Below are 45,842 nucleotides of genomic sequence, written 5' to 3'. Positions count from 1 at the left end.
GAGCATCGCCAGCGTCTCGCGCTTCCGCTTGATCACCCGCGAGCCCTCCGCCGTTTCCGGCACCGAGATCGCCGTGGAGGGGGGGGTTATGCGCGATGTGCGCGAGGCCGGCTGCGCCCCGGGCACGGTGGTGGAGGTGCGCGACCTGTTTTTCAATATCCCGGCGCGACGCAAGTTCCTGCGCGCCGAGACCACTGAGGCAGCTCACGTCGAGCATCAGCTCCGCTTGCACGCCTTGGCTGCGGCGGGGGTGCGGTTTCGGTTTCGTAAGGACGAGCGCGAGGTTTTCGACCTGCCGGGCGGGATGTCGCGGCTGGACCGGGTGCGCTGGATGACCGGCACCGATCTGGGCCGCGAGCTGGTCTCGCTGCCGCTGACCCACGGCAACGGGGTGTCGGTCGAGGGCTTCGTCCTGCCAGCTCTCCATGCCCGCAAGGGCCGCCGCCACCAGTGCGTCTTCCTGAACGGTCGCCCGGTCGAGGACTCGGCGATCTCCCGCGGCTTGGCCGAGGGCTTCCGCGGTGCCTTGGCCGATGGCCTGCACCCCTGCGCCTGGCTGTGGATCGATCTGGAGCCGCACTTGGTGGATGTGAATGTCCACCCGGCGAAGCGTGAGATCCGCCTGCACCGGCCGCATGAACTCCGCGAAGTGCTGGCAAATGCCGTCCGCGAGGGGCTGGCGCAGGCCACTGCTGCCAAACGTCCGGGGCCCCAAGCTCAGCCGCTGCCGGGGCGCCCGGCGACTCAGGGCACAGTGCCGGCCGCGGTGCCCTCCGCGCGCCCAGCCACCGTCTGGCCAGCAAGTATTCCGGTGCAACGGCAGCTTGAAATTCCTGTATCAAGCGCTCGTTCGGGGGCTGTGGTGCAATCCTTGACGGCTCCGGTGTTGATTCCGCAGCAGGAGGAAGATCCCGTTTCAAAAGCCCCGCCTTTCCGGATGGTCGGGACTCTGCATGAACGCTTTGCGATTCTGGAGTCGGCGGATGGATTGGTGCTGCTTGATCCACGGGCGGCGCGCGAGCGTATTTTGTACGAACGATGGCTTGAATCGAACGATTCATTTCATGCTCAGGCCCTGCTGGTGCCGCTGCTCTTGGAACCGGGGCCTCGGGAATGCGAGGTTGCCCTGCGCCACCGTGAGGAGTTTGCGCGGGCGGGGATCGAACTCGAGGACTTCGGCTCCGGGACCCTGCGGATTGGTTCGCTGCCGGATTTCCTCAAGATTGGCGATGCCAGGAGTTTCTTGGGCGGCCTGATCGACGATCTGGTGGCTGGCCAGGCCCCTGGGGCGCGGCTGGCCTTCGAGATGCTGGCGCGATATTTGGCGCGGCGGGCTGCCGGGGCGGAGGCCCCACGGCCGCAGGAGGCCATGAAACTGCTGGAAATCCTGTTCCGCTGCGAGCTGCCCTACTGTGCACCAGACGGGCGGCCGACCCTTACGGAATTTTCCCTGCGCGACCTCGAGCGGCGCTTTGCCGGGGGTAAGTCCGGTGCTGTTTGAAAAAAACTTTCGTATCTGATTGTTCAGACAACGAGTTATTCAAACAGAGTAAAAATTTCATTGTTCCGGGCCCCTCCTCCTGCTTCTCTACAGGGGTCTATGAGTTCGATCGTTCCGCGCCATTTCCCCGTCGTTGGCCTCCGGGCAGGGCGGGGGAATGACGTTGGAGCGGGACTTTTTCCCGTCTTTTTCGGGGCTAGCGGAGAGCTTTCAGCCCGCGGTCGATAATCCCGGATCCGGCGCAAGCCGTTGATCATTATGGGTTATGTCTTTGGAAATGTCCTTAGACATCTGTGCTTTCAGATCGTTCAAAAATTCGTTAGAAATTTCTTGTTTGAATTCCTTTATAGTCCATAGTCGGCCCCGACCAACCCCCGTGGGTGAAATTTTTTGAAATTCGTTCATGAAGGTTTTCCTCTCCACTCTGCTCGCGCTCGCACCGGGGATGCTCCCTGTGGCGGGTGCCGCTTCGCTTTTGGGCGAGCGGTTGGAGCAGATTCACGGGGATCTTTTGGAAAACCGCCGGCAGGCCCTGCCGGGATTGAGCGATCCTTTTGGCATTCCCGACCGCGCCCGTGTGGTAGTGGAAGCTGACAAGGACACGCTCCAGCGCTTCACGGGCTGGCGGAGCAATGTGGTTGGCACCGTGTTTTGGGTGGGCGAGCTGCCTACCCAGCACAACCCGGTGCCCAACACCATGAGCTCCTGGGATATGAACTGGCAGTCGAACTTCGGCGGCTACGATGATCCCGATCATCGCAACGGCTACTTGCCTGCCGGTTTCGTGCCGAAGCTGAACCCTTTCTACATCGCCCTGCCTTACAATGATGTAGCGCGGGGTGGGGCACACCGGCCGGAGGCTTCTGACGTGATCCCCTGGTTCTGGCGCGAGTATCGCGGCGACGGCATCTCCGTCTGCAAGGGTCACTGGATCGCGATCCACCGCGAGGGCAAGGTTTGCTACGCCCAGTGGGAAGACGTCGGCCCTTTCGAGGTCGACCACTGGCAATACGTTTTCGGTAGTGAGCCGCCCCGCGGCAACCGCAACAACTCCGCTGGCATCGATATCAGCCCGGCGGTGCGCGACTACCTTGGCTTCCGCAGCGGCGAACGCGTCCAATGGCGCTTCGTGGAAGCCCGCGACGTACCCCGCGGACCTTGGTCCGGCTGGGGTAGAGGCGGCCTGCCGCAGCGCTGAGCGCACGAAAGATCACCCGACAAGCAACCTGACAATTGCTGTTCCACACCCGACACTGACACCCCACACCCGGACGAGAAATCGTCCAAGCCTGCAACATCACTGATTTTGTCCGGCGAAACGATTTCCCGATCGTTTCTCCGGAGACCCGGCGAGGGACTCTGTCCCGAGCGGGCACGGTCCGGCCCTCTTGAGAGCCGTCCCGTGTCCGGCACCCTCGCCGGGTCCCCCTTTCCCCTGCGGCATTCCCACGGCCGCGGGATCCGGAGAGGGCTGAAGAGGCGATGTTGGTTGTTCACCCGAAACCAGCCATGAAAACCAGCCGTCTGGCTGCCCTTGCGGCAGCTGTACTTGCCACCGGTGTGTCCGCACCGTGCGCCCTACTCGCCCAATCCACGAATCCTTCGATTCCGGTGGGTACTCTATCCGCTTACCCGGTGGTCGTTCAACCGGGTACCAAGCCTGTCCTCACCTGGGGCATCAACTATCCCTCCGTGGTCCAGGACTACGTGAAGGTGGTTGAGCCGAGTGGAGGTGGCAATGACACCTACATCGAAGCCAAGACCAAGCTCTATGCGAAGGTCCGCGTGCTGGGAGCCGGCGTGACGGTCTCCAGCGGCAACAGCTTCACCTTCGTGCCGACCGAGGCCCAGCTCGCCTACAATGGTAGCAGCTACTCGCGGATCTTCTACGGCACGAACAACAACGTGAACCCGAGCACCATCGTGTGGTCGCGTGCGACCTCGAGCAACTATGTGAGCTCGGGGCAGAAGCTGCGCTTCGGTGGCCGCTACTACTACAACAACGCCTGGGGTCCGTACTTCAACTCGCAGAGCGGCACCAAGAACGTCCGGATTCTGGTCAACGGCCAAACCCCGCCGACCACCTATCCGCTGTACAATGCACCGACCCTGGAGAGCTTCCTGAAGCCCTATCTGGACGCGACCGGCAAGGTCCGGATCGGTCCGATGGATTGCATCGTGTTCATGGAGCTGACCCACACTGACAGCCAGATCAATGACCAAGGTTACGACCTTCAGGACATGGTGCTGCTGGTCACCTTTGAAAAGCCATGAAGACCACCCCGATTTCAAGGGGCCGCTTCACGGCTCCGCAGTGGCTCTGCGTCCTAGCCCTGGCAATGGCCCCGGGCTTGCAAGCCGCAGAGCAAGCGCCCGCCGCCAAGGTGATGCGCGATGCAGCCACCCATGATAGCATCGTGGAAGCTGGCACCAAAGCGAAGGAGGAAGCCGCCAAGCAGGCGGTGAAGGATGCCCAGCAGCAGGCGATGGCCTTCAAGCCGGTGCCACCTGAGCAGCGGCCGAAGGCGCCAGAGCAGCGTAGCTTGCTCGCCGTGTCCGATATCATCTGCTACAACGGAATCGCGACGATGGTCCCGAAGCGCTCGGTGCTGCACGTGCCGAAGAACCTCAAGGATCGTCTGGTCATGCAGGATGGAGCGCGCTTCGTCACCTTCCAGGACTTCATCGTCCAGAACCGTTCTTGGTTGGTGAGTAGCGAAGTGTCGCGGATTCAGGCGGAAGGCAACAAGCCGCTGGCTGAGGATGTGACGAAGTCCTTTGAGAAGGAGACCCGGGTTGTGGTCGCCACCTATCACGAGGGCCCGATCTCGGTCTTGCCCCTGAAGGTTGTCGAAGATCCCGCTACTGCCACCACCACCACTACCACTTCCAAAGCTGTCGCCGCGCCATGAAAACTTCCACCCTAACACTCGTTGCCTTGCTTGCAGTGCCGGCGCTCGCGGCCTCGCAGACTTACACCAACCAGATCCGGCAGGTGCAATTGCCGACCGGTGTCGACTGGCGCGTGCCAGTCGATCAAGCTGGCGAGCAACTCTCGCCCCTGGCCATCGATCCGGGCGGTGCCCGCTTCGAGCTGTGGACCACCAAGAGCGGCAGTCCGGCGGTGGACTACCTCCTGGACGAGCAATATGTCGGTACTTATGTGCCGCAATCGCAGGTCCAGATCATCACCGGGGATCCTTACACCACGATTCCGCGGACCCGTGCCGACCAGCCGTTCACGGTCAAAGTGACGGTGAGTGGTTTGCTCACCGGCGCGAGTGATCCGGACGCCTCGAAGAGCGTGGACTTCCTCCATCACGTCCAGTCCTATGGCACGGGTGGCACCGGTGTGAATCTCAACCGCACCCAAGCCACGCTGTTGGAGACCACGCACATCAACCTGAATTCTCCGGCGAACAGCCCCTATAGCTACACCTTTGCGGTCAACCAGGTGCCGGGCTCAAACCGGGCCAAGGTCCGCGGTGAGGAGCGCTTCACGGCGATGTCACTGGAGGACTACCAGGTCCCGGCCCAAGTCCTGGGCACCAAGTTCGTGCAGATCTGGCCGGTGGCGGACGGCACCATCTCCGGGATCACCAACGGCCAGAAGATCCGCTACGCGCTGCCAAACGTGACCCTCGCGGTGAACGACGTCTATCCAGACTCGCACACCTATGCGCAGGTTTACAAGGGTGCTCCCACCTTGGGTAAGACCGGCTACATCGTGCCGGGGTCCTCACGCATCATCGCCGATACCGTGCCGCAGAACCTGTCCCTCCCGCTGTCGGGTTACGACTCGGTCTTCGACTCGGAAGGCGACGGCCTGTGGACGATGGAGCTGCTGACGGCCACGCCCTTCGGGATCGACCGTCTCGCTTACGTCAGCTTCACGCTCGACCGGACCATTGAAATGAATGCTTCCGTGACCACGCAGGAATAACGCGCGGCCGCGACCGGATAGTCGCCATCCCTACATCGGCCATGAACACTCCCTCCCAATCACTTGCCTCCTCCGCCGCCGCCAGCCGGTGCGGCGGGGGCGAGGAGTTTCTCGAGATCCTGCCGGAGATTATCGTTCCGGTAGATCAGCGAGAAAGTAGCCTCGCGGGTATGCCTGAGCTGGTCCTCCACCTCGGTGTAGGCCAGCAGCAGGAACAACCCTTTCACCGGCTCGCGGTGGAAGGAGAGGCTGCGTGTCGCGAACTGGTCCTTGATATTGCGGTCCTGGCGATTCGCCGTCAGTTCCCCGTATTCGCCGGCCAGTGCCTTCTTCAACTTGGTGAAGCGGGCCTCCATCTCGTCGGCGGTGGTCGCGGGGTCGCGGTAGTTGACGGTGACCTCATAGAGCCGGCCGGTATGGAAGCGGCCCTCGACGGATTGGGCGGCGGTCTCGGGCAGATTGCCGGTCCGCGGGGAGATCTTGACCACCCGCAAGGCAGGTTGATCTCCCGGCAGGGAAATGTTAACGTCCAAGGAATGCCGACTCGCCCAATCAATCAACTTTTCCGGTGTGTCGCCCCAGCGGAGGCCGAAGGGCGGCTCGAGGATGGCCTGCGCACGCAGGCCCGCCGAGCCGAGGAAGAAGGCCAGGAGACAAGCCGCGAGCTGCCGGATCCGGTGAAGCACGGGCGGACATTCGGGTTTTTCCGGCGTGGCCGCAAGCCCGGACGGAGGAAGTCCGCCGGCTCCGTGCTGGTGGAGGCCACCCTGGCGATGACCATGCTCACGGCTCTGGGGCTGGCGCTGCTCAAGCTTTCGCTGAACGTGACCACACCGCGGCAGTGGGTGCTGCAGCAATCGATCACGGATTCTTACCTGACCTTTGAGAAGGCCTCGGCCCAGCGCCAGGAGTTCGAGGTGGTCACGGGGGTGAATTCGCAGTGGCCGGTCTATCCGGCGATCGCCGTCACCAATGTGAGCTTCGGCAGGCTGCCGGGTGGCGCGGAGATCACCGGGACGGTGAGCCGGACCCGGATGGCGGATGCCAACAACCTGCCGCCGAGCGGCACTGGAACCACCGTCAGCAACCCGACCTCGATGGAGGTATGGCGGCTGCAGAGCGTGGTCCGCTACCGGGTGGGTACCCGCAACTACTATAAATCCCGAACCGTGGTCCGTTCCCAATGAAACTCTCCTTGCCACGTTTGCGCCGGCGCTTGCGCTGCGGCTATACCCTGACGGAGCTCGCCCTGGCGATGATGATGGGACTCGCTGCGGCGGTCATGCTGCTTTCGATTTTCAACCAGCAGGTGGCCTTCCTGCGGATCTTCAATGCCCAGAGCTTCCTGACCACCGAGGCTCCGATCCTCAACAACTACCTGACGCGGGTGTTAGGATCGGCAGAAGGCTACCGCCTCTACGCCAGTGTCAATGCCCTGACCGGGGGGTCCGCACCGGTGATGGCCGACGCCCCGGTGCTGATGCTGCGCTTCAAGGAGCCGGACGGCACCTTCCGGGCCTCGGTGCTCTCGTTTGAAAATCCCGGCGGCGGGATGGGCTTGTATTACCGGCCGGTCACTGCGGCCGGTGTTCTCGGCGCGGCGGATTGGGCTCTGACCAAGAAGCCGACCAACGTCCGGTTCTCGGTCGTCAGCGGCATCCTGCGCGCGACCATTACCGGCCCCAACGGCGAAGAAATCACCTACTCCGGCACCCAGCAGTTATGAAGACCTTTCGCGCGAGCAAGAAACACCAGGAGGGCTTCATCTCCTATGTCCTGGTGCTGACCACGGGGCTGACCTTGACCTTGCTCACCGTGGCCGCTTACCGGCGGGCGCTGGAGGCGCACACGGTGCAGAAGGAAACCCAGCTGCGGGTGGACTACGGCGACAAGGAGAATGCGATCCTGCGGGGGATCGTGAACATCACCCCGAACCGGGCGGTGCGCGCGATGCAGTCAGGGTCCAACAGCAGCTCCGCCACCCGTGACCCCTTGCGCTGGCAACAGATCTTCTCGGATGCGGTGGATCAGGCGAATGCTCGGACTTCGGTGTCGAACGCCCTTTTGACCACGATGAATGCAACCGCTGCCGTTAGCGGCAATGCGACGGATGCACCGATGGCCGATCTTGCGAGCACCTTTGACGCGATTGAGCCGGAGCCGGGCTACATGTCCACCGGCATGAACCGCTCGCTCGGCGGCGGTTTCCCGGTGCCCTTGGAGGGCACTACCGCGGTGGCGGACTTGGACAAGGTCTATCCGATCATCAGCTCGTCGAAGATCTACGGTAGCCTCGCAACCAGCGGGGTGATCTTGCCGCCCGCGAGTTACCCGCAGCTCAACGTCATCAAGTATCCGGACATCCGTTTCGGTTATTGCACGCCGGGTCAGAACTTTGTGGCGAAGCGCAACTGGTGGGCCTTCTCGATGCAGCTCGGCGAGGGCAACCAGCTTCTCAACAGCTTCGCGGCCAACGGCGGCAGTGAAAACGAGCGCGACTTCATCATCTCGCTCTACGAGATTCCCTCCCAGCTCGCGATTTCCGCGGAAGCCTTCGCCAATCTCGGCACCCATGCCGACGGCACTTCTTGGCAAAACACCACCATCACTGGTCCGGTTTACACGACCCGCGCGCAGGTGGACTCCGGGCTGCACCTCGACAGCTTGGCGGGCCGCCGTGGACTGACGCTGAACAGCGGCGCGACGGTGGGTGCCACCAACGTGACGGGCAATGCTTTCACTCCCGGCGTGCGAGAGCAATTCGAAGTAACCAACGGCACCTTCATGCCGGTCAGCCTTGGCTCCGAATCGGGCCGCGCCGCCTTCATCCCGATCAACCGCGGTGCGGACTTCTTCGACCGCTTCGCCCACGGTACCGAAGCCTCGGTGCTCTCGCCGACTTCTTGGAACAACTACTCGGTTGGGGCTCTCCAGTGTGCGATGCGCTTGGACGTGACGGCAGTCGCCAGCACCGCCCCGAATGCGAAGCCGACGACGTTCCGCTTCTCCTACATGAACGGCACCACCCGCCAGTCGATCAATATTCCGCTCAATATCGCGGCGGGCGCGGCCTCGACCTTGCAGACCGGCTATTCTTTTGCGGCAGCCAAGGGTGCAACCAAGGACTTCGGCACGCAACTGGTGGATGTGGCCTATGGCTCGGGCTCGACCTACTACTACAAGTACGGGATTACCGGCCCATTCAAATTCGAGGATAGCGCCTTCATCTCCAGCGGTAGCGTCGGTGGCACCCCCCAAGGCTTCTACCGCCCGGCTTGTCCCTTTGATAACAAGGTCTTGAAGGGGTACAATTCAATTGCCGTCTATCCCAAGCGCATCCCGGCCTTCGTCACGGCGATCGGAGGATCCACGGCGGACCTCAACAATTCGCTGGTGGTGAACGTGGATTACACCAGCTCCGGTCTGAACGATGCGACCTACAAGCCCAAGATTCCTTGCACGCCCACGGACTATGGAGTGCTGCTTACTGAATGCGATAACCTGACGGCTTTTACCAAGGGCTTCTCGCTGGTGACGAACATGCGCCTCTACATCGGCGATGACTTCAATGTGGTCTCGACCACGCCGCCCTCGGGCTCGGGTCTGCCTTCGCCCTTCTATCCGCCGTCCTCGCTGTTCGCGCCAGAGAAGCGCTATGGCACCGACAACGACCCCTACAAGGTCCAGATCAGCGGACAGGTCGGCCACCTCGGTGGTGATACCGGCAAGGGGGGCTCGCAGGTCCGCCTGCTCGACTTGAAGATGGGCAGTGGGGTCGCAGCCGCCGCGGACAAGATGGATGTCAACCTGCGCCCGATCACGCACCCGGCGGAGCTGCCGCCGATCACGATGATGAACTGGCTGGTGACGGTCGAGGAACGCCGCAAGGCCTTCTACAACGCGGACGGCTCGGCGAGATGAAGAGCCAGTTCGCTCAGTCATCTGAGCGGACGGAGCTGTTCTCGGGGCTGACCACATCAGGTGCCCCGGTCTCGCTGTGATTCGCTTTTTTTGAGGGCGCCCTCCGCGCAAGCAGGTCCTCTCGCCCCGATTGCAAGCTCTGGCCGAGGCTCTGGGTCTTCCGTAGCCACACGGTAACCGCTTCGCCGCACAGAGGGCAGTGCGGACCACCTTTTTGGAGCTTGGGGTGAAGACCGCCTCCAGGCTGCTTCTGTGCTGTCACCAGCACACCTACATCCCGGGGAGCTCGTCCCCGGGGGACTTGGGAGGAGGTCGGCCGTTAGAGTGGCTTCGTCCACTCAGAGAACTGAGCGGACTACTTACTCCTCCGTGTAGAGCAGGCGTCCGCAGCTCTCGCACTGCACGCCATCCAGCCCTTGGTTCACCTTCACCATGGTGGAGGCGACGAGCTTGATGTGGCAGCCGCCGCATTTGCCGGCGATGGAGGGGACGACGGCGATGCCGTTCTTGGTCTTGAGCAGGCGCTCGTAAAGGGGGAGCTGGGCTTCCGGGGCGGCGGCGGCGAGGCGCTCGCGCTCGGCGCGGACTTCCACGAGCTCGGCTTCGACGCGCTTGCGGCGCTCGGCGAGCTGGTTCAGGTCTTCATCCACCCGCTGCTTGGTTTTGGCTAGGGCGGCTTCCGCAGTGGCGAGTTCGCCGCGCAGGGCATCGGCCCGCTCCATCAGCTCGAGCTCCTTGGTCTCCAAGCTGTCGATGTCTTTTTCGTAACGGGTGACCTCGTGGCCGAGCGCCTGGTACTCGTCGTTCTTGCGGGTTTCAAATTGCTGGGTCTTGAGGCGGGCGATGGTGGTGCGGCGGGTGCCGACGTCGAGTTCCACCTTCTTGATCTCCACCTCGTTGGCCATCAGGTCGTCGCGGCATTTCTTCACGGCCGCGGTGTCGCCGGCCAGGCGGTCCTTGGCGCGGGCTTCGTCCTTTGGGATTTTTTCGAGGTCTTCCGCCATTCCGCGCAGGCGACGGTCGCGGTCTTGGAGCAAAAGCAGGGCTTGGATGGCGGGAGACATGCAGTCTTGTTAGCGACGCAGTCCCCGGGCTGCAAGCCCCGCGGTCCGGGGCTCCGGGGGCCCCGATTTTCAAGTGCTATCGTGGGTTGCAATGGTCCGGTGATCCGCCAATGATGGCGGCCGCGCATGGACGACCCACATACCGACGCCGAAAAACTGGCAATCCGCTGCCCCGGTTGCGGGCAACGGTTCAAGGTCGGGCAAGAACTGAAGGACCGGATGGTCGAGTGCGGCACCTGCGAGCACCGCTTCCGCGTGAATGAAGAGGTGGTGGTCCGCCAGAAGAAGTTCTATCCAGGTGAGCGGCGCGACCGCGGGCTGGAGCAATTTTCACGAATCCCGAAAGGGGCGGGGATCCCGGCAAATTTCCAGACCATCCAGTATTCGCAGGAACCGGCCCACGTGCCGATCGCCGGCACCTCGCCGCTGCGGATGATGTTTGGCTTCGTGGCTGTGGCCGGGGTGGTGCTGGTGTTGCTGTTGCTGGCCTTTGGCGGGAAACCGGGCGGGATGCTGGATGGCGCGACGCAGGACAAGCGGCTGATGCTGGCGGCCTTCACGGCAGTGGTTGCCTGGGTCTTCCTGCTGGCGGCCAATCCCGCGGCGCGGATCAAGGCGACCTTTGGCGCGATCCTGTGCACCGTGTCGCTGATGGCATTTCCCTTCCTCTTCACCGAGGGCAACCAGCCGCTGGTCTCGCATGGCGGGACCCTGCCGCTGAATCCGGTGCCAACGCACGAGGAGAAGCCGAAGGAGGCCGGCACGCTGGCAGACCTCAAGAAGGAGATCGGCTACGAGCCGCTGGAGAAGGAGCTCGCGAAGTATGCCGGCAAGCCGGAACTGGCAGGGCGCAGCGCGGCCGGCATCTGGTTGCGAGGCCTGCAGGGCTTCCACAAGCCGCAGGTCCAAGACTACATCGTGCGCACCACCGGTGCGGATCCGAGCTCCCACATGTATCCACGGAATCCGGACTACCTGATGGTCGTGTCCGGAATCTCTGGCGACCTGGGCGCGCTCGCGCGGCTCTGCGAACGCTTCGGCGAGGTGCCGCGGGTGATCGATGAACTGCGGGTGGTCGAGGTCCAAGTGGACAACTCCCTTTTCGATGCGGGCGATCTCGAAAAGCTCTCGGACAAGGCGAATCCCGCTTTCTATGAACTGAACCGCCGCGAGATCGAGAGCATCGATTTGGAACGGGCGCGCCTGGCGATCGGGCGCTTGGCCGATGCCGAGCCGAAGCTCTACCGGAAGGATATCGTGGCCCGCCTGCTGCAGTTGCTGAAGGAGGGCGACCTGGAGATGCAGGACTCGATCTGCAAGGCGCTGCTCGTGTGGGCGGAGCCGGGGGACGGCAGCGAAGTCTCGGTGCGCGCGGCCTTGGCCAAGCTGGTGCCGCAGGCCCAAGCCGTGAAGATCCCGGAAAGCATGCTCAAGTTCCTGGCGGGGCGGAAGGACGCGGAGTCGATTCCGTTGGCAGATGCGCTGTGGATGTCGGATCACGACCGCTGGGAGGAAATTTACGGCAACTTCGGTCCGCCGATCGAGGCGCTGGTGATCTCGCATTTCGCGGGAGCCTCGCCTCCGATGAAGCGTTCCGGGGCGCGCCTGCTGGGGCGGGTGGGAGGTAAGGCGAGCATCCCGATTCTGGAAGGTGCCCGGCAGGGGGCCGACGCCGAGCTGGCAGTTTTCATCGAGCGTTCGCTTGCGGCGATCCGCGGGCGGAATTGATAGAACGCGATCGAATCCATGGTCATGAAGATGCGAGCTACGCTGGGTGTCGTCATGGTTCTGGTGCTGACGCAGTGCGGCACGCCTTCCGCACCGCAGTGCCATTCGCTGCCGCGCGCCTCCCGCGGAGACACCAGTGTGATGCTGGCGGAGGCCCGGAGTTCTTGGCAACTGGTATCGCGGACCGGGGATCCGGCGGCGGTGGCTGCCTACAATGCTGCGGTGGCAAAGCTTTTTGATCACCTGCATTGCGGGTCCGGCAGCATTCAGGACAAGGCGGCCGCGATGGGCACCACGATCGATGAAACGCATTCGCTTGGTGCGGGGATTCATCTGAAGGATCTGGACGCGATCATGCCGGCGGCTTCGATCGATACAAAGGCGATCGGTGCCCGCCATGTGAGCGGCGGCATCGGCGTGCCGGTGGTGGGATGGAAGAAGACCGCGGAGGAAGGCAAGCCGCGCTGGGAATTCGAGCCGCCCACCGGCGTGCCCCTCAATCTAACAGCGCTGCTGCGTTTCCCGGAAGGCAAGCCGCCGCAGTGGTCATTCGCCTATCCCGGCCGGGTGAAGACGGCCGAGGTCGGGCACCGCAAGGTCTCGGTGGCGGCCGATTGGTCGGCTGCCTCCGCGCTCTACTGGAAGATGAGCGATCTGGACGACCTGGACTTGGCAAAGGTCTTCCTGCCGAGCCGCTTCAGTGACGAGACTGCGCTGTATGTTTCCTCGCCCTATGATCCCAAGCGGATCCCGGTGGTGATGGTCCACGGCCTCAACTCAAGTCCCGGGGCTTTCAAGCGCCTCTATAACGAGCTCAACCGCGAGCCTTGGTTCCGCGAGAACTACCAGGTCTGGTTTTACAGCTATCCCACCGGGAACAACTGGCTGTACAGCGCCGCGAATTTCCGCCTGGCGATGGCGAGCGCCGACAAGTATGCCCGCAAGCAGGGGCCCACGGACAAGTGGGAGAAGATGGTGGTGATCGGCCACTCGATGGGCGGGGTGATCTCGCATGCCTCGCTGATGAAGCCGGGTGACGCGATGTACCAGGCCTTCCAGCAGCGGCCGCTCGACCAAGTCACCTCTAACAAGAATCTGCGCGAGGCGGTGCGGCTGCTGACGATGTACGAGCCGCTCGAGCCGCCGGACCGGGTGATCTTCATGGCTGCGCCGCACCAAGGGTCGCCGATGGCCGATCGTTTCTTCACCGCGTGGATGCGCAATCTGATCCGCCTGCCGAAGACCCTGACGGTGAACCTCATCGACTTCACCCTGCACGATTTGGGCAGCGTCATCAGCAGCGGCGAGAGCTCGTCGAAGGGCTGGCTCACCAGCATGGGCTCGCTGTCGCCCGGCTATCCGGCCTACAAGGCGATGCGGGAGGCGCCGATGCGCAGCGGCCTGAAGGTGCACTCGGTGATCGGCGACCGCGGTCGCGGCGATACGCCTAACAGCTCGGACGGGATCGTGCCCTATTGGTCATCGCATCTCGATGGCGTCGAGAGCGAGCGCATCGTGCCCTCGGGTCACAGTGTGCAGAATTGCCCCGAGGCGGAGGTGGAAGTGAAGCGGATTCTCAAAAGGCACCTGGACGGGCAGCCGCGCGCCACGCCTTGACCATGGGGCGGCTCAGGAAATAGAGCGCCAGCGCCGGATAGACGCAGGAGATCAGGGGAGAGATGACGACGCTGGCGGAAGCCATCAGGTCGACGAAGGGCAGCATCGCATTGCTGCCAGGGCTGCCGGGCCTCGCGTGGACGTTGAAGCTTGCGTGCATCAATTTCCGGGTGGCCGGGAGGATCCAGATGGCGCCGACGGCCATCAGCACCAGCTTCGTCGCGATCGAGGTCCACGAATAGCGGGCGGACCACTTCACGCCATCAGGCTGGGATTTCGCCAGTTTGATCCCGGCGGCCAGCAGCAGGCCCGTCAGGCTCAGGTTCACCAGCAACCCGAACATCGTGGCCCAGCGCGTCTCCGCTTGGAACTGCAACTGGGCCTGATAGGTGGGATGTGTGTGCGGAATGAAGAGCGGGCCCATCACCAGCGTGGCCGCGGAAAAGCAGGCCCCCAGCAGGCCCATGCCGGCGAGGATCAAGTGCATGATTCCGAAGGCCTTCACCGAACCTGGCACGAGGTTCTCGCTGCTCGGCACAGGGGGCGGCCCGGCGAGGGGCGGCTGGTAGGGAGAGGCACTGTCCATGCGAGCATGCCAGCTTGAAGGGCTGTGGGTGTCGAGCGCTTTGCTCTTTGCTTGTGGGGGCCGATCTATCAGCATCGCGGCATGGCCCTCTCCCCGCCGGTTGCGCTGACCATCGCTGGCTCTGATTGTTCTGGCGGTGCGGGCTTGCAGGCGGATCTCAAGACTTTCCAGCATTTCGGCGTCTATGGGCTGAGCGCGGTGACCTGCGTGGTGGCGGAAACGCCGGTGCTGGTGCGCTCGGTGCATGCTGTTCCGCCCGCGATCCTGCAGGACCAACTGCATGTGCTGCTGGAGGCTTTCCCGGTCACGGCGATCAAGACCGGCATGCTGTTCTCCAAGGCCCATATCGTGGCGGTGACGGAAATCCTTTCGCGGTACCGCGATATCCCGCTGGTGATCGACCCGGTGATGATCGCCTCCACCGGCGATCCCTTGCTGGAGGAAAATGCGATCGCCGCTTACAAGGAGCGCCTGTTCCCGCTGGCAACGCTGATCACGCCGAACCTCGACGAGGCGGAAGTTTTGTGGGGGGCACCGGTGCGGGATGAAGCCACGATGGAGCGTGCCGCGGCGGAGCTTTCCGCGCGGCATGGCTGCGCGGTGCTGCTCAAGGGCGGGCACCTCGGGCTGCCGGAGTGTGCTGACTTGCTCTGGAGCGATGGCATGCCCGGGTGGCTGCGCGCGCCGCGGATCGAAGGCGCTGCCTCACACGGCACCGGCTGCACGCTCTCCGCGGCGATCGCCGCCGCGCTGGCGCAGGGCAAGGACCTGCACGAGGCTGTGGAAACGGCGAAGGGATATCTCGGGGCCACGCTGCGGCAGTCCCTGCAGTGGGGCGGGATCGCCGCCTTGAACCAAGGGACTCTGGGCTTCGCTTGAAGAGGATTATTGCTTATTTCGCCGGGCTCCGGGCACCCAAGCTGGTCCTGTGGTGCTACCTCGTGTGGTATCTCGCGATCATTCCATTTTACTTCGATCCTTCGCCGTTGCTCTGGCTTTCGGCGCTGGGGATCTCCTCGCTGATCGGATGCGGCTTGATCTTCGCCACCATGGTGCCGGGGCAGAAGATGGAGCGCTGGACCAAGTTCCGGCTCTTTGCCTTTCCCTTCTGTGTTTCGAGCTACTCCGCGTTGATCAAGGGCAAGGGCTTCATCCTCTTGTTTCCCACCGAGACCAAGCCCTTGATGGCGGGGATTGGGGCCTGTCTCGTGGTGTTGGGGTGGGGCTGGCTGTGCCGTAGACTGGTGCGAGCCTGTTAGAATTCCGTCCGAACGCCGGCGATTACCCCGCGTCCCGCGAGCGGTGCAATGTCCTTGAGGATCGAGGTGCTGGATCGCGCTTCCTCATTGGTGAGGTTGTTGCCCTTCAGGTAAAAGGTGGTGCGGGTGTCGCCGAGGTCCAGGGTGTAGCCGAGCGCGGCATTCAGCAGGAAGTAAGAGTCGGTCGGTAATTCATTCGCATCGTGGCGATCCTGATGGGCGGCATATTGGCCCTCCAAGCGGGCTGACCATCCACCGCTCTCATACTCCAGCGCGGCGAGGGTCCGGAAGGGAGGGATCCGCGGCAGCGGCTCGTCGCTGTCGCGGTTGTCGGCGCGGGTGTAGTCGGCACGCAGGGTCAAGTCCAGGCGGCGGTCCGCAGGCTTGGCATCGGCCTCCACAGGATCCAGCAGGTGGAAGGTGGCCTCGATCTCGCCGCCACGGAAGTCTGCTCCCACTGGTTCATAGGCATAGATCGGGAAGATATCGCCATCCGGGAGTGTCAGATTGTTGCCGGTTGGCGCGAGGCTGATGAAGTCGTCGAAGCGGTAATAGAAGAGCCCGGCGCTGCCGGTGATCCGGCCTGCCTTCTTCTTCAGTGAGAGGTCGATCGACACCGAGTTTTCCGTATCCAGGAAGGGATCGCCGAGCTCGGCCGTGCCGGTGGCGACGTGCGGACCATTCGCGAAGAGTTCGACATAGGTGGGCGGGCGCTGGGTGTAGGCCAGCGAAAGCGCGACCGCGTAGTCCGGCGCCGGATTGTAGATGAGCCCCGCGGAAGTACTAAAGGCATCGAAGTCCCGCTCCATCCCTGGGCCAAAGAGCGGATTGGCATCCGTTTGATTGCTCTGGTGATCGTAGCGCGCGCCGAACTGCAGCCGCAGCTTGTCGAAAGGGACCTCCTCAAACACGAAGAGCGAGTTCACGTCGTTCTCCACGGAGGGCAGGAAGGCCTCCTCGCCTAGGGCCGAGAAATCATCGTGGCGCGTTTCGAAACCGAAGCTACCTTCAAACGGTCCGGCCTTCTGATGCTGCAGATCGATCCGACCGTTGTAGCCCTCGATCAAGAACTCCGTGCCCGGCTCCGCGCCTTCGAACTCCGTGTGCGCGTAGTCCGTGTAGCCGAACTTGTACTCAACCTCCTTCAGCCATCCGGTCGGCTCGTAGAAGGCCCCGCGTAGATCCCAGCGGCGCTGCCGCAGGTCGATCGTCACATCCGGCTCGGCCACGGTACCGTAGAGTGAATCCACGCCGGAGTAGGAAAGGCCGAAGTAGCCCTTGTCCCAGACGTAAGAGCCACCGAGCCCCGCGCCCTGCGATTCGGTCGCGCTGTTAGGCAAGATCCCGTAGGCTTCGTGCTCGCCCGGAGCCAGCGGCGAGCTTGCCCGCAGTCGCGAGGATCGCGCGAAGCCGGGAATCGCCAGATCTTCCGTATCGCGGCTGAAGCCATCGAGGTGGAAGACCAGCGGCCCCTTGCCGAAAGTCAGTGCCCCGGAGTAGGCCTCCGAGTCATCCGCAGAGCCGAAGGCAGTGCCGAAATTCCCGCTTGGCCACTTGCCATCGAAGCGTTCGGTGGGGATCCGGTCGTCGATCATATTGACCACACCGCCGATGGTGTTTGGCCCGTAGAGCAAGGTGGCGGGGCCGCGGACGACCTCCACCGAGCTGATGCTGAGCGGATCGGAAGCCACCGCGTGGTCCGGGCTGACATTCGAGACATCCAGGATCGAGGTGCCATTCTGCAGGATTCGGACGCGGTCGTCGCCCAGGCCGCGGATGATCGGCCGGCTGGCACCGGGGCCGAAGTAGGTGGAGCTTACGCCCGGCTCCTTGGCGAGGGTTTCGCCGAGAGTCGGCTGTAGATTGAGCAGCAGTTGATGACCCTTCAACACGTTCACCTGCTGGATCTGTTCGAAGAGGCTGCGTTGCTGTGGAGAGGCGGTAACGACCATTTCATCCAGAGCTGCGTCAGGGGCGGGGGGCTCGGATTGCGGGAAGGCGGGAAGGGTGAGGGCCAAGGTGGCGATGCTGAGAGAGGGGAAACTTTTCATAGTGTGGGGCGCGTCAGGCGTAGTGATGATTCATCGTCCCTTGGTAGCAAATGCAATAAAAATGCAAAAGCATGTGTAACGTGATTGTATCCATTGGGCGTTTGCTGGACGCTTAGTCCTTGCTGCCCAAGGGCTGTTCGGATTGCCTCAAATTGTGAGGTTGCCGCGAATTCGGGGTCGATTTCGGCGGGCATTCCGTGTGCTGGCCGTGCTCGGATTGCTGTTTTTTGCGGGGATGGCTGTGGATCAATTGTGGTGCGTGCGCCACGTCAGTGCCGATGTGCTGCTGGTCGAGATGGACGAGATCGACAGGATTGGCACCCTTCGCTCGACGTCGGTCCCGACGGTGGACAAGGGACGGGTCGAGGTGAAGAGGTGGGAGAAGGGGCGTCTGACCAAGATTACCTACTGGGCGCCGCTTTCCGAATTTCCCCCGGAAGTCGCGGTGCGCTTGGTGGCTGGCGAGCGGCCTTATGGTGGGCCATGGCGGAGGGAGCCGGCGAAGAAGCCTTGATTGGAAATCCGCGCTGATTTCCTAACAGGGTCCTTTTTCCTTGGCGGGCTCGCCACATGTCGGGAAAACCTGCGACGATGCTTGCTTTCCCAGTCATCGCCGCCGGCGCGGCCGACGTTTCTCCGCTGTTCGGAGTTCTGAGCATGGTCCTCTTGATGGCCGTGCTGATGGCGCTGCTGCTCCATCGGCTGAAGCAGAATTTCCTGATCGGCTACCTGATCTGCGGGATCATCATCGCGAATACTTCGCTGCTCGGATCCTTTGGGACGGAGACAACGGAGATGGGCGAGGTGATCGATCATCTGGCGGAGATGGGGGTGATCCTGCTGATGTTCACCTTGGGGATCGAGTTCTCGCTGGCGGAGTTCAAGCACTTGTGGCGGGTCTCGCTGATCGGTGGCGGCATTCAGGTCGGCACGATCTCGGCAGTGGGCGCGGCGATCGCCTGGAGCTGCGGCATCCGGCCTCCGGCTGAGGTGATCGTGCTGGCGGTTTCTGTCGCGCTGAGCTCCACCGCGGTGTCGATGAAGTCCTTCCAGGACATGGGCCAGCCGAATAACCCCAGCGCCCGGACCGCGCTGGCGATCGCGCTCTTCGATGACATCGTGGTGATCCTCTTCCTGCTGATTCTGCCCGCGCTCTTCGGCAAGGGCGAGGGCTCGATCGCCGGTGGTATCGGGCTGGCGGTGGGGAAGGGGATTCTCTTCCTCGGAGGCACGCTCTTGCTTGGCCGCTACGGCATCACTCCGCTGCTGCACGCAGTGGCGCGGACCCGCAGCCGCGAGCTTTTCACGCTGGCGGTGGTGGCCCTTTGTGCCGGCGTCGCCGTGCTTGGAGCGCTGCTGGGGCTCTCGCCCGCGCTGGGTGCTTTCGCTGCGGGCCTGATCGTCAGCGAGTCGATCTACCGGCACCGCATCATGGCGGACATCATGCCCTTCAAGGATCTCTTCCTCGCCATCTTCTTTGTCTCGGTGGGCCTGCAGATTGACCTGCACGTGGTGGCCTCGGATTGGGTCCGCATCGTCGGCTTCAGCATCTTGATCCTGATCGTGAAGGGAACCATCGCCTTCAATGTCGCGCGGATCTTCAAGCTGCCGCTGCGGCCCGCGCTCTTGACCGGCGCGGCGCTGTCCAGTTCCGGCGAGTTCTCGCTCGTCCTCATGGGCAAGGCTGCCGACTACCGCCCGGCGGATGCCTCGATCCAGCAGCTGCTGCTGAGCTGCGCGGCTCTGACCATGGCCTGCGTGCCACTGCTGATGCGGGCCAGCACTCCGGCGGGCCGTCTTCTGGAGATGTCCGGCTTCTTTAAGCCGAAGAAGAAGCCGGTGGCTGAAACTCTGACGCCGACGGCGGCGATCAAGGAGATCACGGACCACGCGGTGATCTGCGGTTACGGCCCGGTGGGTCGTGCGTTGAACGAGGCGCTGCGCCAGAGCGGTGTGGATACCCTGGTGCTGGAGCTGAACTCCGACACGGTGCGCGCGCTCAAGAAGGCCGGACAGCCGGTGCTCTTCGCCGATGCCTCCCATCCGGAAGCGCTCGAGCTCGCTGGGATCGGGCGGGCCCGGATGGTTGCTTTCACCTTCCCGTCGGTGGAGCTCACCGCCGCGGCTGTGCCAATCGTCCGCGAGCACAATCCCGGCATCGTGATCTTCGGCCGGGCCAAGTTCGCCGCGGAAATCGAGCAGCTCCAGGCCCTCGACATCGAGGTCATCCACGACGAGCGGCAGTCCGCCGTCGCGATGATCGATGCCGCCCGCAGCGTCTACCAGCGCATCGATTTGTCCGACGACGACGTCCAGGCAATCGTGGATAGCAAGGATGAGGCTGTTTCAAATGCGGGGCATTCATAGAAGGCCCTCCAAGCGGGGAAATGTGACGATTTTTCTATCAGAATTGCCGTGATCTTGGCACGGCCGCCGCTTCTATGGAACGCACATAGGCCATGGCGAGCGGCGGTGATTTCTTGGGTTTCTTCACCGCCAGTTTGTAGCGGCCGATCAAAATACGGCCGGCACGGGGTTTCTTGGGTTTACCCCCGTGCCGGCCGTAAGCTTTTCCAGCGGAGGCTTCCCGGCCGGATGCGCGGCGGTCCGATCCCTCCAAAACCCGTTGCGTCGTCAGCCCTTCCGGATTCTCCTGTGGCGTGCCGCCGAAAGATCACCAAACCAAGCTGGGCGCCGTGTTGGTCCGCAACCCCACGGTGGATGACATCCCAGCCATCCTCGCCCTGCACAAGCGCTGCTTCCCGAATCCCAACGACGCCGGTGGGCCGTGGAACGAGAAGCACCTGCGCTCGCACATCAATGTCTTCCCGGAGGGCCAGTTGCTGGCGGAGAAGGACGGCAAGATTCTCGGTGTAGCATCCTCCCTGGTGGTTTCCTTGGGCCGCAATCCGCTGCGGACGCACACCTATGACGGCATCACGGACGCCGGCTATTTCTACAATCACGACCCGCAGGGGGACACCCTCTACGGCGCGGACGTGTATGTGGATCCGGACGCCCGCAAGCTGGGTGTCGGTGCCGCCCTTTATGCGGCGCGCCGCGATCTATGCCGCCGCTTGAACCTGCGGCGGATCCTCGCCGGGGCGCGGCTCTGGCACTACGACGAACACGCCGCACGCCTCACACCAGAGGAATATGTGTGGCAAGTGCAAGACGGTAAAATCCACGACCCGGTGCTCGGCTTCCAGATCAAGCAGGGTTTCGCGGTGCGCGACATCATGCCGAACTACCTACATGATCACCGCTCACGCGACCACGCGGCACTGATCGAGTGGATCAACCCGGAATTCCAAGCGAAGGACGACGAGAGCAACAAAGTCCGGGTGGCCTGCGTGCAGTATCACATGCGCAAGGTCCAGGACTTCGATGACTTCGCGAACCAAGTCCGCTACTTCGTGGAGACGGCGGGGGAGGACTATGGCGCGGAGTTCGTGGTCTTTCCGGAGTTCCTCACCGTGCAGCTCCTCAGCGCACTGCCGCCCTTGGGCTCGCGCGAAGGCATCCGCAAGCTCTCCGAATACACGCCGCAGTTCATCGAGCTGATGAGCGAACTCGCGCGGCAGCAGGGCCTCTATCTGATCGCCGGTTCGCATCCGGTCGCCCAGCCCGATGGCCGTTTGGAGAATACCTCCATGATCTTCAAGCCGGACGGCACCCACGTCTCCCAGCCCAAGCTGCACATCACCCCATCTGAAAAAACCTGGTGGGGCATCTCCGGCGGCGACTCGCTGGTGGTGCTGCAAACGCCGAAGGCGAAGATCGGGGTGTTGATCTGCTACGACGTAGAATTCCCCGAAGCCGCCCGCTATCTCGCCGACCGCGGGGTGGAAATACTATTCATCCCGTACTGCACGGACAACCGGCAGGGTTACCTGCGCGTGAGTCTCTGCGCCGCCGCGCGGGCGATCGAGAACCAGATCTACGTCGCCACCGCCGGAGTGGTTGGCAACCTGCCGGATGTGCCGGCGATGGACATCCATTACGGACGCGCCGCGGTCTTCACCCCGAGCGACTTCGAGTTCGCGCGCGACGGCATCCAGGCGGAAGCCGATCCCAACGTGGAGACCATGCTGGTCACTGATCTCGACATCTCGGATCTGTATCGCTCGCGCTTGAGCGGCAGCGTCACGCCCGTGACCGACCGGAGAAGGGATCTCTTTGAGTTTCACAATAAGCTCTCGAACGAGATCATCGCGCCTGGTGTGCAGGAGGGGCATTTGTGAATCGGATAGTCTACCCGGTGGGAGTACATTCCGATGAAGCAGCTTTTCCGGTCTCTCACCTTTTGGCTTGGCCTGCCAGGCTTGCTGTTCCTGTTGTGGGCTTGGTGGGACTCGTCGAAGTTTGACTCCGATGCGCTGATGTATTCTTGGGGATTTCTTGCCCGCAACGGCGATAGCCAGTTCACGATCACCATCCTGGAAGACTACAAATCTTACTGGATGCTATCTGGATCCTTGGGCTTTGACCGGCAGCCCCGGGCTGAATCTCGCTTGTTCTTTCCTTCCGCCCGGATTGATAGGATGACCGAGCCTCACTGGACTCGAATTTTCATCCCGCATTGGCAGGTGGTCCTGGCCTATGCGATTCCTTGGAGCGTCTTGTTCTTGTGGAGCAGGCGCAGGATTCGATTGCGGGCGGTAATGCTGGAAGCGCGGGAATAATCTGCCTAACAAGGCAGCAACTGGTTGGGCTGCGGCCATCCGCCGTTGATTCGATCGATTCATGGGACACATGCCGACTCCGCCCGCCTCCACGAACGAGATCGAATCCGTCGCCCATCCCGCGGAGGACTTCCCGGCGGATCGCACGGTGGTGTGGTCGCCGATCTTCCAGGCCGCGTGGGATCGGATGAACGAGGAACTCGGCGGTCCGCCATTCAAGATCGAACCGCCGAATGCCCTGATGGCGAAGCTCGATTCCTTCGCTTGGCAGGCGGGGCTCAGCTTGCCCGAGGGTGGCTGGAAGTTGTGGTCCGGTCCCAATACCCAGGAGTTCGTCGATGCGGCGAACCGTGAGGCGGCACAAATGACCGGAGAGGAAAACGGGCCCTTCGACTCGTCGATGGTGGTGCCGCCGGGGTTCGCTTCCTTGGCGGTGTTGGCCCTCCTGAACCGCAATCCGGCTTTCGAGGTCGAGTTCCATCCCGACCCTATCTCGCTCCGCTTCCACAGCTCCTCAGGCGAAAGTAAAACGGTCCAATGCTTCGGCATCGGCGAGGCAAGACTCTTCGACTATTTCGAGTCGGTCCGCATCATCCACTATAGGCGGGAGTCGAAAGCCATCCGCATCGCTGTTAGGAAACAGGAGGGAGAGGACGACCGCCGCGGCGAATCCGTGGTGCTCTATCTTCCGTCACAGCGCGAGAACTTCGACGTCGCCTGGTCTCGCGTGAAGGGCTTTCTCTGCGAAGGCCTGCACGGCGAAGAAGGATCGGAGGCCGACCCTCATCTCCATGAGGGCGACCGGCTCTGCATTCCTTACCTCGGCCTTGAGGCCAGTGCGGATTTCAAATCGCAGCTTCAGGGGCTCCGCTATCACTCCGGGTCCGTGGATCCTTGGGTGATTGCGAAGGCCAAGATGCGCACCAAGTTCGAGATGAACGAGAAGGGCGTCGAACTGCGGGTGGTGGTTGAGATCATTACCGTTCTTGCTGGCGTGCCGGACTTTGTTCCCACTGTGCCGCGGGATCTGCGCTTCGATCGGCCCTTCTTCGTCTTCCTCTTCCGCGATGGCGCCGAGTGGCCTTACTTCGGGGCGTGGTTCGGCGATCACACCGCATTGAGGGACTCGTCCGACCCTGAGCTGATCGAGCAGCGCGGTCACTTGAAGGTCTTCCGCCGACCGGACACCGGCGAGGAGTTCACGGTCCCCATCGAGCCGCGCTATTCTCCCTTCGAGCCGGATGTCACCCTGCGCTACCTTCCCCAAGCCGGAGCAGGAGTGCGCGAAGCCTTTCTTCTGGGCGGGATCTTCCAAGGCGTCGCCTCCTTGGACCGAAATGAAGTCCTGCAGAAGCTCCGGGCGCTGCAGGCGATCGAGATCCCCGGCATTCCAGGCTGGAAAGCAGACTCCCTCATCTCCCTCGCAGCGGAGAAGGGACTGACTTTGCAGGTAGCAGCACAGCTTTGAAAGTTGTGCCTGTGAGCACGCTTGGTGCCCCGAGCGGTTCTTCACGGAATCTTCATCCCGGAACTTGCCGTCTCCCTTGAATAAAGCACCCGGGTTGTCGTCTCATGCCTCCGATGAGGAATTCCTCCATCCGAATCGCGGCTTTGCTGCTGCTGCTCCTGGGCGGCAGTGGCCCGCTCGTGGCGGAGGATGAAAAGGATCCTTTCGCTGGTGGGCGACATGACCCCTTCGGCAAGTCGGAGCAGGACTTGGAGCCGGATCCCGGCCCGCCACGGGCCGTGAGCGTCCAAGTCGAGTTCATCGAAGTCTCCCACGAACAAGTCCTCGATCTGCTTTTCAGCGGCGAGCCTCCTGCCGCAGACGGGACCCCGCTGCGCAAGAAGCTCCAGGGCATGCTCCAAGCCGGGCAAGCGAGGCTGCTCGAAACCATGCTGGTCTCCGGCCGCAGCGGCGTCCAGGCGACCGTAGGATCCCAGCCGGAGTGGATCTACCCCAGTGAATTCGAACCTTGGGAAGTGCCACGGGAGATCGATCCGCCGGGGGAGCCCCAGCGGCTTACGCTGGAAGATCGCCGCGGGCTGGAGGCCATGGTTGCACCTGCGACTCCCACTTCCTTTGAGATCCGCAATCTGGGCGCGAGCCTGGATGTCCTTCCGAGTGTGGTGGAAGACCGGGTCTATCTGCAGCTGGAGCCGACCCTGGCATGGGCGACCGGCCGGACGCTGATGGTGCAGCGCAAGGACAGTGCGGGGAATCTGACCAAGGCGGAGCTGCCGGAGATCTACCGCATGCAGTTGCGCACCAAGTTGAGCTGTCCCGTCGGGCAGCAGGTCCTGGCCGGCGTGCTTTCGCCGCAGGATGCGAAAGGCGCGACCGATCCCTCGCGCAAGATCATGGTCTTCGTGAAGTGCTGCGTCGCCGGCGTCCATACCACAGCGCTTTCCGATGTCTTGGTAAGTGCGCACGTGGTGGAGATGTCGCAGGAACTTGCCGCCGAATTGGGCGTGAGCGATGCCAGCGGTGACACCTTGTTCCGGATGTCCCGCGAGTTTGTGAAGGCCGGTCGGGCGAAGCTTTTCGAGACCTCGGTGGTGAGAGTGGCTAGCGGAGAAAGGGGCGAGCTGGATTCCATCCAGGAACGCATCGCACCTTATGAAGGGGGACCTTCGTGCACTCTGTTTCAAGCGGACCCCGCCAAGAATCCGGCACCGCCGCCGCCACCACCGCCGCAGATCCGCTTTCCCCACCTGCCGACCAGCTTTGAGATCCGAAACGTCGGCAACTCCTGCGAGGTTTCGCCGTCTCCGCACGGCCACTTCGTTGATGTCGGCGGAGAGTGGAGCTTCGAGCTCTATCGGGGAGATTCGATCTCGGAAGACTGGACTGATCCGCTGGGCAACCGCTTCCCGCGCAAGATGCCGCTCTACACCAGCTTCAAGGCGGACTTGGATTGCACCGTGGCGGCCGGCCATTGGCAACTGCTCTCCGTGCAAAACTCCAGCGATGCCACGGGCAGGATTGATCCCTCCCGCAAGCTGGTGGTGTTTGTCCGCGCCGATGATCTTCAGCTTCCCTGAACCCAAAGCATGCACACTCCTCTCATGAAGAAACTCCTGACGCCACTGTCACTGATGCTCGGCCTCTTGCCGCTATCTCTCCATGCCCAGGAAGCAGCCGAAGATGAAGAGGCTGTGGAGCAGCCCAAGCTGATCCGTGTGCAGGTCGAGTATCTGGACCTGCCGCTGGCTACCGTCAGCAACTTGCTTTTCGAGGACGACGCCTCGCAGTCTGATGCCACCGCTCTGCGCGGCAAGGTGCAGGCGCTGGTGAAGAAGGGCGAGGGCAAGGTCATGGAAACCCTGCTGGCCACCGGGCGCAGCGGTGAGAAGCAGACCAGCGAGTCGGTGCAGGAGATGATCTATCCGACCGAGTGGGAGCCGGCAGAGGTGCCGAACGAAGTGGACATTCCCGACAAGCCCGGTGGTCTAACGCCCGAAGACATTCTCGCGCTGGATATGCTCGTGACTCCGGCGACTCCGACTTCCTTCGAGACCCGCAATGTCGGCAGTGCGCTGGAGATCGAGCCGACCTTGTCGGAGGACAACAAGACGATCGAGCTGAAGCTCTCCCCGGACCTCACTTGGTTCACCGGCAACGAAACCTGGGGCGAGCACAAGAGCCGCAGCGGCAATGTCTCGAAGATTGAAACGCCGCTCTTTTATTCCGTGCGCTTCAGCACCGCACTCACGCTGATCAACGGCAAGCCCGCGCTCGCCGCCGTGATCTCGCCGAAGGATGACAAGGGCAAGGTCGACTTCAGCCGGAAGCTGATGGTCTTTGTGAAGGCGACCGTCCAGGAGGTGAAGTGAGATGAAAGCTTTGCTGGCAGCATTTGTTTTGCTTCTCGCGCAGCTTGCAGTGGCGGGCGATGTGCAGGTCACCGTCTATCAAGTGGAAGTGAATCAAGAGCGGATGAGCGCTTTGCTTGCGGAAGGCCTTTCCGATGCAGAGCTTTTCAAGAAGCTGCGCGGGATGGTCGCGGCCAGGACCGCGAAGCTCCGGGATGCCAGTTCGATCCGTGTGAAGAGCGGCGGGAAGGGAACGCTCGAGTCGAACCGGGAGGTGATCTATCTCACCGAGTATGATCCGGATAGTTTCGCTTCACTAGATACCGAACGCGAGAAGAAGCGGCAGGAGTGGATGAAGCTGACTCCGGAAGAGCAACAGAAGCGAGCGGAGCGCGCGCTGCTCGCCTTTTCCTTCTTTCCGGTGCTTGCAGCCATGGACGGGAAGCCCAATTTCGAATCCCGGAAGGTGGGAATGAGCTTGGAGGTGGACGGCGATCCCGTCCGTGGGGTCCGCTGGAGCTTGGAGCAGGTGGATTACGTCCGGGACAGCATCATGGGCCAGACCTTGGGCTTGGACGGCAAGCCGCGTGCGCAGCGTATGCCAGCCTTCGATTCGCTGCGCTTGAATGGCAATTCTACAGGAGCGAAGGGTGTCAGCTTTGCGGGCGCGCTGACGCCGGTGGAGGCGGATGGGAGTCTGGCCCGCGACCGGAAGATCATGGTTTTCGTGAAGGCGGACTTGCTGAAGTAGGGGGCTGATCCAACTCCTGACGTTCTGGGCTAGACCGCATTTTTCCCGGCTGGCTCATCTTCCTTGAATGGAAGCCCGGGAGAATCGTCCAATCCATCCGATGAAACGCTTTGGACTCTTGGTGCTCGCCATGATCCCTGTGTGCTGGATGGCCTTACAGGCCCAAGAGGCGCAACCCGAGCCGCCTGCCGGTGCCGCTGAAGCGGATCCCTTTGGGGGCGGTGGTTGGCAAGGCGACTCCGTGCCGCGAATGGTCCGCGTGCAGGTCGAGCTTATCGAGCTGTCTCACGAACAGCTTACCGACTTGCTCTTCACGGACGAGCCGCAGAGTGCGGATGCCACGCCGCTGCGGAAGCGTCTGAAGGAAATGGTGCGCGCGGGGGAGGCGAAGATGCTGGAAACCATGATCGCCAACTCCCGCAGCGGCGAGAAGACCACGGTGGAGTCGATCGAGGAACTCATCTACCCAACCGAATACGAGCCTTGGGAGCTGCCGAATGAAGTCGATGCGCCGGACAAGCCGCAAGGCCTGACTCCGAGCGACCGCGAAGCCTTGGCAATTTTGGTGGCGGCGGCAACCCCCACTTCCTTCGAGACCCGCAACCTTGGCAATACCCTAGAGATTGAGCCGATCATCGGAGCCAATAACAAGCGGATCGACTTGGGATTCACTTCCGACATGGTTTGGCATACCGGCGATACCGTGTGGGGCGAGCGCAAGGATCCCTCCGGAAATGTCTGCCAGATCTCCATGCCGGACTTTTACAGCATGCGGATGAGCACGCATCTCACCTGCATCCCAGGCCAATACAATCTTGCAGGGGTGCTCTCACCGAAGAACGCGAAGGGAGAGATCGACAGCTCCCGCAAGGTGATGGTCTTTGTTAGATGCCAGATACTCGAGGTGAAATGAAGGCACTCCTTGCATCACTGTTGCTGTGTGGCGCGGCACTCGCGGATGTCCAGGTGACCATTCACGTCATTGAGATGCCGCAGGAGCGCGCCGCGGAACTCGTGACCAGCGGGGCGGATGGCGGCGCGCGCTTCAAGCAGGCGCGCGGTTTCGTGAAAGCGGGGCTGGCGAGAAGCTACGACACGGTCGTGCTGCGGCTGGTTCCGGGGCAGAAGGGCACCACGGAGTCGATCCACGAACACATCACGCCGACCGAGGCGGAGCCTCCGGAGGGCGGGGGACTGGGCTCGGGTCCTCCTCCAGCGCCTCCTCCGAAGCATGTCCTGCCACTGCGCCTGCCGAAGGTGCCGGAAAGCTTCGCCACCCGGAATCTGGGGTCGAGCTTCGACGCGACCATACCGGAGTTGGGTAAGAAGACCGTGGACCTCAATGGCGAATGGCATTTTGCCATTCATGCGGGAGAGACCGTCTCGGAAGATTGGACGGATGAGTTCGGCAATCGCCACCAGGTCCGTCGCCCTACCTATGTCTCGTTCACGACCGGGATGAATCGCCCTCTCGTCACCGGTGGATGGGCTTTGGTTTCAGTGCAGAGCAGTAGCGATGCCGATGGCAAGATCGATCCCGCGAGGAAGCTCGTGGTCTTCGTGAAAGCCGACGATCTGCATCCGGGGGAATGAGGAGGGAGCAAGGTCAATCACTACCCATGCAAGCGATGAACAAACTCCTGCCACTGTTCCTGTTGGCTTTCCCGATCAAGCTGGGATCCCAGGTTTCCGAAGGAACAGAGAAGCAGGGCTCGGGCCTGATCCAGGTACAAGTGGAGTATATCGAGATGGCCCACGCGGCGCTCACCGGCCTGCTCTCCGAGACGGATGCGACGGAATCCGATGCCACTGCGCTGCGTGGGGAGATCGAGGCCATGGTGAAGAAGGGTGATGCGAAAGTAGTCGAGGCCACCGTGGCGATAGCCCGCAGCGGCGAGAGACAGGTGGCGGAGTCCTGTCAGGAGGTCGCCTATGCGACGGATTACGAGGCTGGCGGAGTGGTGAACTCGGTCAACCAACCTGACAAAGCGGAGGGGCTGACGGCGGAAGATCTGCGCGCATTCGACGCGATGGTCTATCCGGCCAGGCCATCTTCTTTTCAGAAGCGCAAAACGGGCAGTATCCTGGAGATGGAGGCAACACTATCAGAGAGTGGGAAGACGATCGATCTGCACCTTGAGCCTTCGCTGGTGTGGCTCACGGGCAATCGGGTCTGGAATGAGCGCAAGGACCGCAGCGGAAACGTCTCGAAGATCGAGATGCCGGTCTTCTATACGGTTCATTTGGACTGCCGGGCGACTTTGATCGCGGGCAAGCCCTTGCTGGCAGCGGTCATCTCGCCGAAGGACGACGCGGGAAAGATCGACTCCAGCCGCAAGCTGCTGATCTTCGTGAAGGCGACGCTTGAAGAGTCGAAATGAGTAGGCTCACCACCACGCAAACCCATGCCGGTCCCAGAACGCTTGCAGATCTCCCTCATCTCCCTTGAAGACATTCCGCTCCATCGGGTGTGCCATGTTTCCGAAGTACTTCGGGCTGCTCCATGAGCCGGTGTTGTAGTGCTTCGGAGTGGAGCGGCCGCCTTGCCAGTTGACGCCGCCGTATTGCCACATGGCCCACTCGTCCCAGATGCCGTACTGCTTGGTGAGCCCGTCGGGCGTGAGGGTTTTGCCCATGCTGCGCTCGGTGCCTGCGGGGCTGTAGAGTGCGATCCAGTAGGGTGAGCGCCGGATCACGGACTTCTGCGCGGGGCTGGCGCTGCTGAGGCTGTTGCGCAGGCGGGCGCTATTCTCGAGATAGGTCACGGGTGTGACGCCGGTGCGCTCCTCGACCCTACGGATGAACTTCACCAGGCGCTCCGGCGAGGAGGCGGTATCGAAGTCTCCGACCAGCAGGATTTTCCGCTGCGAGATCCCCTGCGCGCGGGCGACCGAGCGGACCCGGTCGACGAAGGCATCCGCCTGTGCGGCGGGGTCCTGGCTCATGGTGACGAAATGGTAGGCCCCGAGCATGAGGCCCGCACGGTCCGCGGACTTGAGGAAGGCGGGGAACTTGTCGTCGATGAGCGGCGGCTTGGCGGAGCGGGCGATGAGGCCGAGGGCACCATTGGCCTTGAGGGCGGAGACATCGTGCTCCGAGTAGCCGGCGCCGGCGCGCTGGCGCTCCTTCGGGTCCCAGCCGGAGACATTCAGCACGGCGGGGGAATCCGCCACACTGGTGCCGCCGAAGCCGCCGCCACCGCAGGCGGAAAGGAGCAGGGCGCAGGGGAGGAGCAGGAAGGAGAGGGTTCGCATTGCCCAAGGCAAGCATGCCCGCGGCCCGCCTGTCGAGGGGGGCTTTCCCGCCTTTGAGGGTCCAGGCGAGGCCCGCCGAGGGGCATTTTCGCCCGAAAGCGGGCCTTCAAACGGTCATAAGGGCCGCTCGACAACTCGTAAATCCGCCCCTAGCGTCCGCGCCGACATGAAATTGCACCTTACTCCCGGCGTCCTGGCTTTCGGCCTCGCCACCCTGATTCCGGCGGCCGCCCAGAAAGACGGCGCCGCGGAGAAGCCTGCTGAAGCCGCGGCCGAGCCGGCGGCTCCGAAGGTCGACCCTGCGAAGGTCAAGCCGGACTCCAGCTACGGCTTCGGCTTCAAGACCGGCGGCCAATTCATGAACCAGTATGGCCAATACGGCCTGACTGCCGAGGATGTGGATCCCGAGGCCTTCCTGAAGGGTTTCATCGCTGGCATCAAGGGCGAGAAGCCGGGCACGCCAGAGGCGGACCTGCAGGCAGCGCTCGGTGCCCTGGGTGACCTGATCCAGAAGCGCGAGAAGGAGATGGGCGCCAAGAATCTCGAAGCCGGCACCAAGTTCCTGGAAGAGAACAAGAAGAAGGACGGCATCGTCACGACTGCCAGCGGCCTGCAGTATCAAGTTTTGGCCAAGGGCGGCGACAAGAAGTACGCCGAGCCGAAGGAAGGCGAGCCGGAGAAGCAGTTCATGGTGAACTACAAGGGCACCGTGATCGATGGCACCGAGTTCGATGCCTCGCCTCCGGGACAGCCGGTGCCGATGACCCTGCAGGTGATCCCTGGCTGGGTGGAGGCGCTGAAGATGATGCCGATCGGCGCGAAGTGGAAGCTCTTCATCCCGAGCGCTCTGGCCTACGGCGACAGCCGCCGCAGCAATGTTATCACGCCGAACAGCGTGCTGATCTTCGAACTTGAGCTGGTGGACATCAAGGACGCTCCGGCGGATCCGCACGGCGGCCTGCCCTTCCAGATCCCGGGCGCTGACGGTGGCGAAGGCCAGTAAGCTCGCTCGATCAGAGCCCTAGCTTATTTCTCAGATGGCCTGCGGGGAACTTGATCCCTGCAGGCCTTTTTCGTGTTGTGGCGGCATGAAGCCCAGCCATTGCGGCCACTCCTGTTTCCGAATCGAACGGGCGGCTGGCACATCTTTTTTTCCGATCTCATCATCATGTCTAGGAACTGGATGTTAACAGGAAGTGGAGGATGGTGGCCGAAATTTACCCGCGCGTGAGAAAACGGCATATCCTAGATCGGAGAAAAAGAGTTGCTGTGAAGAGATGGGATGAATTAGCAAGGCTCATACCCAATGCGTAGTTATCAGTCCTCTCCGTTGTCGATTTCACCAGCCCGATTTACCCATGAACTCCATCCCGATGGCGGCTTGACGTCCAGAGGCTTGACGCGCCGTCAGTTCCTGAAGCGTACGGGGGGCGCGACGGTGGTTACGGTGGTGGCGTGGAACTCTCTTGCCGCTGCCGGAACCACTCCGCCGCCGGCTCCCAGCAGTGGGGATGTGTGGACCGTGGAATGGGTTCTGCGTTGCGTGGCAGATCCCTATAGCGGCAAACCGAATGAAGGCCCCCTGCGGGAGGATCTGGGTGGCAGCGCTGGCTATCATGGTTGGAGCAATTATGATGATACACCGTTCGACCCGGTCGGTCCTGGAAATTCGGACAACTGCAAGCTTGAAGCCAAAATCTCGGCATCCGGTCCGAAGCAATCCGATGAGGCTACGAAGTTCACGGTGACGGCTAGCATGACCGCCTCGATGACGATTCGCGGCACCCACTATATCACCGCGGGGCCGCCCGGTGCCACGGGCGATGGTGAGAAAAAACTGGAGGTGGAGCAATTGAGCACCTCCGTCACCATCGATAGGAATACTGGCGTCACCTTCACGACGCCAGCCGATGGTTCGGCAGACGATGACGACGAATGCATGGGGGATATGGGAAGAACGGTAGCCTCCCTCAAGAACTCAACCGCCTTCACTGTCGAAGCCGAGCTCACGCACGATTTCAGGTCGGCCTATCAAGGAAGTGCGGGTGTCTCCCTCAAATTCAAGGATGTTGTTGGGATTGACGCGGGTGTCCAAGTCAATGTCAACGATCTTAAGGACTTTAAGGTTACGCCATCTGAGCTGTCGTGGACCATTATCAAGGTCAAGAAGTTCAAGAAGAATGGCAACGTGATGAGGACGGAGCTTTACCCGTTGGCATCGGGCTCTTGATGTGATTCTTTTGAAGATGAATCAAATACCTCGGTTGGGACTATTGAAGCTCGCCCTGATCGGGGCGGTTGCGCTCAATATCTCTGGTTGTGAGAAGCCAAAGGACTCGCCGGGTAGCTTGCCCGGAGCGAAAGGTGGAAAGACGTCGCGGACCTCTCATGGTGAGCCCGGGGAAGAAAGCCACCTTTCCCCGCGCCCGGAGCGGCCGCGGCACCCGGAAGGCGAGGTGAAACTTGATGCGCAGGCCAAGGATAAATCTTCAATAGCTCATTTGATAGAGAACGACAAAGACGGGCTTCTGGCGAATTTGGAAAACTTGGCACCCGGAATCGATAGGGACGATTACATTGAAAACGTCCTGAAGGTTTTAGGAGACTCCCCCAATTTGGCTTCCAAGGAGGTGACTTTGGAGATTTTGAATAAAATCGACAAAAGCGCCTACCCTGAAGATAAGGTTAGTTTTTTTGGCAGGGATTTAAATCATATTGTTCAAAATATTGGGCCTGCAGAAGCCGCCAAGATTCTGCAGGGTTTCGAATATGCGCCCCTTCGCCACGGAGTTGCGAATGGTATCGGAGCAGCCCTTGCGCAGCAAAAGCCGCTCAATTGCCAATCCGTGGGAAATCTGGTGGCTGATCTCCCGCCGAAGGATCGCACCAACGTGCTGTCTGCATTCGGTAGCAAGGTTGATCCGCAAAGCGCCCCGGAGCTCACGACGCTAATCAATAATCTGAAATTCAGTGATGCGGATAAAAGCGTTGTGGTTGATGCTGTTATCAATAGCTCGAGGGAGATTCCCGCTGCTGACATCTTGGAAAACGTAGAGAAGGTTGAGCCGGCATATAGGGACAAGCTGTTTAAGGATGGGTTTAATCGCTTGTATGATCAGAACTCGAAGAGCGCGACAGAGTTCTTGAAGGCCAATAAGTCAAAATTTCCCCCGGAATTGTATAAGCTGGGAGTCAAGATATTGGTCCAGCGACTGGAAGCAGTGGGCGATCATCCAACGGCTGATTCGTGGAAGGGTGAGTTGAAATGAAGAGCTTCGATGAGCTTTGGCTTGCGGCCGCCGCTCTGTCCACCCGTGGATCCCCGCGAGGGTGAGGTTTTGCTTGGAAGGTAGCGGCGAGGGTAGTGTCGCTGCTCTTTCGGCGTGTCCTCACGCTCGCATCGATGCAACCGTCAAACCGGGTATCTGCCTCGTGCGATCAAGAGGGTAGGCGAGGGGCTTCCGGGTGAGAAACTTGATTCTCAGGGGGCCTTTCCGTGTTGTGATCGGGCACGAAGTCCACCTGCTACGGTTGGGCCTGGTTCGGATCGCACCGGCGGGCGGCGTGCATCTCCTTCTCGATCGCTGCATCATTACGAATGAACTGGGCGTCACCTGGAGGTGATGGTGAAGGCGGGGAGTGAAGTGCACGCGACCAACCTTGAACTCTGCCAAAGCCACAAAAGGCGGTCTTTGCGCTAGGTTTGGCTCATGCGGAGACTTATCTCGGGATGCCGGATGGGGTATGTTTTCGTCGTTGGAGGGGGTAAATCAGACATGATAAATCAAAATTGATGGCGAAGAGCAGATATGTGAAAAAGCGCTTGATCTCTTAGTGGCGGATCCTCATTTGAGATGTGTTACAAAAAGCTCGATGAACACCTCATTCATTCTAACGCCACTTCCCTCCCGTCTGCACCAAGCGCTCCAGTCGGACCTTGAAGGCAGCGGGGGCGCGCAGCCGAGTCCACTCACGAGAAGACGATTTTTGAAACGGACCGGCGGCGCGACGATCGCCTCGTTCGTCGTTTGGAACATGGCCACCCATCAATTGGAGGCTGGCACCGGCTCTCCCAGTGCCTCCACTTCGTCTAACAAGGAAATAACGAAATCAACGGGAACTTACAGCCCCACTCCCGACTACTCGACCCCTGGGTCGATTGTTGTGACGGGCAGTAGTACCTACAGTCAGACGAAAGCGATACGGTGGGAGTTCTCCTATAAGGTGAAATTGGGAGCCGAGTCGCAGCCCAATGCCGTTGACGAAGACTGTGCTTCCTGCTCGGTCTCCGAGGTGGTGTTGAAGTTGGTGCTTCACGAAGGGAACCTCAAACTTCCCAACGGAAAAAGCTATACCCCCCCCTCGTACGCCGGACCTTCTCTCAAGCGGGGCTACACCGTGACCAACAACGGATCCTGCCCCGGCAACCCCAAGGCACACTTGGGAACCCTCGGAGGAGAACTCGACGCGGCGGACAATAATATCACGATCAAGATTGTCGGCCCAGTCTCTCCGAGTGAGCCTAGCGCCACGAAAACCATTGCATGGGAGGTCACGCCCACGAATAATGTCAACGTCGCGACCATTAAGGGGCAGATGGAGACCGCGATCAAAGCGCTCTACCCCAATGGTCACACTGTGGTGGTCAACATGCCGAACGTTGCAATGTCGGGAGATCAACGATTCCAGACCGTGACGGCGGTGTGCACCAACCGTGAGGTAAAAGGCGGCACTGGATGCTCATTTCCTTGAGAGATAGCAATACGAACCTAGCTTAGTGGGGATGAGGCAACGCATGTCAAGATCGCCGGCGCCAAGATCGTTCTTGGGGAGGATCCTTTTGGCTATTCTCGCCTCGTCCCCGCTGGTTGGGTGTAACTCGAAGAAGGACGAGGGCCCGACGGTTCACTCAAAGCCGGAAAAGCACGCTGTTGGATCCCACGCTGGGGTGGGAGCCCCGTCTAACACGTTCGACTCGATTTTGGGCGGCAAGGATCTTTCCAAAGTGGACTGGGACAAGGTTGGAGTCCTTGCGGAGCAAAATTTGCCGGAGTTTGAGAAATTCATCGATCACGCGAGCGTCTCTTTGCAGGACACTCCGGAAACGAGAGATGATTTTTTCACCCGTTGTATCTGGTTTGTTCGGGAACGCGAAGCAAAGGAAGTCGTACAGATCATCGAGCAGCACGGCAGGGGCCAAGGGAAAAAAATGGCTTATGGCTCCCTGATCGGAGCTTACTCTGAGGATCCTGGTCGCCTGAAGGATTTCATAGAGAAAATGCCCTATGGAGAACCCCGGTCGAAGGGTTTTCAACGGTATTACATCGAAACGACCAAGGACGTCGAAAGTTTTGAATCAGGGCTTAAGTCGCTCGCGGCGGCAGTCGCTCCAGAGGATCGTTCGGGGATACGTTTGGGTCTCAAGATGTCAGGGGGGGCTCTGATTTCCGGTAACAAGGCTACCGCTGATCAGTTGAATTCCCTGGTTGAAAGAACCCTTGCGGATCAGAAAGACCAGTATGGGGACTTCAAGTATTAGTGATTATTGGATTTGAACCTTGTAAGAAAAATATTTCGCGGGGAATCAGGATCGAAGAGTTACTCGCGTTATGCGGGGGTTGCGATTCTGATCGGAGTTTTCTTGTTCTTTGCCGGAAGGGGATTTTTAGAATTGGGGCGGGCTGGAAAGGTTGGGAGTGGCGGCCAAGTCGAAAAGGGGCCGGATTCTATGCGTTCCCACGCTCCGGAAGATGGAGCCATCGATATATTTTCCTCGGAATACAAAGAGTCGATCATGGGGCTCTCGGGCAAAGAGCGGGAGATGAAAGTTAGGGCGGATGTTGCGAGATATTTGACGAACAAGAAGGCTCAAAAATGGAGCAAAGAGGATCTATTTGGAGAATGGGCCGCTCTCTTGGATTCAGTCGATCCCGATGTTGGTTCCATTCTGAAGGAAGCATTTTTGGTTGGGATTGCGGAGCGACGCCCGGAACTGTTTCTCGAGTCCGTGGGCGAAATAGCCCGCGGTGGCGGGGGGAAAGACCAATCGGTCGCGAATGCCCTATGGCTCGGCAGGTCGTCCTTATTTCGAGGCGCTCAGGGTGCCGAATTTTTGGCCGGCCATCCCTTGGTGAAGGAGCTCTATATTCGGGGCGCGAAAGAGAACGCAGCAACGACTTCTGAGTATTTTGAATTGGTGTCGGCCGTAGGTGCGACCCCAAAAAGCGCTGAGCTTGGTGTGCTATCTTCCGTGGCCGAGCGGCTGATTGCCGAGCCGGAATCTCTTGAACAGCGGAGAAAAGTGGTCGAAAGTTTATTGAAAGGTGCTTTGCTGGAGGGTTATCCTGTGGTGAGATATTCGATATCAAACACATCTCTTCGTCTTGATCCATTTAGTCCAGGAATTCCTCTTCAGGATCGACTTGAGAATGATGGGAAGATCGATGCCAACTTGCTGAATTCCTTTATATCAGGGTCTCTGGCAATTGACCCCGGACGAGGTTTGTCGATGGTTTGTGATCTTGGGAATACCGAGGCGCGTGCGAAGATACTGAGGGAGTATGTCGATAAATGGCTTGAAGACGATCCTTTGGCTGCCAGCGAATCCCTGAGGGACATTGCGGAAACCAATGATTCCAAGATGGTGGCCGAAGGTATGGTGAATTACTTGGAGCGGCGCGTCGGTAGCGAAGCGTTACTTGAGGAGTGGCGCAAGCACCTGAATCAGATAAACCAGAAAAGGTAAATTGCCCGATCTGGGAAGCTCGTTGTCCGGAGACGAGGGGTGTCGACAGGGGGATGACAAAATAGCATTGCTGATTTACCTCCGAAGGATCTTGAGAAGCGCTCCGGCGGAGAGGGATCTGCCGCCAAGCTGGTCACCCAAGATCGTTGGCTCCCTCGGGTGGATGTGGAAATGCAAGCGGTGCCTATCTTGAGCCCAAGAGACTTGATCCCCGCAGGCCTTTTTCGTGTTGTGATGGCATGAAGCTTACCTGCTACGGCCACTCCTGTTTCGGAATCGAACTGAGCGACGGGACGCATCTCCTCTTCGATCCCTTCATCACGCCGAACGAGCTGGCCAAGGGAATCGATATCGAGTCGATTCCCGCCGACTACCTGCTGGTGACCCACGGTCACTTCGACCACATGGCGGATGCGGAGGCGATCCTGAAGCGGACGGGAGCGAAGCTGATTGCGAATTTCGAGCTGGTAACTTGGTTTGGCGGGAAGGGGATCAGCAATGCACATTCGCTGAATGCTGGCGGAGCCTACGACTTTCCCTTCGGGCGGGTGAAGGCGGTGAATGCGATCCATTCCTCGGTGCTGCCCGATGGGACCTATGGCGGCGGGCCAGTGGGCTTCGTGGTGGAGGCGGGAGCGGCGTCCTTCTATGTCTCCGGCGATACGGCGCTGACGCTGGACATGAAGATGATCGGCGAGCGCTATGCGCTGGAGTTCGCGGTGCTGTGCATCGGCGACAATTTCACGATGGGCGCGGAGGATGCGGCGATTGCCGCGAACTGGGTGGGGGCGCGCACGGTGGTGGGTGTTCACTATGACACCTTCCCACCGATCAAGATCGACAAGGTGGCGGCCCATTCGGCCTTTACGGCCAAGGGGGTGGAACTGCTGCTGCCGGGAATTGGCGAGACGATCGGGATTTAAGGAGCCAAGCTGGTTCCAAAAATCGAGCGAGTCTGGAGGAGGAATCGGATTGCCCCGGCGTGGAACGGAGCCATGCTGGGGCGTTATGGATAACGACGTGTACGTGAGGGAAGCCGCCAACGGACTCGAGCGGCTGATGAGTGCGGAGATTGTCGATACTTGGGAGGATGGTTGCCTGATCCGTTCGGAGGAGGCGCTCTCCATGGAGCCCGGGACGAGCTACTACGTGGAGGAAGGTGATCATCTCGTGGCGGTGCACTTCGGTGAGTCGCGCGAGGCGCAGGGGCCCTTCGACTACGCCGCGCAGAAGGACCGCACGGACGTACGGCGACTACCGAGCTTGTCGGGAAGCCGGTGATTGAAAAGATCGTAAGCGGCGGCCAAACGGGGGCCGACCGCGCGGCGCTGGATGCCGCGATTGCCTGCGGGATCCCGCACGGCGGCTGGTGCCCGAAGGGACGCTTGGCGGAAGACGGGCCGATATCCGAGCGCTATCAGCTCACCGAGACGGACGGCGCATCTTACCTTGCGCGCACGGAACGCAATGTGAAGCGCAGCGGTGGGATCGTGATCCTGACGCTTGGTGAGATGGCGGGCGGCTCGGCGCGCACGGCGGACTTCGCGCGTAGGCACCGCAAGCCGTGGCTGCATTTGCGGCTCGATGGGATGAACGACGAAGAGGCAGTGGAGAAGCTACGGGCCTTTGTGAACGAGAATGGGATCCGCGTGCTGAATGTGGCGGGGAGCCGGGCTAGCACCGAAGCCGGCATTTATGAGCGATGCCGGGGGATTGTTAGCGGATTGCTTGAGAGTGAGTGAAGGTTTCCAGCGCGTGGAAGAATGCCGCCGATTTGTAGTCCACCTTGAGCGGAGGGGATGTTAGGGTTTCGATTGGAATCAATCCTCCTGACAACCCATGACTTGGATCATCATCGCCTACCTCCTTGTGTTGGTCTTTCTCTCCGCGAATCGGACGCGGTTTCCGGATCGGCTTTCGCTGCGCTTGGCGTGGACTTGGTTCGCGTTGATTCCGATCAGTCACTTCGTCTTCGCGATCTTTCAGGCGACGAATATCCGCGACCCGCGGGATCTCGCGCTGGCGGAGATCTGGTCGAATGGCTTCGAGTGGCTGCTGCTGGGAGTCAGCATGATCTTTCTCAAGGATGTCATCGCGCCGACCCAGGGCGGTGCTCCGCCGGTGCAAGGGTAATGGAATGCGCTTGTTAGAGCGTCTGCCTTTTCAGGGCAGGCGCTTGATGCGGATGTCCTTGAAGTAGAGGGTGCTCTTCGGGTCGTGGGCCTGGAGGGCGATGGCACCGCCGTTTTCGTTCAGGAGTCGCCCGGCGCGTTCCGGCGGGCGCTTGGCATCCTTCTCCTCGGTGTAGTCGACGACCTTCTGGTCGTTGAGGTGGACGGTGATGTGCTTGTCTTGGACGGTGATGCGGACTTGGAACCACTTGCTTTCGTCGACGGGGGATTTGTCGAGGTCGACGATGGCGTAGAGGCTGCCGGTCTTGCGCTTCTCTTTCTCGGAGCTGTTGAGCTGGATCTCGTAGCCCTTGGCAAGGTGGAGGGCCTTGTCGCGGGTGCTCATGTCAGTGTGGATGAAGATACCGGAATTGGCCTCCGGTTCGCTGCGGACCGTGGCTTCGAGGATGAAGTTCTTGAAGGAGACGAAGCCCTCCTTTTGATCGCCGACGTAGAAGAGGTGGGCGCTCTCGGCGGGCGCGTGGGCGCGGATGGTGCCATCGACGACGGTGAAGGCTTCGGGCATGGTGTTGGCTTTCCAGCCGCTGAGGTCCTTGCCGTTGAAGAGCGGCTCCCAGTCTTGGGCCATGGCGGTGGCTGCGGTCAGGGCGAAGGTGCCGAGGAGGACGAGGGTTTTGAGCATGGGAGGGACGGTGGCAGGGGTGGCGGAATTTGATAGGATGAATGATGGCAGCCAGCCGCTAAGCTTCGGCCATGAGGGCGAAGATCTCGACGACAGCGCCTTCGGGCTAAGGGCGGAGATTCGCTTGAGGGTTGTCGCGGGACGGGCAGCGGTGCCGATCATGGTCTTGCGACCGTGATGCAAGGCTGTGCATGCTGCCTGTGGAGCCTGTGCTTTCTTCATGGGTACCGCGGGACTTGGGTGCTTGTTGCCGTTGTCATTGCTTTGGCCGCTCTTCTGCAAGGACTGGACGATGGCAAACAAGTCCAAGGATGAATCCGCCGAGGAGCCGCAGCGCCCGGCGCAGCATCAATCCCGCCAGCCCGGTCGCGAAGCGATAATGGAGCCGGCGCCACGCTTTGAGAACCCGGTACTCCAAGGCAGCGGCAGGCTATCCGGGCGGGTTGCGTTGATCACGGGTGGCGATTCGGGAATCGGCCGCGCGGTGGCCCTGGCCTTTGCCCGGGAGGGCGCAGATATCGCGATCGTGTATCTGGAGGAGGACGAGGATGCGCAGGAGACTGAGCGCCTCATTCGCGAGAAGGGGCGCCGATGTTTGCTGCATCGCTGTGACATTCGTTCTGCGGACGCGTGCAAGGAAGCCGTGGAAGAGACGGTACGGAGCTTGGGCAAACTGGATATCCTGGTGAACAACGCGGCGGAGCATCCGCAGCCTTCGATCGTGGATATCCCGGAGGAGCAATTGGAGAAGACCTTCCGGACGAATGTCTTCGCAATGTTCTTCCTCACGGCGGCGGCGCTGCCGCATCTCAAGCGATCGCCCCATCCGGTGGTGATTAATACGACGTCCGTGACTGCCTATCGCGGCAGTCCCAAGCTGCTGGACTATTCCGCCACGAAGGGGGCGATCGTGAGTTTCACGCGCTCGCTCGCGAGCCAACTGGCGGAAGACAAGATTCGCGTGAATGCCGTAGCGCCCGGACCGATCTGGACGCCGTTGATTCCCGCTACATTCCCGGCCGACGAAGTGGCGACGTTTGGATCGGATAGCCCGCTCGGCCGCGCTGGCGAACCGTGGGAGTGCGCCGAGTGCTATGTCTTTCTGGCGAGCGATGCGGCGAGCTACATGACCGGCCAAGTGCTGCATCCGAATGGCGGCGAGATTGTGAATGGGTGAAACCGCGATCCTTCCAGGCCAGCCGGCTTGCGCTGATCGCAGGGGCCTGGCTTCAGACGGTTTCGAGATCGGATTCTGCGGGGCCTGCAAGCACGGTGCCATCCGCGGCAAAGCGCGAGCCGTGGCAGGGGCAGTCCCAAGTTCCTTCCGCTTGGTTCCATGCCACGATGCAGCCGAGGTGGGGGGCATACCGCATTGAGCCGATGCAAGGTCCCATCGGCATCGCGAGAGACGGCGAGGCGCTTGCACTCTTGCTCGATCACCTTGCCTTCGCCGGGAGCGATGTCTTCGGGGTTGCCCTCCTTGACCTTCAGCCGGTCTTTGATCAAGCGGACGGCCGAGTCGGTGTTTTGCTTGAGGTATTCCTTCAGTGCAGCGCCGCTTTTGCGGCCGGGATCGAAGAGTTGGGTCCAAGGGGTTCTCCGGCCCAGGAGCCAATCGCGGGCCATCATTGCGGAGACAGTGCCGAAGGTCATGCCATTCCCGGAGAAGCCGGTGGCGATGAACTGGTGATCGCTGGTGGCACCGATGTAGGGCAAGCCGTCCACCGTCTCGATCACCTGACCGGACCAGTGATGGGTCACCTGAGCAGCGGGCAACATCTCCGCGAGTTTGCGCTCCAGTTCGGTGTAAAGCTTCGGGGTGTTCACCGCTTGTCCGGTCTTGTGATCCTTCCCACCCAGGATGGCGAGGTGACTGGCGTTCTCGGGGCTGATCCGCAAGTAGAGAAAGGGTTCGGCAGTGTCCGACCAGATCATCGGTTCCGGGGCAGTGCCAGGAATGATGGCGGCCACGGCATAGGTGGAGCAGGGGATCAGCTTGCTCTGGAAGAGAGTCGCACCCAAGGTGCCCGCTTCGCCTTGGAGCGGAACATGAGTGGCAATGATCACCTTGTCGTATTCGATCCAGTGGCCGTTGGCCTTTACGCGGCGCGGTTCGTCCTCGAAGGCGGTCACCTCCGCCTCCGTGTACATTTTCACCCCGGTATCGCGGGCGGCTTGGGCCAAGGCATCGAGGTAGCTCAAGGAATGGAACTCCATCTGGTTCGCAAAGCGGATGGCCGGACGCTTGGTGACGGGGCCTTGGTCGATGACCATCACATCGAAGCCGAACTGGCGGGCCATTTCAGCCTCCTCCTGGAGGTGGGTTTCTTCCTCTGCGGCATCACAGTTCTCGGCGGCTATGAGGTAGCCGGGGACTGTCCGCAAGCCGCAGTCGATCCGCAGTTCTGCCACTGTGTCCGCGATGAAAGTCATGGCTGCTTGGCCAGCCTGCCATGCCTGTATCGCCTCCCGGCGGCTGAAGGTGGCGACGAGGTCGGAGAGCCGCGTATCGGTCATGTAGGTCAAGTGCGCGGTGGTGTGGGCTGTATCGCGCTTGGCCACGCCGTCGCGCTCTACGAGCACTACTTGCTGGCCCTCGCGCGCCAATAGCCACGCGGTGGTCAGGCCGGTGATGCCGCTACCGATCACGAGGACCTGCGTGCTTAGGTCTTGATCCAAGGGGTGGAAATAAGCCGGCTTGCGGCCTTCCTCCCAGTAGGGAGTGGTGTCCCTGATGGTGTTGCGATCATGCATTGGATTCTTGCTCCTTGTCGCCGCAATTGCGGGTCCGTTCTGCCGGTGGCACGACCTGGGACATCTTCCCGCTGAATTGGGCTTGGGCGTGCGCCGAATGGATCTTCTTCGCATCGACTGTGCCATGGTTGGCTTTTCAAGGAGGGTGAGACTTTGCCCAAGGTTTCGAGCATGCTGCCGATGCAAAACGAGTGTTCGCCACGTGTGGGGCTCTTGCGTGCGCAATATTCCGGATTCGAGGCTAAGCGATCTGCTTATGCGAGCTCACGTATTTCGCCTATCCACATGGGATTGAATGTGGGGCTGAACGGGTGCTGACTCCGTCTTTGGTGGAAGCTCTCCCCGGCGGTCCGGCCGTGGAGCGTTTCATCTGGAAAGCCCTGCCGGCCAAGACCGTGATTTCATCTCCCGTGCCCGTTTTGCCCTATGCCAGTCTGGATCATGTCCGCGAAGCGATCCGTTCGCGGCATCTGATCCGTTTCAGCTACCGCAAGGCCTTGTACTGTGCGGAACCCCACTTGCTGGGCAATGCCAAGAAGACCCATGCGTTTATTGTGTGTGCCTGGTACATGGAGCCGGGCGAGGGCTGGGAGTTCTTCCGCTACGCGGAGATGCGCGACGTCGAGATCCTGAAGGATTGCTTTGCATGCATTCGGGATGGGTTCAATCCGTATGACCGGAGGATCTCCGGGATCGATACTTGTGTGAGGTCTCTCTCCTGAATCACCGCTTTCCTCCCCAAAGGGTGCCCCGGAAAGGTCCAAGGACTTGGCCGGGCCGACCCCAAGGGACGGAACCCATTCGTTCACGCGCTGTTTCCGTTGTTACTCTTGATCGCTTCCGCTGTTTTTCCCCTTGAGGTTTTGGGGTCCCTGACCAGATGAGCAGGATCTATCTGGTAGATGACCACCCGGTGGTGTGCGGCGGGATACGTCGCATGATCGAGGGCGAACCCGATCTGGAATATTGCGGGGAGGCGGCTTGCGCGGCAGCGGCTCTATCCGGCATTCCGAGGGCGGATCCCGACCTCGTGGTCATGGACATCAGCCTGCCGGACAAGAGCGGCCTCGAGCTCATCAAGGACCTGCTCGCGCTCTGCCCGGGGATCCGCATCCTGGTCTTCTCCATGCATGATGAGATGCTCTATGCCGAGCGCGTGATCCGTGCGGGCGGGCGCGGCTATGTGGCGAAGATCAGCGACAGCGGAAACTTGATCGGCGCGATCCGCGAGGTGTTGTGGGGCAGCCTGAGCCTGAGCGAGCGGGTGGCGGGGCACATTCTGAACCGGATGTCCGTAGGTCAGAAGCGGGAGACCACTTTTGGTCCGGCTGTGCTCACCGATCGCGAACTGGAGATCTTCCATTTCCTCGGGCAGGGGCTCAGCTCCCAACAGATAGCAGAGCGGCTGCACATCAGCTCCCGCACCGTGGATGCTCACCGCAACAATATCCGCCTGAAGTTGTCCCTGCCGGATGCGCCCGCGGTGATGCGGGAAGCCGTGATATGGGTGGAGCTCGGCGGCGGAAGAGGCAATCGATGAAATTTGATCTCTAAGGGCGGATCGTCGCCGTAGCCACTTTCTAGGCGAGGGAGTCGCGCTTTTTCTCACCAAGTTCGACCCAAATGATTGCCTCGCGGAGGACCGCCGCTGCGTCGGGGAGCGATAGCTTCAGGCGGATATTGTTGCGGTGAGCATCCACGGTGCGTGGGCTAATGTGCAACTTCTCGCCGATCTGGGAGCTGGTCCAGCCATGTCCCAGCATCTCGAAGATTTCCAGCTCGCGGTCGCTCAGCACCGCCGGACCGATCATGGCAGCGGTCTTGGCGGTGGAGCCCAAGCGGCTGAGGATATGGCGCGCTACCCGCGGGCTCAGGGAAAGTTCGCCGGTGAGGACATCGCGGACGGCCTTGATAAATTGGTCGCTGTCCGAGCCTTTCATCAAGTAGCCCCGACCGCCGGCGCGTATCACGCGCTCTGCATAGAGCATCTCATCATGCATGGAGAAGACGAGGATCTTCAGGGAGGGGTATAAGGCCAGGAGGTCTTTGATCAGATCCAGTCCGCTCTTGTCCGGCAGGGTAATGTCGGTGATGACCAAGTCCGGCTGGAGAGAGTCCACCGCGGAGAAGGCCTCGGCAGCGGACGACGCCTCATCGGCCACTTGTAGGTCCGGCTCGGCGGCGAGCACATGGCGCAGTCCGGCGCGCACCATGGGGTGATCGTCGACAAGAAGAAGATGGCTCATTTCGGCACTTCAATATTCAGGAAGCTTGCGGCTCTTGCAAGCCGTGTGCGGTAGGCGTTTCTTCGACAGCTTGCGGGTCGGCGCCCTTACTCGCTGCCACCTTCGTCGCCCTCCTCATTGAGCATCGCGGCGGTATCCGGCCGGTCTGAGTGATACTCTTCATCGCTGAAGTCCGCTCCGGTGGAATCTGAATCGTCGATGCGGGCGGAGGCCTCGTAGTCGTCCGCCACTGCTTCGCGTTCCGCGGCACTGGCGACCTCCGCTCCTTGTTCCTCGGAGGCGACGCTTGCTTCCTCGGCACGGGTGGCGGCTTTCAATGGATCACGGGGGGAAAGGTTTGAGGTTTGTGGAGTCATGAAGAAGCTTTCGCAATCGGCGTGCCGTCTGCCCTTGGCACGGTGCAGGCGTATGGGAGAGGCAATCGACTTGGCCCGGCGCTCGATTTGCAACGGGCGGTAGCGCGCCTTGCATGGGCTGATACTGCAGCAGTTGTTCGCTGGCTTGCATTGCAGGGGAAATGCACGGCTGGCGGCCGCTGGCATGAGTAATGCGAAAGGAGTCTCTCTTCTTAACCACTACAAGCTACCGTCATGTCGAAACTGAACAATCTTCAAACCCTGCTCGAGCAGGAGATCAAAGACCTCTACAGCGCCGAAACCCAGCTAGTGAAAGCCCTGCCGAAGATGGCCAAAGGCGCCAGCAGTGAAGCGCTGAAGGAAGCGATCACCAGCCACCTGGAGGAGACCAAAGGTCACGTCGAGCGTCTCGCGAAAGCCGCAGAGGTGCTGGGCATCACGCCGCGCGGGAAGACCTGCAAGGCCATGAAAGGCCTGATCGAAGAAGGTGCGGAGGCTCTCGAGGAAGAGGGTGATCCCAACCTGCTGGACCTGGCGATCATCGGTGCTGCACAGCGCGTCGAGCACTACGAGATTGCCGGCTATGGCTGTGCCCGGGCTCTGGCGGAGGCGCTGGGCCAGGATGAAATCGTGGACCTGCTGCAAGCGACGATTGATGAGGAAGGGGCCGCGGACAAGACCCTCACTGGAGTTGCGGAACAACTGATGCCGATGGCGCTTGAAGTCGGCGCGCAGGCTTGAGCGACCTTTC

The 45,842-nt window shown here is 61.3% G+C and carries 46 protein-coding genes; 37 read left to right on the top strand and 9 right to left on the bottom strand.

Features of this window, described 5'->3' with window-relative positions; all coding sequences use genetic code 11:
- From mutL to BV071_RS07485, 5 genes are all read left to right on the top strand, one after another.
- A partial coding sequence (mutL, locus tag BV071_RS07505) for a DNA mismatch repair endonuclease MutL (protein ID WP_035604381.1) occupies window positions 1–1,501 on the top strand: 1,501 nt, incomplete at its 5' end.
- 403 nt (window positions 1,502–1,904) lie between these two features.
- Window positions 1,905–2,699 (top strand): hypothetical protein, encoded by a 795-nt coding sequence (locus BV071_RS07500; RefSeq protein ID WP_052573023.1) that lies wholly within the window; start codon window positions 1,905–1,907, stop codon window positions 2,697–2,699.
- A 311-nt stretch (window positions 2,700–3,010) separates the two neighbouring features.
- Window positions 3,011–3,775 (top strand): hypothetical protein, encoded by a 765-nt coding sequence (locus BV071_RS07495; RefSeq protein ID WP_265594186.1) that lies wholly within the window; start codon window positions 3,011–3,013, stop codon window positions 3,773–3,775.
- The gene (locus tag BV071_RS07490) at window positions 3,772–4,413 is read left to right on the top strand and encodes a hypothetical protein (RefSeq protein WP_035604376.1); all 642 of its coding nucleotides are present in this window, start codon (window positions 3,772–3,774) and stop codon (window positions 4,411–4,413) included. Before BV071_RS07495 ends, BV071_RS07490 begins: the two co-directional genes overlap by 4 nt.
- A complete protein-coding gene (locus BV071_RS07485; RefSeq protein ID WP_035604374.1) occupies window positions 4,410–5,444 on the top strand; it encodes a hypothetical protein in 1,035 nt (344 codons plus the stop codon). The genes BV071_RS07490 and BV071_RS07485 overlap by 4 nt, the downstream gene beginning before the upstream one ends.
- 59 nt (window positions 5,445–5,503) lie before the next feature.
- Here the strand turns inward: BV071_RS07485 and BV071_RS07480 are convergent, their stop codons facing one another.
- Window positions 5,504–6,130, bottom strand: a complete 627-nt coding sequence (locus BV071_RS07480) for a hypothetical protein (RefSeq protein WP_035604372.1) — start codon at window positions 6,128–6,130, stop codon at window positions 5,504–5,506.
- Here BV071_RS07480 and BV071_RS07475 point away from each other — a divergent pair.
- The 3 genes from BV071_RS07475 to BV071_RS07465 are packed head-to-tail and all read left to right on the top strand — an operon-like array spanning window position 6,122 to window position 9,365.
- Complete coding sequence (locus BV071_RS07475; RefSeq protein ID WP_265594185.1) at window positions 6,122–6,631, top strand: hypothetical protein; 510 nt, start codon at window positions 6,122–6,124, stop codon at window positions 6,629–6,631. The two genes, BV071_RS07480 and BV071_RS07475, sit on opposite strands and share 9 nt — an antisense overlap.
- Complete coding sequence (locus tag BV071_RS07470; RefSeq protein ID WP_035604367.1) at window positions 6,628–7,170, top strand: hypothetical protein; 543 nt, start codon at window positions 6,628–6,630, stop codon at window positions 7,168–7,170. Before BV071_RS07475 ends, BV071_RS07470 begins: the two co-directional genes overlap by 4 nt.
- On the top strand, window positions 7,167–9,365 hold the full coding sequence (locus tag BV071_RS07465; protein WP_035604365.1) for a hypothetical protein: 2,199 nt from the start codon (window positions 7,167–7,169) through the stop codon (window positions 9,363–9,365). The genes BV071_RS07470 and BV071_RS07465 overlap by 4 nt, the downstream gene beginning before the upstream one ends.
- Window positions 9,366–9,724: 359 nt before the next feature.
- On the opposite strand, the gene BV071_RS07460 is transcribed toward BV071_RS07465, so the two are convergent.
- A complete protein-coding gene (locus BV071_RS07460; protein WP_035604363.1) occupies window positions 9,725–10,429 on the bottom strand; it encodes a C4-type zinc ribbon domain-containing protein in 705 nt (234 codons plus the stop codon).
- A 126-nt stretch (window positions 10,430–10,555) separates the two neighbouring features.
- On the opposite strand from BV071_RS07460, the gene BV071_RS07455 reads away from it, so the two are divergent.
- Both BV071_RS07455 and BV071_RS07450 read left to right on the top strand, forming a co-directional pair.
- Complete coding sequence (locus BV071_RS07455; protein ID WP_035604360.1) at window positions 10,556–12,157, top strand: hypothetical protein; 1,602 nt, start codon at window positions 10,556–10,558, stop codon at window positions 12,155–12,157.
- A 24-nt stretch (window positions 12,158–12,181) separates the two neighbouring features.
- The gene (locus BV071_RS07450) at window positions 12,182–13,774 is read left to right on the top strand and encodes an alpha/beta fold hydrolase (protein WP_265594184.1); all 1,593 of its coding nucleotides are present in this window, start codon (window positions 12,182–12,184) and stop codon (window positions 13,772–13,774) included.
- Here the strand turns inward: BV071_RS07450 and BV071_RS07445 are convergent.
- Entirely contained in the window at window positions 13,734–14,360 is a 627-nt protein-coding gene (locus BV071_RS07445; protein ID WP_035604350.1) for a hypothetical protein, read from the bottom strand. The genes BV071_RS07450 and BV071_RS07445 overlap by 41 nt on opposite strands.
- An 81-nt stretch (window positions 14,361–14,441) precedes the next feature.
- On the opposite strand from BV071_RS07445, the gene thiD reads away from it, so the two are divergent.
- Window positions 14,442–15,239, top strand: coding sequence for a bifunctional hydroxymethylpyrimidine kinase/phosphomethylpyrimidine kinase (gene thiD, locus BV071_RS07440; protein ID WP_035604400.1), 798 nt, complete (start codon window positions 14,442–14,444; stop codon window positions 15,237–15,239).
- On the top strand, window positions 15,236–15,619 hold the full coding sequence (locus BV071_RS07435; RefSeq protein ID WP_052573022.1) for a hypothetical protein: 384 nt from the start codon (window positions 15,236–15,238) through the stop codon (window positions 15,617–15,619). Before thiD ends, BV071_RS07435 begins: the two co-directional genes overlap by 4 nt.
- Here the strand turns inward: BV071_RS07435 and BV071_RS07430 are convergent.
- Complete coding sequence (locus BV071_RS07430) at window positions 15,616–17,670, bottom strand: TonB-dependent receptor (protein ID WP_035604349.1); 2,055 nt, start codon at window positions 17,668–17,670, stop codon at window positions 15,616–15,618. The genes BV071_RS07435 and BV071_RS07430 overlap by 4 nt on opposite strands.
- A 235-nt stretch (window positions 17,671–17,905) precedes the next feature.
- Between BV071_RS07430 and BV071_RS07425 the strand changes: the two genes are divergently transcribed.
- The 11 genes from BV071_RS07425 to BV071_RS07375 all read left to right on the top strand — a co-directional run bounded on the left by BV071_RS07425 (window position 17,906) and on the right by BV071_RS07375 (window position 29,303).
- Entirely contained in the window at window positions 17,906–18,184 is a 279-nt protein-coding gene (locus tag BV071_RS07425; protein ID WP_265594183.1) for a hypothetical protein, read from the top strand.
- A 77-nt stretch (window positions 18,185–18,261) separates the two neighbouring features.
- Window positions 18,262–20,037, top strand: coding sequence for a cation:proton antiporter (locus tag BV071_RS07420; RefSeq protein ID WP_035604343.1), 1,776 nt, complete (start codon window positions 18,262–18,264; stop codon window positions 20,035–20,037).
- Window positions 20,038–20,330: 293 nt separating this feature from the next.
- Window positions 20,331–21,914, top strand: coding sequence for a bifunctional GNAT family N-acetyltransferase/carbon-nitrogen hydrolase family protein (locus BV071_RS07415; RefSeq protein WP_052573021.1), 1,584 nt, complete (start codon window positions 20,331–20,333; stop codon window positions 21,912–21,914).
- Between the two features lie 33 nt (window positions 21,915–21,947).
- Complete coding sequence (locus BV071_RS07410; protein WP_035604340.1) at window positions 21,948–22,355, top strand: hypothetical protein; 408 nt, start codon at window positions 21,948–21,950, stop codon at window positions 22,353–22,355.
- 70 nt (window positions 22,356–22,425) lie between these two features.
- A complete protein-coding gene (locus BV071_RS07405) occupies window positions 22,426–23,823 on the top strand; it encodes a hypothetical protein (protein ID WP_035604333.1) in 1,398 nt (465 codons plus the stop codon).
- A gap of 113 nt (window positions 23,824–23,936) precedes the next feature.
- Window positions 23,937–25,400, top strand: a complete 1,464-nt coding sequence (locus BV071_RS07400) for a hypothetical protein (protein WP_265594182.1) — start codon at window positions 23,937–23,939, stop codon at window positions 25,398–25,400.
- Between the two features lie 24 nt (window positions 25,401–25,424).
- Window positions 25,425–26,192, top strand: coding sequence for a hypothetical protein (locus BV071_RS07395; protein ID WP_035604327.1), 768 nt, complete (start codon window positions 25,425–25,427; stop codon window positions 26,190–26,192).
- A 1-nt stretch (window position 26,193) separates the two neighbouring features.
- Window positions 26,194–26,922 (top strand): hypothetical protein, encoded by a 729-nt coding sequence (locus tag BV071_RS07390; RefSeq protein WP_035604325.1) that lies wholly within the window; start codon window positions 26,194–26,196, stop codon window positions 26,920–26,922.
- A 100-nt stretch (window positions 26,923–27,022) separates the two neighbouring features.
- The gene (locus BV071_RS07385; protein WP_265594181.1) at window positions 27,023–27,835 is read left to right on the top strand and encodes a hypothetical protein; all 813 of its coding nucleotides are present in this window, start codon (window positions 27,023–27,025) and stop codon (window positions 27,833–27,835) included.
- Complete coding sequence (locus BV071_RS07380; protein ID WP_035604319.1) at window positions 27,832–28,515, top strand: hypothetical protein; 684 nt, start codon at window positions 27,832–27,834, stop codon at window positions 28,513–28,515. The genes BV071_RS07385 and BV071_RS07380 overlap by 4 nt, the downstream gene beginning before the upstream one ends.
- Window positions 28,516–28,550: 35 nt before the next feature.
- Window positions 28,551–29,303, top strand: a complete 753-nt coding sequence (locus BV071_RS07375; RefSeq protein ID WP_265594180.1) for a hypothetical protein — start codon at window positions 28,551–28,553, stop codon at window positions 29,301–29,303.
- Between the two features lie 6 nt (window positions 29,304–29,309).
- Here the strand turns inward: BV071_RS07375 and BV071_RS07370 are convergent, their stop codons facing one another.
- Window positions 29,310–30,176, bottom strand: coding sequence for a GH25 family lysozyme (locus BV071_RS07370; protein ID WP_035604312.1), 867 nt, complete (start codon window positions 30,174–30,176; stop codon window positions 29,310–29,312).
- Window positions 30,177–30,342: 166 nt separating this feature from the next.
- Between BV071_RS07370 and BV071_RS07365 the strand changes: the two genes are divergently transcribed.
- From BV071_RS07365 to BV071_RS07320, 10 genes are all read left to right on the top strand, one after another.
- Complete coding sequence (locus BV071_RS07365; protein WP_052573020.1) at window positions 30,343–31,179, top strand: FKBP-type peptidyl-prolyl cis-trans isomerase N-terminal domain-containing protein; 837 nt, start codon at window positions 30,343–30,345, stop codon at window positions 31,177–31,179.
- 393 nt (window positions 31,180–31,572) lie between these two features.
- On the top strand, window positions 31,573–32,406 hold the full coding sequence (locus BV071_RS07360; protein ID WP_035604309.1) for a hypothetical protein: 834 nt from the start codon (window positions 31,573–31,575) through the stop codon (window positions 32,404–32,406).
- A 16-nt stretch (window positions 32,407–32,422) separates the two neighbouring features.
- Window positions 32,423–33,445, top strand: coding sequence for a hypothetical protein (locus BV071_RS07355; RefSeq protein WP_265594179.1), 1,023 nt, complete (start codon window positions 32,423–32,425; stop codon window positions 33,443–33,445).
- A gap of 604 nt (window positions 33,446–34,049) precedes the next feature.
- Complete coding sequence (locus tag BV071_RS07350; RefSeq protein WP_035604303.1) at window positions 34,050–34,928, top strand: hypothetical protein; 879 nt, start codon at window positions 34,050–34,052, stop codon at window positions 34,926–34,928.
- An 88-nt stretch (window positions 34,929–35,016) separates the two neighbouring features.
- Complete coding sequence (locus tag BV071_RS07345; protein ID WP_265594178.1) at window positions 35,017–35,715, top strand: hypothetical protein; 699 nt, start codon at window positions 35,017–35,019, stop codon at window positions 35,713–35,715.
- Between the two features lie 6 nt (window positions 35,716–35,721).
- On the top strand, window positions 35,722–36,921 hold the full coding sequence (locus BV071_RS07340; RefSeq protein WP_265594177.1) for a hypothetical protein: 1,200 nt from the start codon (window positions 35,722–35,724) through the stop codon (window positions 36,919–36,921).
- Window positions 36,922–37,160: 239 nt separating this feature from the next.
- Entirely contained in the window at window positions 37,161–37,844 is a 684-nt protein-coding gene (locus tag BV071_RS07335) for a metal-dependent hydrolase (RefSeq protein ID WP_035604296.1), read from the top strand.
- 85 nt (window positions 37,845–37,929) lie between these two features.
- Window positions 37,930–38,202 (top strand): hypothetical protein, encoded by a 273-nt coding sequence (locus BV071_RS07330; RefSeq protein WP_035604294.1) that lies wholly within the window; start codon window positions 37,930–37,932, stop codon window positions 38,200–38,202.
- Window positions 38,199–38,663 (top strand): putative molybdenum carrier protein, encoded by a 465-nt coding sequence (locus tag BV071_RS07325; RefSeq protein WP_035604291.1) that lies wholly within the window; start codon window positions 38,199–38,201, stop codon window positions 38,661–38,663. The genes BV071_RS07330 and BV071_RS07325 overlap by 4 nt, the downstream gene beginning before the upstream one ends.
- 97 nt (window positions 38,664–38,760) lie before the next feature.
- Window positions 38,761–39,054: a hypothetical protein gene (locus BV071_RS07320; RefSeq protein WP_035604289.1), complete on the top strand. Its 294-nt coding sequence runs from the start codon at window positions 38,761–38,763 to the stop codon at window positions 39,052–39,054.
- Between the two features lie 30 nt (window positions 39,055–39,084).
- Here BV071_RS07320 and BV071_RS07315 read toward each other — a convergent pair whose 3' ends face one another.
- Window positions 39,085–40,038, bottom strand: coding sequence for a DUF1080 domain-containing protein (locus tag BV071_RS07315; protein ID WP_265594176.1), 954 nt, complete (start codon window positions 40,036–40,038; stop codon window positions 39,085–39,087).
- Between BV071_RS07315 and BV071_RS07305 the strand changes: the two genes are divergently transcribed.
- Window positions 40,028–40,912 (top strand): SDR family oxidoreductase, encoded by an 885-nt coding sequence (locus BV071_RS07305; RefSeq protein WP_035604386.1) that lies wholly within the window; start codon window positions 40,028–40,030, stop codon window positions 40,910–40,912. The genes BV071_RS07315 and BV071_RS07305 overlap by 11 nt on opposite strands.
- Here the strand turns inward: BV071_RS07305 and BV071_RS07300 are convergent.
- Complete coding sequence (locus tag BV071_RS07300) at window positions 40,858–42,489, bottom strand: FAD-dependent oxidoreductase (protein ID WP_035604281.1); 1,632 nt, start codon at window positions 42,487–42,489, stop codon at window positions 40,858–40,860. The genes BV071_RS07305 and BV071_RS07300 overlap by 55 nt on opposite strands.
- A 311-nt stretch (window positions 42,490–42,800) precedes the next feature.
- Here BV071_RS07300 and BV071_RS07295 point away from each other — a divergent pair, with 311 nt between their 5' ends.
- Window positions 42,801–43,211 carry a hypothetical protein gene (locus BV071_RS07295; RefSeq protein ID WP_265594175.1) on the top strand — a complete coding sequence of 137 codons (411 nt, stop codon included), beginning with the start codon at window positions 42,801–42,803 and terminating at the stop codon, window positions 43,209–43,211.
- A 158-nt stretch (window positions 43,212–43,369) separates the two neighbouring features.
- Window positions 43,370–44,029: a response regulator transcription factor gene (locus tag BV071_RS07290; RefSeq protein WP_035604275.1), complete on the top strand. Its 660-nt coding sequence runs from the start codon at window positions 43,370–43,372 to the stop codon at window positions 44,027–44,029.
- A 40-nt stretch (window positions 44,030–44,069) separates the two neighbouring features.
- Here BV071_RS07290 and BV071_RS07285 read toward each other — a convergent pair whose 3' ends face one another.
- Window positions 44,070–44,735 (bottom strand): response regulator transcription factor, encoded by a 666-nt coding sequence (locus BV071_RS07285; protein ID WP_035604273.1) that lies wholly within the window; start codon window positions 44,733–44,735, stop codon window positions 44,070–44,072.
- 86 nt (window positions 44,736–44,821) lie between these two features.
- A complete protein-coding gene (locus BV071_RS07280; protein WP_265594174.1) occupies window positions 44,822–45,091 on the bottom strand; it encodes a hypothetical protein in 270 nt (89 codons plus the stop codon).
- A 234-nt stretch (window positions 45,092–45,325) separates the two neighbouring features.
- Between BV071_RS07280 and BV071_RS07275 the strand changes: the two genes are divergently transcribed.
- Window positions 45,326–45,832 (top strand): ferritin-like domain-containing protein, encoded by a 507-nt coding sequence (locus tag BV071_RS07275; RefSeq protein WP_035604268.1) that lies wholly within the window; start codon window positions 45,326–45,328, stop codon window positions 45,830–45,832.
- Window positions 45,833–45,842: the final 10 nt, after the last annotated feature.

The organism is Haloferula sp. BvORR071, assembly GCF_000739615.1.
Lineage (GTDB): Bacteria > Verrucomicrobiota > Verrucomicrobiia > Verrucomicrobiales > Akkermansiaceae > Haloferula.
This window is presented reverse-complemented; position numbering and strand designations above follow the sequence as displayed.

What these genes read in the sequence shown, in the direction of transcription:
- BV071_RS07500 (WP_052573023.1), top strand. Translation starts at nt 1,905, where the DNA reads ATGAAGGTTTTCCTCTCCACTCTGCTCGCGCTCGCACCGGGGATGCTC.
- BV071_RS07495 (WP_265594186.1), top strand. Translation starts at nt 3,011, where the DNA reads ATGAAAACCAGCCGTCTGGCTGCCCTTGCGGCAGCTGTACTTGCCACC.
- BV071_RS07490 (WP_035604376.1), top strand. Translation starts at nt 3,772, where the DNA reads ATGAAGACCACCCCGATTTCAAGGGGCCGCTTCACGGCTCCGCAGTGG.
- BV071_RS07485 (WP_035604374.1), top strand. Translation starts at nt 4,410, where the DNA reads ATGAAAACTTCCACCCTAACACTCGTTGCCTTGCTTGCAGTGCCGGCG.
- BV071_RS07470 (WP_035604367.1), top strand. Translation starts at nt 6,628, where the DNA reads ATGAAACTCTCCTTGCCACGTTTGCGCCGGCGCTTGCGCTGCGGCTAT.
- BV071_RS07465 (WP_035604365.1), top strand. Translation starts at nt 7,167, where the DNA reads ATGAAGACCTTTCGCGCGAGCAAGAAACACCAGGAGGGCTTCATCTCC.
- BV071_RS07460 (WP_035604363.1), bottom strand. Translation starts at nt 10,429, where the DNA reads ATGTCTCCCGCCATCCAAGCCCTGCTTTTGCTCCAAGACCGCGACCGT.
- BV071_RS07455 (WP_035604360.1), top strand. Translation starts at nt 10,556, where the DNA reads ATGGACGACCCACATACCGACGCCGAAAAACTGGCAATCCGCTGCCCC.
- BV071_RS07450 (WP_265594184.1), top strand. Translation starts at nt 12,182, where the DNA reads ATGAAGATGCGAGCTACGCTGGGTGTCGTCATGGTTCTGGTGCTGACG.
- BV071_RS07445 (WP_035604350.1), bottom strand. Translation starts at nt 14,360, where the DNA reads ATGGACAGTGCCTCTCCCTACCAGCCGCCCCTCGCCGGGCCGCCCCCT.
- thiD (WP_035604400.1), top strand. Translation starts at nt 14,442, where the DNA reads ATGGCCCTCTCCCCGCCGGTTGCGCTGACCATCGCTGGCTCTGATTGT.
- BV071_RS07430 (WP_035604349.1), bottom strand. Translation starts at nt 17,670, where the DNA reads ATGAAAAGTTTCCCCTCTCTCAGCATCGCCACCTTGGCCCTCACCCTT.
- BV071_RS07425 (WP_265594183.1), top strand. Translation starts at nt 17,906, where the DNA reads ATGGCTGTGGATCAATTGTGGTGCGTGCGCCACGTCAGTGCCGATGTG.
- BV071_RS07420 (WP_035604343.1), top strand. Translation starts at nt 18,262, where the DNA reads ATGCTTGCTTTCCCAGTCATCGCCGCCGGCGCGGCCGACGTTTCTCCG.
- BV071_RS07410 (WP_035604340.1), top strand. Translation starts at nt 21,948, where the DNA reads ATGAAGCAGCTTTTCCGGTCTCTCACCTTTTGGCTTGGCCTGCCAGGC.
- BV071_RS07405 (WP_035604333.1), top strand. Translation starts at nt 22,426, where the DNA reads ATGCCGACTCCGCCCGCCTCCACGAACGAGATCGAATCCGTCGCCCAT.
- BV071_RS07400 (WP_265594182.1), top strand. Translation starts at nt 23,937, where the DNA reads ATGAGGAATTCCTCCATCCGAATCGCGGCTTTGCTGCTGCTGCTCCTG.
- BV071_RS07395 (WP_035604327.1), top strand. Translation starts at nt 25,425, where the DNA reads ATGAAGAAACTCCTGACGCCACTGTCACTGATGCTCGGCCTCTTGCCG.
- BV071_RS07390 (WP_035604325.1), top strand. Translation starts at nt 26,194, where the DNA reads ATGAAAGCTTTGCTGGCAGCATTTGTTTTGCTTCTCGCGCAGCTTGCA.
- BV071_RS07385 (WP_265594181.1), top strand. Translation starts at nt 27,023, where the DNA reads ATGAAACGCTTTGGACTCTTGGTGCTCGCCATGATCCCTGTGTGCTGG.
- BV071_RS07380 (WP_035604319.1), top strand. Translation starts at nt 27,832, where the DNA reads ATGAAGGCACTCCTTGCATCACTGTTGCTGTGTGGCGCGGCACTCGCG.
- BV071_RS07375 (WP_265594180.1), top strand. Translation starts at nt 28,551, where the DNA reads ATGAACAAACTCCTGCCACTGTTCCTGTTGGCTTTCCCGATCAAGCTG.
- BV071_RS07370 (WP_035604312.1), bottom strand. Translation starts at nt 30,176, where the DNA reads ATGCGAACCCTCTCCTTCCTGCTCCTCCCCTGCGCCCTGCTCCTTTCC.
- BV071_RS07365 (WP_052573020.1), top strand. Translation starts at nt 30,343, where the DNA reads ATGAAATTGCACCTTACTCCCGGCGTCCTGGCTTTCGGCCTCGCCACC.
- BV071_RS07355 (WP_265594179.1), top strand. Translation starts at nt 32,423, where the DNA reads ATGAATCAAATACCTCGGTTGGGACTATTGAAGCTCGCCCTGATCGGG.
- BV071_RS07350 (WP_035604303.1), top strand. Translation starts at nt 34,050, where the DNA reads ATGAACACCTCATTCATTCTAACGCCACTTCCCTCCCGTCTGCACCAA.
- BV071_RS07335 (WP_035604296.1), top strand. Translation starts at nt 37,161, where the DNA reads ATGAAGCTTACCTGCTACGGCCACTCCTGTTTCGGAATCGAACTGAGC.
- BV071_RS07330 (WP_035604294.1), top strand. Translation starts at nt 37,930, where the DNA reads ATGGATAACGACGTGTACGTGAGGGAAGCCGCCAACGGACTCGAGCGG.
- BV071_RS07320 (WP_035604289.1), top strand. Translation starts at nt 38,761, where the DNA reads ATGACTTGGATCATCATCGCCTACCTCCTTGTGTTGGTCTTTCTCTCC.
- BV071_RS07305 (WP_035604386.1), top strand. Translation starts at nt 40,028, where the DNA reads ATGGCAAACAAGTCCAAGGATGAATCCGCCGAGGAGCCGCAGCGCCCG.
- BV071_RS07300 (WP_035604281.1), bottom strand. Translation starts at nt 42,489, where the DNA reads ATGCATGATCGCAACACCATCAGGGACACCACTCCCTACTGGGAGGAA.
- BV071_RS07290 (WP_035604275.1), top strand. Translation starts at nt 43,370, where the DNA reads ATGAGCAGGATCTATCTGGTAGATGACCACCCGGTGGTGTGCGGCGGG.
- BV071_RS07285 (WP_035604273.1), bottom strand. Translation starts at nt 44,735, where the DNA reads ATGAGCCATCTTCTTCTTGTCGACGATCACCCCATGGTGCGCGCCGGA.
- BV071_RS07280 (WP_265594174.1), bottom strand. Translation starts at nt 45,091, where the DNA reads ATGACTCCACAAACCTCAAACCTTTCCCCCCGTGATCCATTGAAAGCC.
- BV071_RS07275 (WP_035604268.1), top strand. Translation starts at nt 45,326, where the DNA reads ATGTCGAAACTGAACAATCTTCAAACCCTGCTCGAGCAGGAGATCAAA.